This window comes from Mycobacterium sp. MMS18-G62 (genome assembly GCF_053877835.1).
In genome coordinates, this window is record NZ_CM132662.1 from 3004805 (window position 1) to 3061630 (window position 56826).

Consider the following 56826-nt stretch of genomic DNA (forward strand, 5'->3'; position numbering starts at 1 on the left):
ACGCCTGCCTGCGCAGATCGCTCGAACGACGGTGGTGGCGTACTTCGAGAACAGCACTGGGGTGTTTCCCGGCGACCACGTGCGCATTCGAGGCGTGCCAGTTGGCAGGGTCGTACAGATCGAACCGCAGCCCGAGCGGGTCAAGATCACCTTCTGGTTCGACAGCAAGTACAAGGTCCCTGCAGATGTCAAGGCCGTGATCCTGTCACCTCAGCTGGTGACCGGCCGGGCAGTCCAGCTCACACCTCCCTATACCGGCGGACCGACGATGGCCGACGGCGCGGTGATCCCCAACGACCGCACCGCGGTGCCTGTCGAATGGGACGACCTGCGCGCCCAACTCGAGCGGCTGACCGAGCTGCTCAAGCCCACCGGGCCCGGCGGCGTGAGCACGCTGGGTGCGCTCATCAACACCACCGCGGACAACCTGCGCGGGCAGGGCGCCACGATCCGCGACACCATCATCAAACTGTCGCAAGCGGTGTCGATCCTCGGTGACCACAGCAATGACATCTTCGCCACGTTCAAGAACCTCTCGACGCTGGTGTCCGCGCTGAGCGACAGTGCCGATCTACTCGAAGCGCTCAACCGCAACCTGGACGCGGTGACCTCGCTGCTGGCCGACGACCCCAACAAGGTCGGTCAGGCGGTCGAGGACCTCAACACCGTCGTTGCAGATGTCAAAGACTTCGCCGCCGACAACACCGAGGCGATCGGCACCGCGTCGGACAAGATGACCTCGATCAGCCGCGTACTGGTTGAAAGCCTCGACGACATCAAGCAGACGCTGCACATCGCCCCGACGGTGATGCAGAACTTCAACAACATCTACGAGCCCGCCAACGGTTCACTGACCGGCGCGCTGGCCATCAACAACTTCGCAAACCCGGTCTCATTTCTTTGTGGCGCAATACAATCCGCCTCCCGCCTGGGTGGCGAGCAATCGGCGAAACTGTGCGCGCAGTATCTGGCGCCCATCGTGAAGAACCGCCAATACAACTTCCCGCCGTTGGGAGAGAACCTCTTCGTCGGCACGCAGGCCCGGCCCAACGAAATCACCTACAGCGAGCCGTGGATGCGGCCCGACCACCTTCCGCCGGCCACTGACCCCGCCGAAGGACTACCCGGCATGATGGTGCCCCCCGGAGGTGGCTCGTGACACGGCGACGCTGGCAGCGCGCGGCGGCCAACCTGATGATGGTGCTGATCTTGGCGGCAATACCCGGCTGCAGCTGGCGCGGGCTGAATTCACTGCCCCTGCCCGGCACGCAGGGTACCGGCTCGGACTCCTTCCTGATCCAGGCACAAATGCCTGACGTCAACAACATCGAGCCGAACTCACGTGTGCGTGTCGCAGACGTAACCGTCGGTCATGTCACCAAGATCGAACGACAAGGCTGGCATGCGTTGCTGACCATGCGCCTAAACAGTGATGTGAACCTGCCCGCCAACGCGACCGCCAAGATCGGCACAACCAGCCTGCTGGGTTCCTTGCATATCGAGCTTGCGCCGCCGACGGACGAACCGCCACAAGGCAAGTTGCACGACGGCTCGCTCATTTCGCTGTCGCACGCCGGCGCCTACCCGAGCACCGAGCAGACACTGGCGGCGCTGTCGATGCTCCTCAACGGGGGTGGACTGGGTCGGGTGCAGGACATCACCGAGGCGTTTTCCACTGCGTTCCGCGGCCGCGAGCAGGACGTGCGGAGCTTGATTACACAGCTGGGCGAATTCACCGCCCACCTCAACGACCAGACCGGCGACATCATCGCGGCGACCGACAGCCTCAACAGGCTGGTCGGGAAATTCGCCACACAGCAACCCGTCCTGGACCGGGCGCTGGCCACGGTCCCCGACGCGCTTGCGGTGCTGAACTCCGAACGGGACAACTTGGCGCAGGCGGCCGATCAGCTCGGAAAGTTCAGCGCGCTGACCGTCGACACGGTCAATCAGACCAGCACCAACCTGGTGAAGGAATTGAACCAAGTCGGACCGGTCTTGGAGTCGCTTGCCAACGCCGGCCCCAGCCTGACGCGATCCCTGAGTCTGCTTGCCACGTTTCCCTTTCCGAACGAAACTTTCGAAAACTTCCAACGTGGTGACTACGCCAATCTGACCGCCATCGTCGACCTCACGCTCAGCCGCATCGACCAAGGAATCTTCACCGGCACCCGGTGGGAGTGCGATCTGACAGAGCTGGAGCTGCAGTGGGGCCGAACCATCGGACAGTTCCCCAGCCCCTGCACGTCTGGCGGCCCGAACGGCCCCGGCAACCCGCTCGTCATCCCTTACCGGTGGGATCAGGGGCCCTAGCATGCACTTGACCCGAAAGGTGAGAATCCAGCTGACCATCTTCACGGTCGTCGCGCTTGTCACTGTTGCGGTGATGGCGCTGCACTTCATCAAACTGCCCGCCATGCTGTTCGACGTCGGCCAGTACACGGTCACGATGGAACTGCCGAAATCCGGTGGGCTGTATGAGTCCGGCAATGTCACCTATCGCGGCACGAATGTCGGCCGGGTGAAATCGGTGCGCCTGACCGATACCGGCGTCGAGGCGGTGCTGTCGCTGACCTCCGACATCGACATCCCCTCAGACCTCAAAGCCGAGGTACACAGCCAATCAGCGGTTGGCGAATCGTATGTCCTGCTGCTACCCCGTAACGGTGCCTCGCCGCCGCTGAAGAACGGCGACCAGATTGCCCTGGCCGACACCTCAGTACCGCCTGACATCAACTCTCTTCTCGCTGCTGCAAACAGCGGTCTACAGGCCATACCCCGCGACAACCTCAAGACCGTGATCGACGAGTCCTACACCGCCGTTGGCGGGCTCGGCCCAGAGCTGTCCCGCGTGATTCAAGGCGCATCCACACTCGCCATCGGCGCTCGCAAGAATCTCGACCCGTTGATCACGCTGATCGACAAAGCCCAACCCGTGCTGGATTCGCAGACGAAAACCTCCGATGCGATTCAGGGGTGGGCATCGCAACTGGCCACGGTGACCGCCGAATTGCAGACCCACGACGAGGCGGTCGCCGGCGTCATAGACAAGGGCGGTCCAGCGGCCGCGCAGGTGCGCCAACTGGTCGAGCGGCTGCAGCCGACCCTGCCGATCCTGTTGGCCAACCTCGTCAGCGTCGGGCAAGTCGCACTCACCTACCAAAACGACATCGAACAGCTGCTGGTGGTGTTCCCTCAAGCCATCGCCGCCGACCAGGCCGGTATTCTCGCCAACCTCAACACCAAACAGGACTACAAAGGCCAATACCTGAGCTTCAACCTGAACCTGAACCTGCCGCCACCCTGCACCACGGGGTTCCTTCCGGCCCAGCAGCAGCGCGTCGCCGCGTTCCAGGACTATCCACAACGGCCGCCGGGTGACCTGTACTGCCGGGTGCCGCAGGATTCGCAGTTCAATGTGCGCGGCGCCCGCAACATCCCGTGTGAAACCGTCCCGGGCAAACGCGCACCCACGGTCGCGATGTGCGAAAGCAACGAAACCTACATACCGCTCAACGACGGCTTCAACTGGAAGGGCGACCCCAACGCCACGCTGTCGGGTCAGCCCATCCCGCAGTTGCCGCCCGCAGGGGTTCCCGCACCGGAGGCGCCACCGATAGCCGCGGCCGAATACGACCCTGCGACAGGTAGTTACACCGGACCCGACGGCCGCCAATACACCCAGACGGATCTGGCGCAGGGCGCGCCGAAGGACAAGACATGGCAGACGATGCTGCTGCCTCCGCCAGGAAATTGAGTAAGCGCTAGCGCCCGCGTAGCTCGTTGACGAACGCTTGGGCCTCGTCCCATGTCGGCAGGAGGCCCTCAGCCTGAACCTCGGCGAGCGTCGGCGCCTCGCGGTCGCGGTCCGACATGATCGGCTCGCCGTCGACGAGCGGCCATGTGATGCCCAGCGCCGGGTCGGTGGCATTGATGGTGTGCTCCCGCGACGGGTCATAGCCGGCGGAGCACAGGTACATCACCGTCGAATCGTCCTCCAGCGCAAGGAAAGCATGGCCGAGCCCTTCGGAGATATACACCGAGCGGCGGGCCCGGTCGTCGAGCTGGACCGCGTCCCACCGTCCGAATGTCGGTGAGCCGACCCGAATGTCGACCACCACATCGAACACCGCACCGTGCAGGCACGTCACGTACTTGGCCTGGCTCGGCGGCAGCTGTGCGAAATGCACGCCCCGCAATACGCCCGCCGCCGACACCGAGCAATTGGCCTGCCGCAGATCGAACCGATGTCCGGCGAAATCGGTGAACGCCGAATCGGTGAACCACTCGTAGAACGCGCCACGCGAATCGGTGTGCAGCGACGGCGTGATCTCCCAAGCACCGGGTACTACGAGCTCGCGAGCCTTCACTGGCCCCGCCCCGCATACGACGCCTCGACCGCTTCTTTCAATGGGCCCCACCATGATTCGTTGTCGCGATACCAGTCGATGGTGGCACGCAAGCCGTCCTCGAAGTCGGTGTGCTTGGGACTCCAGCCCAATTCGTCGCGCAGCGCCGACGGGTCGATCGCATACCGCAGATCATGGCCCGCCCGGTCGACCACGTGATCGAAGTCGTCGGGGTCGCGGCCCATCAGGCGCAGCAGTGTGCGCATCACCGACAGATTGTCCCGTTCGCCCTCGGCCCCAATCAAATACGTGCGCCCGATCTGGCCGTCGGACAGAATTCGCCACACCGCATTGTTGTGGTCCTCGACGTGGATCCAGTCGCGAACGTTTGCACCACTGCCGTAGAGCTTCGGCCGCCGTCCCGTCAGCACGTTGGTGATCTGGCGGGGGATGAACTTCTCGACATGTTGATACGGCCCATAGTTGTTGGAGCAGTTCGAAATCGTCGCCGCCACACCGTAAGACCGCACCCACGCCCGCACCAGCATGTCGGCGGCGGCCTTGGTCGACGAGTACGGGCTCGACGGGTTGTACGGCGTCGACTCGGTGAACCGCTGCGCAGAATCCAGTTCCAGGTCGCCGTACACCTCGTCGGTCGACACGTGATGCAGCCGCACACCGTGCCGGCGCACCGCCTCCAGCACCGTGAACGTGCCGACCACGTTGGTATGCACAAACGGCTGCGGTTCGGCCAGAGCGTTGTCGACGTGGGTTTCCGCGGCGAAATGCACGACGGCGTCGGCCTCGGCCACGAGCTTGGACACCAGTTCGGCGTCGGTGATGTCGCCCTCGACGAGGCGGATGTGGGCGTCGACGGGGGCCAGCGACTCACGGCTGCCCGCATAGGTCAACGCGTCGAGCACCGTCACGTCGTGCTCAGGTACCGCACTGTGCACGAAGTTCGCGCCGATGAATCCCGCGCCACCGGTGACCAGCAACCGCATGGTCAAAGACCCTAGTCGAGGGCCTGCGTCTAAGAGATAGGCGTGCAGACAAACGCCACGGCATCGTTGAGTGCAGCGACACCGGCCGAGCCGATCCGCTGCGCGAGGCGCGATCTCAACTCGGCGAGCGCGGCGGGTTCGAGCGTCAAGCGATTGGAATAGGTGCACACCAAATTCAGGTAATCCTCGGCGGTGTAGTGCAGGTGTTCTACGTAGCGCCGTCGCTCGAACGCGAACCCGAACTCCGACAGCAATGCGGACAGTTCGGCTTCGCGAACATCCGGTCTCACTGACACATCCAGGTAGTCGGCATTGACCTCATCGAGTTCTTCCTGCGTCGGCGCGGTCGGGATGATTCGGTTCGCGATGATCGCGAGGCGCCCGCACGGCCTCAGGATCGTCAACACCTTCTCGATCGCGGACCGGGGCTCAACCCAGTGGAAGGACTGCGCGAAGACCACTAGATCGAACGAACGGCCGGCGGGTTGCCATCCTTCGAAGGTCGCCTGCTCGACGGTGACTCCCTTGCCGGTGGCCACGCGTGCCATCCGCGCGTCGGGCTCTACCGCGACGACGTGCGCTCCGGCTTCCATCAGTTGGACGGACGCGATACCGGTTCCGGCACCGATATCGGCCGTCAGAACTCCGCGCGAAGCGACGAGGCCGTCAATGAGGGGCTGCGGGAAACGCGGACGATAGCGGTCGTACTCATCGGCGATAGCGCCAAAGGACTCGGCCCGACGACGGTCGGTGTGCTCCGGTGGGGACTTCGACATTCCTTCAGCATGCCGTCCACACCGGCGAGCGTCCGAGATGGGCGAGGATGCGGTCCATGTCGCTCGCCTCGCCATTGGTGGCGATCGCGGATGCGAACGGGCTGCCATCGGTGGCACGGAATTCGCCGTCCGGGACCGCGAGGGCCAGCGGCAGCACCGCGGCGATGACCTCGTCGGGCAATTCGAATGGCGCGCCCATGGCGCGGGCGACGTCCCAGCCGTGTACGACGTAGTCGACGAAATGGAACCCGATCGCCATTGCGCCGGGAAACGTTGCGCCAGGCCCGAAATCGGGAAGCGCGAACGTCGCATCCAGTACACCCTCGACCGCAAAGGCGTCGAGCACGTCGGCCGCCGAGGCGGCGTAAACAGTGACGGGGTCGGCCGCGACGGCTTCTGCGACCTTCTTGGGGTCCCAGACGGTGGCATCCGCGCCGAGCCCGCGGGCAGCCGCACCGAACCCGCGATTCTGCACGGTCATGTGCGCGATCAAGTCACCAAGGTTCCAGCCGGCGCACGGCGTTGGCTTGGCCAGATCATCTGGTGTGACGGTGTCGACAGCGTCGACGGACGCCGACACGGCGGCTCGGTGAAGGGGGAGTACATCCAAATTGATATGCATATGTAGATCATAGGCACACGCATATAATTTATCAACGTTTACCATCACGTCATGGCCAAAGGCGCGAAGCGTCCCGACCTGGCGGCGATGCTCGCGCCGCTGATTCGTGAATTGATGGCTGCCGAGATGCCGGTGCTGAACAAGCACGGGTTGTCGATGTGGGGCTACACCGTGCTGCTATCGCTCGACCAGTCGCCGATGCGCACGCAGGCGGCGCTCGCCGAGGCCATCGGCGCGGACAAGACGCGAATCATCCCGGTGCTAGACGAGTTACAAGAGCAGGGCTACATCGAGCGGCGCGCGGATCCCGACGACCGCCGGGTGCGGCTGCTGGAGATCACCGACTCTGGACGTGCAATCAAAGGTGCCGTGCAGGCGGCCATTCAGCGCAACGAGGAGCGTTGGCTGCAAACGTTGCCCGTCGACGACCGCAGAGTGTTTCTGCGCGTGTTGCAGCAACTCACGCAAGAGCGCGGTACGCCTTAGCCTTTCAGGCCGAGCGGTCCTGCCAGCTCCGTCAGCGTCGGCAGCAATTTGTCCCAGCCGCCAAGCACCTGAATGGTCACGTGGTCGGCACCCGACTCGAGGTGTTCGGTGAGCCTCTTGGCGATGTCGTCAGCGCTACCGTGCGCGACGACCGCGTCGATCAGCTTGTCGCTGCCCGGCTTGGCGATGTCGTCGTCGGTGAAACCCAGCCGCTTCCAGTTGTTCAGGTAGTTGCTCAGGTTGAGGTAGAAGTCGACGGTATTGCGGCCGATCGCGCGCGCCTCGTCAACGTCAGTGCTGAGTACGACCTTGTGCTCGGGCGCCAAAAACACCGTATTGCCAACGAGATTGCGGGCCCAGCCGGTGTGCTCCGGCGTCGTGAGATACGGGTGGGCGCCCGCGCTGCGCTGGGCGGAGAGCTTGAGCACCTTCGGTCCGAGTGCGGCGACGACGCGTCGGCTGGTCGGCACCTTCGCCGCGTCGAGCACGTCGAGATATTCGACCAGTACGTCGTATGGCTTGCGGTATTCCTCGGTGTGCTCCGGATGGCCGATGCCGATGCCGAGCAGGAACCGGCCGGGGTACTTGTCTTCGATGCGGTGGTAGGCCTCCGCGACCTGCTCGGCGGGCGCCGTCCAGACGTTCACGATGCCGGTGGCCACCTGAAGCGTCTCGGTGCGCTCGAGAATCGGCTCGACGTAGTTCAGGTCGCCTGCCGGGGATCCACCGATCCACAGCGCGCCGTATCCAAGCTTCTCGATTTCGACCGCCTGCTCGGGCTTGGGCGTCCCGAAGGTCCATACGCCGAATCGGCCAAGGTCGGGCTTGAGTTCAGTCATCGCTGTTCCTTCGGTTAGACGTTCAGTTCAGGCCGAGCGGACCGGCCAGTTCGGCGAGTGCAGGCACCAGCTTCTCGGGCGACGTGAGCACCTGCACCGGCACGTGATCGGCGCCCGCATCCAGATGTTGCTTCAGCCGCGCCGCGATGGCGTCCACGGTGCCGTAGGCGACGACGGCGTCCACGAGACGGTCACTACCCGGTTTTGCGACCTCTTCATCACTGAACCCGAGACGTTTCCAGCTGTTGAGGTAATTCGTCAGGTTGAGGTAAATCTCCAGGGCCTTACGGCCGACCGCGCGGGCCTTCTCCGCATCGGTCGTCAAGACCACCTTGTGTTCGGGTGCGATGAAGGCATCGGGCCCAATCAGCTTGCGCGCCTCGGCGGTGTGCTCGGGCGTCGTCAGGTAGGGATGCGCACCGGCGGAACGCTCCGCGGACAGCTTCAACACCTTCGGGCCCAGCGCGGCCACGACGCGGCGGTTCTTCGGCACTCCGTACTCGTCGAGCTTGTCGAGGTACTCCTTCAACGCGTCGATGGGCTTGCGGTACTCGTGTCCTGCCTCCGGGTGGCCGACGCCGATGCCCAGCAGGAAGCGGCCGGGGTAGGCCTTGTCGATGCGGTGGAACGACTCAGCGACTGGACCGGCCTCGGCGGTCCAGATGTTGACGATGCCAGTGGCCACCTGCAGTGTGGTGGTCTTCTCCAGGATGGGTTCCACCCACTCCAGTTCGGCAGGCGGCGATCCGCCCACCCACACGGCGCCGTAGCCCAGCGCCTCGATGTCTTTGGCTTGTTCGGGAGTGACGCCACGTCCGAAGGATCCGAACCGGCCGAGGTTGGGCTTGTCGTCAGTCATGGTTCGGTCAACCCGCAGCCGGGCCGACGCTATTCCGTCGTCGCCGAAATCTCGGTGGGGGTTGGCGCTTCAGGTGCCGGCGCGACAAGCGGCAGGATCACGATGAACTTCGTGTCGCCCGGCGTGGACTGCACCCGGATGTCACCCTGGTGCTTCTCGACCACGATGCGGCGGGCCAGGTCCAGGCCGAGGCCGGTGCCCTCGCCGAACGGCTTGGTGGTGAAGAACGGCGTGAAGATGCGGTCGATGACGTCTTCGGGGATGCCGGGCCCGTCATCGCCGATCTCGACCCGGATCATCTCGTCGCCTTCGCGCATGGTGCGTATCGTCAAGGTGCCATGACCGTCCATGGCCTGAATCGCGTTGTGGATGATGTTGCTCCACACTTCGTTCAAATCGCCTGGGTAGCAAGCGATTTGGGGGATCGACTTGTCCATTTCCTTGACCAGCTTGATCGGCTTGTCGTTGCCGACCTGATCGCCGAACAATGTTTTGATCGTGCTGTGCAGCAGTTCATGGACGTCGGCCACCTGATACGGGGCCCGATCCATCTGCGAGTACTGCTTGGCGCCGGCGAGCAGCGCGGAGATGCGCTTGCTCGCCTCGGCGATCTGGTTCATCAGGAGCTCGGTCTCGATGGTGTACCGCAGCCACCCGATGGCTCCTTGCAGCGAGGCTGACGCATCGACCTCATCGACCAACGCCGAAACGCGTTCGAGCCAGTCGATGTCGAGGCCGGCGTCGACGAACGTCGGCGCGTAATCCCATGCACCAACGATGTCGTGGTCCTCGAGCCAGTCGCCGATTTGGTCCTCGCGGTCCGATGCCTCCAGCGCGGACAACTCAACGTGCTTGGACTTCGCGACCTGTTCTGCCACCTCGTCCTGAATGCTGACCAGTACTCGAAGCGCCTCGGGGCTGAACTTGCCGTCAGCCAGCATTGCGAGCTTGTGCCGCATCCCTGCGACCTTCTCGCGCAGATCGGAGACGGCGCGCGCACTGGCGGCAGCAGGGTTGTTCAGCTGGTGTGTGAGGCCCGCGGTGATCGTGCCGAGGGCTAGCAACTTCTCGCGCTGGCCGATGATCTGACTCTGCCGGCGGCCGCCGACCATGTGTCCCTCGAGCAGGTGGACGGCCATCGGGAATTGAGTCTTCATGAACTCCGCGAACGCACTCGCATCCAGGACGAAGAAGCGCGACGGCTTGGTAACCCGCACCGAGGCGTTGTACACCTGCACCTCGCCGGGTATGTATGCCGACCAGGCACCGCAGTAGACGCCGCGCTGCGAGGTCTGACTGGTGATGATGTCCACGCCCGCCGAACGCTTGGACATCACCAGTTCACCGTCGAGCAGGACGTAGAAGCAGGTCGCGGGTTCACCCTCGACGACGACCGGCCCCGGCTCGAACGACTGGATATGGCCGTGATCGCACAGCATCTTCAGTTGCTGGTCGCTGAGCGCCTCGAACAGGAACAGCGTGCGCAGTTCGTCAGGCAGGCATTTGTCGCCCATGGTTGCTCTCCTAAGCCTCGGCCAAATACCGGTGCACCAACATCACCGCCATCGACCCTTCGCCGACGGCGGCGGCCACCCGTTTGGCGGACTCAGCGCGCACATCTCCTGCAACAAACACACCGGGCACACTTGTTTCCAAGTGGTGCGGCGGACGGTCGAGCGTCCAGCCGCTGACGTCCTTGAGGTCCGGTCCGGACAGGATGAACCCGTGGTCGTCCTTGGCGAGGATGTCCAGCCATTCGGTGCGGGGCTCGGCGCCGATGAAGCAGCACAGCCGGTCGCACGTCACGGTGTCCTTCTCGCCGCTCTGCCTGTCGAACAGCACGAGGCCGGTGAGGTGGTCGTCCTCGCCGAGAGTGTCGACCACCTCGGTACAGGTCCGGACGCTGATGTTGTCGTTCTTCTCGATCTGCTGGATCAGGTAGTAGGACATCGACGCCTCCAGCGACGGGCCGCGCACCAGCAGCGTCACCGATTTCGCTGTGCGTGACATGAACATCGCCGCCTGCCCGGCCGAGTTGGCGCCGCCGACGATGTACACGTCCTCGCCCTTGCATTCGGACGCATCGGAGACCGAGGCGCCGTAGAACACGCCGCGGCCGACATAGTTGCAGGACGGGTTGTCCGGGTCTTCCCAGCAGCCGGTCACCTGCAACTGGCGGTAGTCGACGCCGGTGGCGAGGATGACGGCCTGCGCGCCGATGCTGCTGCCATCCTCGAATTCGATCGTGCGCGCCGAACCGGCGTCACCGGCGTGAAGCGCGACCGCCTTGCGGGTGGTGATGACTTCTGCGCCGAACCGTTCGGCCTGGCGCCGGGCCGCCGTGGTGAGCTCGGCGCCCGAGATACCGGTCGGAAAGCCAAGGTAATTCTCGATTCTGGAGCTGCGGCCCGCTTGCCCGCCGGTTGCCGTCGCCTCGATCAGCACCGTCTTCAGGCCTTCGGACGCGCCGTACACCGCGGCCGCGAGTCCGGCCGGGCCGCCGCCTATGACCGCCAGTTCGTACATCTCCAAAGAGGGACTCGTCGACAGTCCCAGCATCGCGGCGAGTTCGGCGTTCGTCGGCTCGACGAGCGTCTCGCCCTGTTCGGTGATCACCACCGGAACCTGGAAGCCGTCGACACCCGCCGCGTCCAGCAGCTGCTTGCCTTTCGGCTCGTCGGCCATGAACGAGCGGAACGAATGCTGGTTACGGGCCAAGAACTGACGTACTTCCCAGGACCGCTCGTTCCATCGGTGCCCGATGACCTTCGTGTGGGGAATGGCCCGGTCGCCGGTGGCGTGCCACGCCTCCAGGAGGCCGTCGATGACCGGGTAGAGCTTCTCCTCGGGCGGATCCCACGGCTTGAGCAGGTAATGGTCGAGGTCGACGACGTTGATCGCATCGATCGCCGCGTGTGTATCGGCATACGCGGTCAGCAGCACGCGACGGGCCAACGGGTAGATGTCCATCGCCTCTTCGAGGAACTCGATACCGCTCATCTGCGGCATGCGGTAGTCGGCGACGAACACCGCGACCGTGTCACCGCGGAGCTTCAGTTCGTTGAGGGTTTGAAGTGCGTCGGGTCCGGATTCGGCGCGCACGATTCGGTATCTCTCGCCGTAGTGGCGGCGGAGGTCACGGGCGACGGCGCGGGACACCGCGGGGTCGTCGTCGACGGTCAGTATTACGGGTTTTCGGGGCTGGGGCGTGGGGCCAGTCATCAGTTATAAGTATGCTCCGGCTGTCCAGCGGATATGTCGGCCCCTTGGCGGCCCTGGCCTGGCTGTTCGGCGATTTTGGGGCGGGCCGTCCAGCAGGTAGTATTGACCGACGGTGCGGCACTCGCGCCGGCTCTTGCGTGCTCTCTGTCCTTGGAATTGCTGGAATTTCTGGCTACGGGCTCACGTTTTGTAGTCGGAAGCGTGAGCTGCGCCGACAGGCGCCAACAATCAGAGGACACGGAGGATCTCCGAAAGATAATGGCCAAGAAAGACGGTGCCATCGAGGTCGAGGGCCGCGTGGTCGAGCCCCTGCCCAATGCGATGTTTCGCATTGAGCTGGAGAACGGACACAAGGTTCTTGCCCACATCAGCGGCAAGATGCGGCAGCACTACATCCGCATCCTGCCCGAGGACCGCGTCGTGGTGGAGCTGTCTCCCTACGACCTGTCCCGGGGCCGCATTGTTTACCGGTACAAGTAACTAGACGAGAACAGGATCGAACAAGCCGTGAAGGTGAACCCGAGCGTCAAGCCCATTTGCGATAAGTGCAGGGTGATCCGCCGGCATGGGCGGGTCATGGTGATCTGCTCCGATCCGCGCCACAAGCAGCGCCAAGGTTAAAGGCGTCGCTGCCCACAACTTAATGACGAAATCCCAGTACCACTGAGCGGATACGCCGCTCGTCAACGTCCGGCACGGAGGCCGGACCCCGGCGCAGTCGGGAACGGACTGGGACCAGACCTCCGCGTAAGTAAGGAATGGCACACCCATGGCTCGACTTGTGGGCGTCGACCTCCCGCGCGATAAGCGCATGGAGATCGCGCTGACCTACATCTACGGCATCGGCCGTACCCGCTCCCAGGAGATCCTGGAAGCTACCGGCATCGACCGGAACATGCGCACCAAAGACCTGAGCGACGACCAGGTCACGCAGCTGCGCGACTACATCGAGGGAAACCTCAAGGTGGAAGGTGATCTGCGCCGCGAGGTGCAGGCCGACATCCGCCGCAAGATCGAGATCGGCTGCTACCAGGGCCTGCGGCACCGCCGCGGCCTGCCGGTGCGCGGCCAGCGGACCAAGACCAATGCGCGTACCCGCAAGGGCCCGAAGCGCACCATCGCCGGCAAGAAGAAGGCCAGGTAACCGATGCCACCCGCGAAGAAAGCAGCAGGCGCTCCCAAGAAGGGGCAGAAGACCCGCCGCCGGGAAAAGAAGAACGTCCCGCACGGCGCTGCGCACATCAAGAGCACGTTCAACAACACGATCGTGTCCATCACCGACCCGCAGGGCAACGTCATTGCCTGGGCGTCGTCGGGCCACGTCGGCTTCAAGGGTTCGCGTAAGTCGACCCCGTTCGCCGCGCAGCTGGCCGCCGAGAACGCCGCCCGCAAGGCGCAGGAGCACGGCGTCAAGAAGGTCGATGTGTTCGTCAAGGGCCCGGGCTCGGGCCGTGAAACCGCCATCCGGTCGCTGCAGGCCGCCGGCCTCGAGGTCGGCGCGATCGCCGATGTCACGCCGCAGCCGCACAATGGCTGCCGTCCGCCGAAGCGGCGCCGGGTCTAGGAGGAGTTAGAAACAATGGCTCGTTACACCGGACCCGCGACCCGCAAGTCCCGCCGCCTTGGCGTCGATCTCGTCGGCGGCGACCAGTCGTTCGAGAAGCGTCCCTACCCGCCCGGCCAGCACGGCCGCGCGCGCGTCAAGGACAGCGAATACCGCCAGCAGCTGCAGGAGAAGCAGAAGGCCCGCTTCTCTTACGGCGTGATGGAGAAGCAGTTCCGCCGCTACTACGAAGAGGCCAACCGTCTTCCGGGCAAGACCGGTGACAACCTGCTGCGCATCCTCGAGAGCCGGCTGGACAACGTCATCTACCGCGCCGGTCTGGCCCGCACCCGCCGGATGGCGCGTCAGCTGGTCAGCCACGGCCACTTCACCGTCAACGGCGTGAAGGTCGACATCCCCAGCTACCGCGTCTCGCAGTACGACATCATCGACGTCAAGCCGAAGTCGTTGAACACGTTGCCGTTCGAGGTGGCCCGCGAGACCGCGGGTGACCGCCCGATCCCGGGATGGCTGCAGGTCATCGGCGAACGTCAGCGCATCCTGGTGCATCAGCTGCCTGAACGCGCTCAGATCGACATCCCGCTCAGCGAGCAGCTGATCGTCGAGCTCTACTCGAAGTAAGACTTCCTAGCCGTCCGGATGACGGCTGGGTATGCGGCATCAAATAGCGGGTGCCGTAGAGGAGGAAAGAAACATGCTGATTTCTCAGCGACCCACACTGTCCGAAGAGGTCAAGGCCGAGAATCGCTCCCAGTTCGTCATCGAACCGCTGGAGCCCGGATTCGGTTACACCCTTGGCAATTCGCTTCGGCGCACGCTGCTGTCGTCGATTCCCGGCGCGGCCGTCACCAGCATTCGCATCGACGGTGTGCTGCACGAGTTCACCACCGTGCCCGGCGTCAAGGAAGACGTCACCGACATCATCTTGAACCTCAAGGGTCTGGTCGTGTCGTCCGAGGAGGACGAGCCGGTCACGATGTACCTGCGCAAGCAGGGCCCGGGTGAGGTCACCGCGGGTGACATCGTCCCGCCGGCCGGCGTGACGGTGCACAACCCCGAGATGCACATCGCGACCCTCAACGACAAGGGCAAGCTCGAGGTCGAGCTTGTCGTCGAGCGCGGCCGCGGCTACGTGCCTGCTGTGCAGAACAAGGCGTCGGGTGCCGAAATCGGCCGTATCCCTGTCGATTCCATCTACTCGCCGGTGCTCAAGGTCACCTACAAGGTGGAGGCGACCCGTGTCGAGCAGCGCACCGACTTCGACAAGCTGATCCTCGACGTCGAGACCAAGAGCTCGATCACCGCGCGTGACGCGCTCGCGTCGGCGGGCAAGACGCTGGTCGAATTGTTCGGTCTGGCACGGGAACTCAACGTCGAGGCCGAGGGCATCGAGATCGGGCCGTCGCCGGCCGAGGCAGACCACATCGCCTCGTTCGCGCTGCCGATCGACGACCTGGACCTGACGGTGCGGTCGTACAACTGCCTCAAGCGCGAGGGTGTGCACACGGTGGGCGAGCTGGTTGCCCGCACGGAGTCCGATCTGCTGGACATCCGCAACTTCGGCCAGAAGTCCATCGACGAGGTGAAGATCAAGCTGCACCAGCTGGGTCTGTCGCTCAAGGACAGCCCGGCCACGTTTGATCCGTCCGAGGTTGCCGGCTACGACGTCGCCACCGGCACCTGGAACAGCGACGCCGGCTACGACCTGGACGACACCCAGGACTACGCCGAAACCGAACAGCTCTAACAAGTCCGTCCCGGTCCTACCTGATACGGGGACCGGCCCCACATAGGAGATAGTCGCAATGCCCAAGCCCACCAAGGGCCCTCGCCTCGGCGGGTCGTCCTCGCACCAGAAGGCGATTCTGGCCAACCTGGCCACGTCGTTGTTCGAGCACGGCCGGATCAAGACGACCGAGCCCAAGGCGCGGGCATTGCGGCCCTACGCGGAGAAGCTGATCACCCACGCCAAGAAGGGCACGCTGCACAACCGGCGTGAGGTGCTCAAGAAGATCCGCGACAAGGACGTGGTGCACACCTTGTTCGCCGAGATCGGGCCGTTCTTCGCCGACCGCAACGGCGGCTACACCCGCATCATCAAGGTCGAGAACCGCAAGGGCGACAACGCCCCCATGGCCGTCATCGAGCTGGTGCGGGAGAAGACGGTGACATCGGAGGCCAATAGGGCCCGCCGGGCGGCGTCGTCGAAGAAGGCTGCACCCGCGAAGGCGGAACCGGCCGAGGAGAGCGTCGACGAGGTGAAGGCCGAGGACGCCGCGATCGAAGAGGCCCAGACCGCCGAGGCGGAAGCCGAGGTCGCCGAGGAGAAGGCCGACTCCGACGAGGATGCCGACAAGTCATAGCAGCATGAGCGACAAGCCCGCCATCGATTCCGGTGGCGGGCTTGTTCGTCTTCGGCTCGATATCGCCTACGACGGAACAGAATTCGCCGGCTGGGCGGTACAGACCGGTCAGCGCACCGTCGCCGGGGTGCTCGACGAGGCGTTGTCGACGGTGTTCCGTACGCCGGTGCAGCTGCGCGCTGCGGGCCGAACCGACACCGGCGTGCATGCCACGGGTCAGGTGGCCCACGTCGATGTGCCCGCCGACGCGCTGTCACATGCGTATCCGCGGACGACCCGTGCCGGTGACGGCGAATTCCTCCCGCTCGTGCGGCGGCTCGCGCGGTTCCTCCCGCAAGACGTCCGTGTCCTCGACATCGTGCGTGCCGCACCGGGATTCGATGCTCGGTTCTCGGCGCTACGCCGACACTACGTGTACCGGCTGTCCACGGCGCCGTACGGGGTGGAACCGCAGGAAGCCCGATTCGTGACGGCATGGCCGCGGCCGCTGGATATCGATGCGATGGCCGCGGCGTCGCGAGATCTGGTGGGGCTGCACGACTTCGCCGCTTTTTGCCGGCACCGCGAAGGCGCGACGACCATTCGCGATCTGCAACGGCTGGACTGGGCGCGCAACGGTGACCGCGTCACCGCGTGCGTCACCGCGGACGCGTTCTGCTGGTCGATGGTTCGCTCACTGGTTGGTGCGCTGCTCGCGGTCGGTGAGCACCGACGCGAACCAGGTTGGTGCGCCACGCTTTTGACGGCAACACTGCGATCCAGCGACTTCGCCGCGGCGCCGCCGCAAGGCCTGACTCTCGTCGGCGTGGACTACCCGCCCGACGACCAACTCGAGGCGCGCACCAAGGTGACCCGCGAGCTGCGCGTCGTCGACTAGACCCTGCCCGCGACGAAGTCGGCCGCCTGGTTGGCCATACCCGCCTGGATGTACGCGTTGGCGAGGTGGGCCGGCCAGTTGTCCTGCCACGTGTTCGGGTCGGCGGGATTGCAGATGGGGTCGGCGCCGTGACACAACTCGATGGTTCGTTCGCTGTACAGCGGGTTGAAGTTCGTGATCGGGCCCACCCACGCGGATCCATTGCCGAACAGGGCCACCGCGGCGATGTGGCTGTCGGCGCCGGCCGGCAGCGGCGCCTTGAAACCGAAGAAGTCGAAGGGCACCGCGAGCACGACGTCGGTCACGGCCGCGCCGAGTGAGTAGCCGCCGAGTACCAGCCGGGTATCCGGACAGTTGTTCATCATGTACTGGATGTGGCCGCTCATGTCGTTGGCGCCGATGTCGACCTCGGTGTCGGCGGGATAGCGGACCGCGTAGACGCCGACGTTCTTGTCGACCTTGGACTTGAGTGAGTTGATGAACGCGTTGCCGAGTACACCCACCCCAGCGGGCTCGGTACGGCCGCGGGCGAACACAACCTCCACCGGTGGGCAGTTCGCCGCCGCCGATGAAGGAAGCACATTGCCGGGTAAGGCCGTAGGCGCGATCAGCGCGCCCCCTGCGACTACGACAGCCGCGGCGAGTAGGGCGCTTTGGCGACGCAGGCGGCGAATGACAAGATCACGTTTCACTTAGCCGATACTAACTGAAGCGCGCGACGCGTTCGTTAATTTATTCGCTCGCAGGGGTTAGAGCAGCCCCGCCACGAAGTTGGCCGCCTGGTTCGTCGGCCCACCCGGGTAAGCCCGATGCGCGGGCACGCTCTGGCCGTTCGTCTGGCAGATGGGGTCGTCGGCGTTGCACAAGTCGATCGCCCTGCCACCCCACACCGGACTCACCGTCAGTGGGAGGCCCAGTTTGGCGGACGGATTGCCGAACACCGCGATGGCGGCGACGTGGTCGGGCACGTTGGGGGGAAGTGGGTTGTCGAACCCGACGGCAGGGATCGGCACCGCGCTGATCACGTCGATCACCGCCGCGCCCTGCGAGTACCCGCCCAGCACCAGCCTGGTGTTGGGGCAGTTGTCAACCATGTACTGGATGTGGGCGCTGGCGTCGTTGGCGCCGCCGGCCGCCGCGAGGAAGTCGAAGCTGGCCGGGTAATTCACCGCATACGCCCCGACCGATCTGCCGCCGACCTTGCTGCGCAACGCGTCGACGAACGCGCCGCCCACGTTCCCAAGGCCGGGCGCGTCATTCGTGCCGCGGGCGAAGACCACCTCGATGTCGGGGCAGTCGTCGGCCGATGCGATCCCAATGGAGACGGTTGACACCGTCGATGCGAGAAGGGCAGCTGCTGCTGCCGAGGCGATGACGAAGCGGCGAAATCGTTTCGATGGCACGCCGAATACTAACGCCTAGCCCGGCTAAACTATGCCAGCGACGAAGTTTGCGGCCTGATCTGTCATGCCTGACGTCACGTAATCGCTGTGAGCGAATGGGTTCCGGCCGCGGGAGCAGATCGGATCGCCGTCCTTGCAGAGGTCGATCGCCTTGCCGCCGAAAACGGACGCGGTCACGGGATTCCCGAACTTCGTAGCGGGATTTCCGAACACCGCCACCGCGGCAACATTGGGCACCAAGCTGCTCGCCAGTGGCGGCGCCGACCCGATCTCGCCGACCTTGTCGCCGAGTGGCGGTATGCCGGCGAGCATGTCGACGACTGCGGCTCCCTGCGAATAGCCGCCGAGGACGATCCGTGTGGACGGGCAGGATGCGGCCATCGCCGAGATGCGGTTGGCGGCGTCGGCCGCCCCGTCGGCTGCGGCCAAGAAGTCATAGCTCGCGGGATAGTTGACCGCGTACGTGGTCAGGCTACGGCCGCCGATCTGCGCCCTGAGCGCATCAGCGAAAGCCTGGCCGGGCCGTCCGAGCCCCGGCGCGTCGTTGGTGCCGCGGGCGAAGACAACCTCGACGTCGGGGCACGGATCCGCCACCGCTGACGGCGCCATGGCGAGGGTCGTGGCCGCGCAGACCAGGGTTGCGGTGATGGCGGCCAGCCGCGAAGACATCCGTAGCAAAGTCACGCCGGTCATCTTCACATATCGGACTCAGTTGCGAACAACCGATTGCCCAGATGACACTCCTGCGGGCGGTGCTTCCGCCAGCGTCAATTCGGCCAGCTTCTCGGTGCGATCGCCTTGGCGCGCCAGTGCCAGCCCGGCGAGTACGACGGCTCCGCCAATGGCCTGGGCAGGCGTGATCGCCTCGCCCAGCAGCACCCAGGCCGCCACCACAGCGAACATCACCTCGGACAGGCCGACCAGCGAGGCGAACCGCGGACGTAGCCGGGCGATGCCCATGATGCCGAGCGTGTATGCGATCGCGGTCGGGAAGAGGGCGAGCGCGATGACGGGGACCGTCCACGATGTCGTCCATCCCGCGACGACGGCATCGTTGGCGGTGAACCTCAGCGACATCAGCCCGGTCGCACCGAGCGCGGCCACGGCGGCGGTGCCGACGATCAAACCGCCGGCGGCCAAGGTGATGGAGTTCAGGCCGCCGCCGTCGGCCGCGACTTCGTCGGACATCATGAAGTAGCAGGCGGCGCAGACGGCCGCCGCAAGGGCCCAGCCGACGCCGACGAGGTTGATGTGAGCACCGCTGAACACGTTGAGCACCAACGTGATTCCGGCGATCGCCATCGCCACCCCGGCGAGGGTGAGGTTGCTCGGCCGACGTCGGGTGGTCGCCCACAGCCAGCCGACCACGAGGATGGGCGCGGTGTACTCGAGCAGCAGCGCCACGCCGACCGACAAGTGCGCTACGGCGTTGTAGTAGCACAGTTGCGCGCCGGCGATTGGGATCAGCCCGTAGGCGACGACGGTCTTGCCGTGCTGCAGCGCCTCACGGATCCAGTCCCGCTTGACGACGGTGGCGAAGACGGCCATCGCCAAAGCACCGCCGGCCAGCCGCGCGGTCACGGCCGCCGTCGGACTCCAGCCGGCTTCCATCAGCGACTTGGCGAACGGCCCGGACGATCCGAACGCGAACGCCGAACCGACCGCGAACAGCAGGCCGAGCCGGAAGTGGTTCTGCGTTGTCGCGGCCATGGCGCACCCCCGGCGTGTAATGAGTAAAATGAACTTTGGTAGTGACATTACAGCGGGAAGGGGTCATGAGTCAAATGCTTTTCAGTCATGACACCGAGCTCACTCTGCGGGCGGCAACTGTGCTGATCAACAGCGGTCGGGACGGCGAGGAACTCGGCGATATGGCGGCCCTGGACGCCTACCTGGACGGATTCGGCTGGACGGGCCGGCGCGACCACGACGCGGCCGAGCTGGCGTCGATTCATCGGCTCCGCGAGCGGCTCAGCAAGATCTGGGAGGTCGCCGACGACGAAGTGCGGGCGGTCGGCCAGGTAAACGCGTTGCTGAGCGATACCAAGGCATCGCCATGGCTGACGCGGCATCCAGAACAGCCCGAGTGGCACTTGCACCTGGCGTCGGTACACGACCCGTTGTGGCAGCGGATGGGCGCGGAGATGGCGATGGCGCTGGCCGACATCATCCGCATCGGCGAACTGCGGCGGCTCAAGGTCTGCGCTGCGCCGGACTGCGAGGCCGTTCTGGTTGACCTGTCGCGCAACCGCTCGGGGAAGTTCTGCGACACCGGCAACTGCGGCAATCGTCAGCACGTGGCCGCCTATCGGGAACGCCGGTCGAAACAGCAATAGTCAAGGGCGAATCCAGCGAAGCCTATTGCTGCACGCCCTACATCGGTCTGCCGCAACGTTTTTCCGAAATTCACACCACAGCAGCAGTTGAGTGGTTCTCTTGGGGCATGAGCACGACGACAGTGCCTGCTACCGGCGTGCGGCGAGGTGTGAACCTCGCGCTGGCGACCTGGGTCTCGGCGATCAACTTCTGGGCCTGGAACATGATCGGGCCGCTGTCGACGACGTACGCGGGCGATCTCAAGCTCAGTAGCACCGAGGCTTCGATCTTGGTGGCCACCCCGATCCTGGTCGGATCGCTGGGTCGGATCGTCTCCGGACCGCTCACCGACCGGTTCGGCGGGCGCATCATGCTGATCGCGGTGTCGGTGGCCTCGATCGTGCCCGTGCTAGCGGTCGGCGCGGCCGGCGCGGCTCACTCGTATCCGCTGCTGCTGGTGTTCGGATTCTTCCTCGGCGTGGCCGGCACCATCTTCGCGGTGGGTATCCCGTTCGCCAACAACTGGTACGAGGCCTCTCGGCGCGGGTTCGCGACCGGAGTGTTTGGCATGGGGATGGTGGGCACCGCGCTGTCCGCGTTCTTCACGCCGCGATTAGTGCGCTGGTTCGGATTGTTCACCACCCACGTCATCATCGCGGGGGCACTGCTGGCGACGGCTGTGGTGTGCGTCTTCGTGTTGCGCAATGCGCCCGCATTCACCCCCAACAACGATCCGGTGCTGCCGAAATTGAAGGCCGCCGCGAAATTGCCCGTCACGTGGGAGATGTCGTTCCTTTACGCCGTGGTGTTCGGCGGGTTCGTGGCCTTTGCCAACTACCTACCGACCTACATCAAGACGATCTATGGGTTCTCTCCGGTCGATGCCGGTGCGCGCACAGCCGCCTTCGCATTGGCCGCGGTGCTCGCCCGTCCGGTCGGTGGTGCGCTGTCGGATCGAATCCCACCGAAATACGTTGTGCTGGCATCGTTTGCCGGCACCGCCATGATGGCGTTCATCGCGATCTTTCAGCCGCCGCCAGACGTATGGTCGGCCGCTACCTTCATCACCCTGGCGGTATTCCTCGGGATCGGAACGGGTGGCGTCTTCGCGTGGGTGGCCCGCCGGGCTCCGCAGGCATCGGTCGGCTCTGTCACCGGAATCGTCGCTGCCGCAGGCGGATTGGGCGGGTACTTCCCGCCATTGGTGATGGGCGCCACCTACGATCCGGTGCACAACAACTACACGATCGGATTGGCCCTGCTGGTGGTGACCGCGCTGGTAGCCCTGACGTACACGGCACTGAAACTGCACGCGCACGAACCGGCGGTCAAGCAGGTCGCCACATGACCGCGCGCGCCGGCGGGCTGATCGAGGAACTGCTTGTCCGCAGCGGGCGCTTCTTCACCAGGGGCGAGGTCTCCGGCGACCTGCGTACAGTTGCCCGCCGCGGGGGCAGGCAAGGCGACGTGTTCTACCGCGACCGCTGGAGTCATGACAAGGTCGTGCGCTCCACACACGGCGTGAATTGCACAGGGTCGTGCTCGTGGAAGATCTACGTCAAGGACGGCATCATCACCTGGGAGACCCAGGAGACGGACTACCCCTCGGTCGGACCGGACCGTCCGGAGTATGAACCCCGCGGCTGTCCACGTGGGGCGGCGTTCTCGTGGTACACGTATTCGCCCACGAGGGTCCGTCACCCGTATGCGCGTGGCGTACTCGTCGAGATGTACCGAGAAGCCAAGGCGCGGTTGACCGATCCGGTGCTCGCGTGGGCAGACATCCAGTCCGATCCTGAGCGGCGCCGCCGCTATCAGCAGGCCCGCGGGAAAGGTGGGCTGATCCGCGTCAGCTGGTCAGAGGCGGCCGAGATGATCGCGGCGGCACACGTCCACACGATCGCGAAGTACGGCCCGGACCGCATCGCGGGCTTCTCGCCGATCCCGGCGATGTCGATGGTCAGCCATGCCGCAGGCTCACGATTCGTCGAGCTGATTGGCGGCGTGATGACGTCGTTCTACGACTGGTACGCCGATCTGCCGGTGGCCTCGCCCCAGGTGTTCGGCGACCAGACGGACGTGCCCGAGTCGGGGGACTGGTGGGACGCCTCGTATCTGATGATGTGGGGCTCCAACGTTCCCGTCACACGCACACCCGACGCGCACTGGATGGCCGAGGTGCGGTACCGCGGCACCAAGGTCGTCAGCGTGAGCCCCGACTATGCCGACAACACGAAGTTCGCCGACGAGTGGATGCCGTGCGCGGCGGGCACCGACGGGGCGCTGGCGATGGCCATGGGGCACGTGATCCTGGCGGAATGCTTTGTGCACAACCGTGTTCCGTTCTTCGTCGACTATGTACGCCAGTTCACAGACCTGCCTTTCCTGGTCAAGCTCGAGGAGCGTGACGGCACGCTCGTCCCGGCGAAGAATCTGACGGCCGCCGATCTCGGGCACGATGTCGAGAATGCGGCGTTCAAACCCGTGCTGCTCGACGGGGCGACGGACACCGTGGCTGTGCCGGGCGGCTCGCTCGGATTCCGTTACGGAGACGACGGCGTCGGCAAGTGGAACCTCGATCTCGGTGATCTGGTTCCGGCGCTGACGGCTGCGCCGCGAGGCGGCGAACCCGGTGAGGCCGTGGCGATCTCATTGCCGCGATTCGACACCCTCGACGGGCACGGGGAAACCCTGACCCGCGGGGTGCCTGTGCGGCGGGTGGGTGAGCACCTGGTCTGCACGGTGTTCGATCTGATGCTGGCGCAGTACGGGGTGAGCCGGCCCGGCCTGCCCGGCGACTGGCCCACGGGATACGACGACGCCGATAGTCCGTATACGCCCGCCTGGCAGGAACAGATCACCGGCGTGTCCGCCGCGCAAACCATCCGTGTGGCAAGGGAATTCGCACATAACGCCGAGGAGTCGGGCGGTCGCTCGATGATCATCATGGGTGCGGGCATCTGCCAGTGGTTCCACGGGGACGCGACATACCGCGCGGTGCTCGCGCTGCTGCTGCTCACCGGGTCCATGGGCCGCAACGGTGGCGGCTGGGCGCACTACGTCGGGCAGGAAAAATGCCGACCGGTCACCGGGTGGGCGACGATGGCGATGGCCACGGACTGGTCGCGACCGCCGCGACAGATGGCCGGTACGTCGTACTGGTACGTGCACACCGACCAATGGCGCTATGACGGCTACCGGGCCGATGCGCTGGCCAGTCCGCTGGGGCGCGGCCGGTTCTCGGGTAAGCACACGATGGACGTGCTGGCTTCGGCCGCGGCGATGGGGTGGAGCCCGTTCTTCCCTCAGTTCGACCGCTCCAGCCTCGATGTCGCCGACGAGGCCCGCGCCGCCGGCCAGGAGATCGGAGCCTACGTCGCCGACCAACTCGCGACGGGCGGGCTCAAACTGGCCGTCACCGATCCCGACAATCCGGCGAACTGGCCGCGGGTGCTCAACGTGTGGCGAGCCAACTTACTGGGCTCGTCGAGTAAGGGTAACGAGTACTTCCTGCGTCACTTGCTCGGCACTACCTCGAACCTGCGGGCGGAGCCGACGCCAGAAGACCTGCGGCCCAACGATGTGACGTGGACCGACGAGATTCCGGAGGGCAAGCTCGACCTGCTGATGTCCATCGACTTCCGGATGACGTCGACGACGCTGCTCTCCGACGTGGTGCTGCCGGCCGCCACATGGTACGAAAAGGCCGACCTGTCGAGCACCGACATGCATCCCTACGTTCACGCGTTCTCGCCCGCGATCGATCCACCGTGGGAAACCCGTTCCGACTATGAGGCTTTCGGTGCGATCGCGCGGGCATTCAGCACACTGGCGGCCAAACACCTCGGCAGCCGCACGGACGTCGTCCTGGGGACGCTGCAGCACGACACGCCCGGTGCGATGGCCTATCCCGCCGGTACCCAACATGATTGGCGCAGCGCCGGCGAAACTCCGGTACCGGGCAAGACGATCGGTCCGATAGCGGCGGTCGAACGAGATTATGCTGCGATCGCCGACAAGTGGGCTACCGTCGGCCCGCTCGTCGACACGCTCGGTGTGACCACCAAGGGTGTCACCACCCACCCTGTTGCAGAGATCCAGGAACTCGCCGCCAAGTTCGGGGTGATGGATTCGGGTGTGGCGCAGGGCCGTCCGGCGATCACGTCGGCCGAGCGGATGGCTGATGTGATCCTGGCGCTGTCGGGCACCTCCAACGGCAGGCTTGCCGTGGAAGGTTTTCGCGAACTCGAGAAGCGCACCGGCCGCAAGCTGGCACACCTGGCAGAGGGCAGCGAGGAACGCCGCATCACCTACGCCGACACCCAGGCACGGCCCGTCCCCGTCATCACGAGCCCGGAATGGTCGGGCAGCGAGACGGGCGGGCGTCGATATGCACCGTTCACCGTGAACATCGAGCAGCTCAAGCCGTTCCACACTTTGAGCGGGCGGACGCACTTCTACCTCGACCACGACTGGCTCGAGGAGTTGGGCGAACAACTTCCCACCTACCGTCCGCCGCTGGACATGTCCCGACTGTTCGGCGAACCAGCCCTGGGTACGGACGGCGTCGGACTGACCGTGCGGTATCTGACCCCGCATTCGAAGTGGTCCATTCACTCCGAATACCAGGACAACCTGTTCATGCTGTCGTTGTCGCGCGGCGGCCCCACCATGTGGATGAGCACGGCCGATGCGGCCAAAATCGCTGTCGGAGACAACGATTGGGTGGAGGCCGTCAACCGCAACGGTGTCGTGGTGTGCCGCGCGATCGTGTCGCACCGCATGCCAGAAGGTGTGGTGTTCGTCTATCACGCCCAGGAGCGCACCATCGACGTGCCGCGTACCGAGACCACCGGCAACCGCGGCGGCATTCACAACTCGCTGACCAGACTGCTGATCAAGCCGAGTCACCTCGCCGGTGGCTACGCGCAGACGGCATTCGCCTTCAACTATCTGGGCCCCACCGGCAATCAGCGCGACGAGGTGACTGTGGTTAGGCGCCGCAATCAGGAGGTGACGTACTGATGCGGGTGATGGCGCAGATGGCCATGGTGATGAACCTCGACAAGTGCATCGGGTGTCACACCTGCTCGGTCACGTGTAAGCAGACCTGGACCAATCGCTCGGGCACCGAGTACGTCTGGTTCAACAACGTCGAAACCCGTCCTGGGCAAGGTTATCCGCGCACCTACGAAGACCAGGAACGCTGGCGCGGAGGGTGGGTGCGCGATCGGCGGGGGCGGCTGCGGCTGCGCGACGGCGGGCGGCTGAGCAAGCTGATGCGGATCTTCGCCAATCCGAAGCTGCCCAGCATGGACGACTACTACGAGCCGTGGACCTACGACTACGAAAACCTCACCAGCGCACCGCTGGGCGACCAGATGCCGGTTGCGGCGCCGCGGAGCCTGATCAGCGGTGAGCCGATGAAGATCTCGTGGTCGGCGAACTGGGACGACGACCTCGGCGGCTCACCGGAGATCGTGCCGGGCGACCCGGTGTTGAAGCAGGTGAGCGATCAGATCAAGCTCGAACTCGAGCAGACGTTCATGTTCTACCTGCCGCGCATCTGCGAGCACTGCCTCAACCCCTCGTGTGTGGCGTCGTGCCCGTCGGGCGCGATGTACAAACGCTCCGAGGACGGCATCGTGCTGGTGGACCAGGACCGCTGCCGCGGCTGGCGGATGTGCGTGTCGGGCTGCCCGTACAAGAAGGTGTACTTCAACCACAAGACCGGCAAAGCCGAGAAGTGCACATTGTGCTACCCGCGCATCGAAGTCGGCTTGCCGACAGTGTGTTCCGAAACCTGCGTCGGTCGGCTGCGATACCTGGGCCTGGTGCTCTACGACGTCGATCGTGTGCTCGCGGCGGCAACAGTGGCCAACGACACCGATCTCTACGAGGCGCAGCGGCAGATCCTTCTCGACCCGGCCGATCCACAGGTGATCGCGGGCGCACGCGCCGAAGGCATCCCGGACGAGTGGATCGAGGCGGCCCAACGCTCACCGGTCTACGCGCTGATCAACACGTACCGGGTGGCGCTGCCATTGCACCCCGAATTCCGCACCATGCCGATGGTTTGGTACATCCCGCCACTGTCGCCGGTCGTCGACGCGGTCAGCCGCGACGGCCACGACGGCGAGGATCTCGGCAATCTCTTCGGCGCGCTCGACGCGCTGCGCATTCCGATCGAGTACCTGGCCGGGCTGTTCACCGCCGGCGACACCGGCGTCGTGGCCGACGTGCTGCGCCGGCTGGCGGCCATGCGGTCCTACATGCGCGACATCAACCTCGGGCGCGAGACGCAGCCCCACATCCCCGCCGCTGTCGGGATGACCGAGGAGCAGATGTATCAGATGTATCGCCTGCTGGCACTGGCGAAATACGAAGAGCGCTACGTCATCCCGACCGCATCCGCCGTCGAGGAGGGCTCACTGGATGAGCCGGGTTGTTCCCTGTCGTTCGACGGCGGGCCCGGTATGTACGAATCGGGTCCATTCGGTGAGGCAAGTGGCGGCCCTGTTCCGGTGGCGGTGGAGACGTTCCACGCGCTGAAGCAGCGGCAGAGCACTGAAGGGATGGCCGCCAACGCGAAGCACCCGTCGCGGGTCAACCTGCTGAACTGGGACGGCAGGGGAGTGCCCACCGGAATGTTTCCCGACGGGGGTCGTCGATGAAACTGCGTCAGCACCAATCCCGTTCGCTGCACGACCGGCTGGTGTGGCAATGCGCGTCACTGCTGCTGGCATATCCCGACGGGCGTCACCCCGAGCGGCTGCGCACCGTCGACGAACTGCTCGCCCACCAAAGCGGCCCCGCGGCCGATCTTCTTGCGAGCACGGCGGCAGCATTGCGCGCGCTTGACCCGATGCGCGCCGCCGCCGGCTACGTCGACACCTTCGATCTGCGCGCTCGCTGCACCATGTACCTGACGTACTGGACCGCCGGTGACACCCGCAACCGCGGCAGCCACATGCTGACGTTCGCCCAGGCGTACCGCGAGGCCGGCGTCGAGCCTCCGAAAGGTGAGGCGCCCGACCATCTTCCGGTGGTGCTGGAGTTCGCGGCCACGGTGGATCCCGCGGTGGGACGGCGGTTGCTGGTGGAGCATCGCGTGCCGATAGACGTGCTGCGCGAGGCGCTCACGGAGCACGGGTCGCCCTATGCGGACACCGTTGCAGCGGTGTGCCGGACACTGCCGGCAGCTGACGATCGTGCTGTCAACCGGCTGTCGCGCGGGGGAGCGCCAACCGAATCGGTTGGGCTGCAACCGTTCACATTGACCGTGCCGCCCCGTCGCTCGGCGGGAGGTGAGTGAGGTGTTCGGCGAGATCTTCTGGGACGTGGTGCCGTACGTGACGTTGGCGATCGCGGTGGTGGGCACGTGGTGGCGGTACCGCTATGACAAGTTCGGCTGGACGACGCGCTCGTCGCAGTTGTACGAGTCGCGGCTGTTGCGGATCGCCAGCCCGATGTTCCACTTCGGCATCCTGGTGGTCGTCGCCGGGCATGTCATCGGCCTGCTGATCCCGGAGTCGTGGACCCGTGCGGTGGGCATGAGCGAACACGTCTATCACGTGCAGGCCATTGTGCTTGGGACGATCGCCGGGATCATGACGCTCGCCGGTGCCGCGCTGCTGATCTATCGACGGCGGACCCGCGGGCCGGTGTTCATGGCAACCACCGTCAACGACAAGGTGATGTACTTGGTGCTGGTCGCGGCGATCGCGGCAGGTCTCTACGCCACGGCGCTCGGATCCGGAGTGTTCGGCGAGGCGTACAACTACCGGGAGTCGGTCTCGGTGTGGTTCCGGTCGATCTGGGTGTTGCAGCCGCGGGGCGACCTGATGGCCGAGGCGCCGCTGTACTACCAACTGCACGTGATCATCGGGCTGATGTTGTTCGCGTTGTGGCCGTTCACGCGGCTGGTGCACGCATTCAGCGCGCCGGTCGGTTACCTGTTCCGGCCCTATATCGTGTACCGCAGCCGCGACGTCGCGGCCAAGAATCAATTGGTCGGCTCGGCGCCGCAGCGGCGCGGGTGGTAACTCGGCGTTTAGTTGTACCTTTTGCCGGGAACAAAGCGCTATCCAACGGCGTTGCCGAAACATCGCGCTTAGGAAAAGGACAACAGAGATGGCTACCGACTACGACGCACCCCGCGTCACAGATCCCGACGCCGCGGCCGACGAGTCGCTCGAGGACCTCGCTTCGCGCAGGCGCAGCGAGGCGTCGACCTCGGTGATCGACGTCGACGAGGATGACGCGGCCGAATCATTCGAACTGCCCGGCGCCGACCTGACCGGCGAGGAGCTCAACGTTCGGGTGATCCCCAAGCAGGCAGACGAATTCACCTGCTCGAGCTGCTTTCTTGTGCACCACAAGAATCGGTTGGCGATGCAGAAAGGCAATCAGCAGATCTGCCTGGACTGCGTCTAACTCGGAAGATGCGGTGAGCCGAGGTACGGAAACTCGGTCAGCGTATCGGTGTGCGGGCTCAGACCGGTTGGCGGGCAGTCGCCCTTGGTCAGAAACGCCAGCCGGTAATTGATGACATCGTCGGTGAAGACGCGGCCGTTGGGATACTTGGCGGGCTTTGACGTGTCGAAGTGCAGCATGTCCGGAAGAGTGCCCTCTTCGTCGATCGCGGCCACGGCTTCTTCCTCGCTGTAGCCGCCGGTGTGGCCCATCAGGTGGACGAACATGGCGGTCCACCGCGACTTGTCGTTGACCGGCTCGCTGGCGTTGTACTCCAGTTTGGTGTCGTCGGTGTTGAAGAAGCTGCTGACCGACGGGTGGCCGGCACGGTCCACGTGCTCGAGTTCACCGTTGGTGCGCACGCTGCAGCGGCCCCAGACGCGGATGTCGGGATTGGCGCCCAGCTGGCTGGTCGGAAGCTCGATCGCCGTCGAGAAGACGTTGGCCTCGGTGTTGGAATCGACGCCGGTCCATGGTGATTCGTCACCGAGGTGAAGGTCGGTGAAGTTGCGCTTGCCCGAAGTGTCGAAGAGGTTCTTGATCCCGTCGTAGTCGAAGAAGAACGCGTCGCTGCGTGCACCGGCGAAGAAGGTGATGTCGCCAGCCGTCGCGATGTGCGGCTCGTCGCCGACGAACGACACCGGGACGTCGGAGAAGATCTTGGTTCCGACGGCTTCGGCCTCGCGGGCCTGCTCGCCGGTGGCCATGTACACATCGACGGTCTGCTTGCCGTCGCGAGGTTCGGAGAACACATAACTGAACGCGATGTCGTTCAGCAGATCGCCGTCGTTGTCGACGGCCAGCCGGTAGATCGCATCGGGGTGCAGGGCGTCGGCGTTCGGGTTCGCGTTGAGGATCAGCACTGTCCGGTCGGGGTTGGCCGGTGACTGGAACGCGTATAGGTCGCACAGATCCAGTCGCTGGTCACCGAGGGGAGGTCCGAGAGACAGGCCGGTGAAATGGTTGGACACGCGCAAAACGTACATCGAACGCCAGGCGGTCGCGCTGCGAACCCGAAATTATTGCTTGTGACCTGGCCCTATCCAAAGTCCTTGGGGGGTAAGCGAAGCTTCTCAATTCGATGGCGGTTGAACCAGCGCCGGCGTGGGTTCGTGTCCGTTATGAGGCCGGGGAGGACCAGGGAGGAATGCCGTGGCTAGTCAACGGCGATCCGCACCGGAGCGTGCACGGAATCTCGGATCGCAAGCAATAGCGATTCTCGGGCGCCAGCAGTGGCTGGACCGCCCGAGTTATCGGATCGAGCACGCCCTGACCATCATGTTCGCGGCGAGTGGCAGATATCGCGAGCGCGTCAGCAACGCGTTGCATGGAACCTGGCTCGGTCATCCGTTGCATCCCGCTTTGACGGCCCTGCCCACCGGCGCAGTGGCGACAGCCGTCACGCTGGACGTCGCCAGTGTCCTACCAAGCCACAGTGCGCAACTGCGAGAAGCGTCGAGGCTGGCGCTGGGCGTCGGCGTCATCGGAAGCCTCGGGGCGGCCGCGACGGGCGTGACCGATTGGCAGCACACTCACGAGCAGTCCCGCCGCATCGGAATCGTGCACGGTCTACTCAATGCCGTCGCGACCGGGCTGTACGCGGTGTCGTGGTGGGATCGCCGTCGTGGCCGACACCTGCGCGGCGCGACGTGCAGCGCGGTGGGTTATGGCCTGACTGTGAGCAGCGGGTACCTCGGCGCGGCTCTGGTGTACGGGTCGGGTGTGGGCGTCGACCGTTCAGGTCCGCGATTGGCTGTCGACAGGTGGACGCCCGCATTGCCGTTGGCCGCGTTGAACGGGCAACCGCAACGCGTCGAAATCGACGGTGTCGGCGTGGTGATACACCGCGACGGCGACGATGTGCTCGCCGTCGGCGAGCGCTGCCCACATCTGGGAGCGCCGATGTCGGACGGGTGGGTGGACCGTGGCCGCGTCGTATGCCCTTGGCACGGCTCACGATTCGAATGTCGCACGGGGGATGTCCTCCGGGGCCCGGCAACGGCGTCGCTGCCGAGCTACCCGACGAGAGTTCGTGACGGAATGGTTGAGGTGTGCAGCGATGAACGCCTATGACGTGCTCTTCGAGCATCACCATGTGCTGCGGGGGTTGTGCAAGCAGATCACGGCGATGCCGCCGACTTCTGATGAACGGCAGGACTATCTCGACGCGCTGTTGGTCGAACTCGACATCCACATGCGAATCGAGGACGACCTGTTCTATCCGGCGGTGCAGGCCGCGAGCAAGCTCGTCGCGATCGCGCATGCCGAGCATCGCCAGGTGTTCGATCAGCTGGCCGTCGTCCTGCGAACGCCACGCGATGCCCCTGATTACGAGGACGAATGGCACGCGTTCGTCACCGTGCTGGACGCGCATGCCAACGAGGAGGAACGTGACCTCTGCCCGCCGCCGGTCGAGATGAGTGACGCCGATCTGAATGCGTTGGGCGACAAGATGCGTCAGCGCATCGACGAATTGCGTGAGTCGACGATCGAGAAGCTTCACGTCAGAGGCAGAGCCGCCCTGCTGAGTGCGCTGTAGCCGACGAATCAGCGCGCTCGAACCCCTCCGCCTGCCCTTAGGCTGGTTGGCGGGGGAGGTACCGATGACCAACCGGCTGCACGTCAGCGGGTATCGTTTTCTGGTCCGCCGGATGGAGCACGCGCTGGTGCGCGGTGACGTAAGGATGCTCGACGATCCGCTTCGCGCGCAATCGCTTTCGCTCATCGCCGGATGTGTCTTGACGGCTGTCATCGTCGGGGCGTGTGCAGTATTGGCGTTTCTGAGGCCCCAAGGGGCCCTGGGTAATGCGCCGATCATGATGGTTCGAGAGTCCGGAGCGCTCTACGTGCGCATCGGCGACACCGTGCATCCGGTGCTCAACCTTGCCTCGGCTCGCCTGGTCGCAGGCACGGCGGCCAATCCCGTAGCAGTGGCCCAATCGGCGATCGACGCCGCACGTCGCGGACCGTCGGTTGGAATACCGGGAGCACCTGCCACCATCGCCACACCGCTCGGCGAGGAGGAATCCACGTGGACGGTCTGCGATGATGCGACGAGGACGATCGTCGCAGCCGGAGATGTTTTGCGCGACGGATTGTCTTCGGGGCGAAGCGCTCTGGCTACGCCGCACGCGGAGAGTGCCGCTACGACGTATCTGCTGTACGACGGATGGCGCGCCGAAGTCGATCTGCGAAACCGCGCGGTGGTACGAGCGCTGCGACTGGATGGCGTTGTGCCCCGCCCTGTTTCACGCGCATTGCTGGACGCGATCCCAGAGGCACCGCCGATAGCCGCACCGCATATTCCCGAGGCGGGTTCGGCTGGGCCTCCGCCATTACGCGGATTCGCCGTCGGCTCTGTGGTGCGTGTGGTTCGCACAGATGCGGTGGAGCACTACGTCGTACTCAGCGATGGTGTGCAGCGGGTCGGCGAGGTTGCAGCGGACCTCATCCGGTTCACTGACTCGCAACGCGGTCGCGAGATAGCGACCGTCGCGCCGGACGTCGTCGGGGCGGTTCCGGTCGTTGACCCGCTGCCCGTCGCGACGTTTCCGGAGCGCGGCGGCGTGTCGGCCGAACCTGTGCTGTGTGCGCAGTGGCGCCCTTCCGGAATCACCGCGAATTCGACTGTTCTGATGGGCAATTCGCTTCCTCGTGACGGCATGTCAGTGCCGCTCGCGCAGGCGGACGGGGACGGTCCTAACGTCGATGAGGTGGTCTTTCCGCATGGCCGCAGTGCCTACGTTCGGTCTACCGGAGTCACCGGAGAGGGCGACACGACAGCAGCTCTGTACTACATCAACGACTTGGGCGTGATATTCGGCATTCACGACGGGGATGCGGCGCACCACCTCGGGCTGGCCGGGCCAGCCGTCCGCGCCCCTTGGCCGGTGCTGGCGAGGCTGCCTCGCGGGCCGGAACTGAGCAAGGAGGCGGCATCAATCGCGCGGGACAGCGTCGCGGGACCGTCGTAGCCGTGCGGCGGAGGCTGTCAGGGTGACGATCGTGGCGGTGATCGCAACGCCAATCGCTGCTCCGCGAAGAGCGACCTGGCGGGCGCGGCCATCGGCCGGGGTGACGGCCGGGCCCGAGACGGGTCTGGTTCTGCTTTCGTCGGCGGTGGGCGCACTCGCTGCGGCACCGCTGACTGCGGCCAATGCATCGACAATTCCGTGGCCCACAACGGGATCCCAACCGGCGGGCGGCCGGTGCGCCGTCTGCTCGATTCGCTCCATCACTTGTCGGGCGGTGAGCTCGGGCGACCGCGCGCGGACCAGTGCAGCGATGGCACTCACCACCGGTGCCGCGTAGCTCGTACCCGAGATCGGCCTCGGATCACCGCTCGTGGGTAGCTCGTCGATCAGCCCTTCGCCGTCAGGGTCGAGCGACACGATCCCTTCACCGGGCGCGGCGACGTCGACCCATGGTCCGGCAAGACTGAATCGGGACGGCGTCCCGTCCGGCGCTACCGAGCCGACGGTCAGGACGTAGTCGTCGTACCACGCCGGCGTCACGACGACTTTGACATCGCCCCAGTCAGGCTGACCCGGTCTGGCGGGATCGAGCGGCGGGTTCTGGCCAGAGCACTGACCGGGCCCGCCGACGTTGCCTGCGGCCGTGACCACGACGACGTTCTTGACGTCCACCGCGTAGGCCAGTGCTGCACCCAGCGCGCGATCGTCCAGGTTCGCGTCCGCCGGCAGACATGCCACCGATGACACGTTGATCACCGTCGCGCCCATGTCTGCCGCGGTGCGCACAGCCATAGCCAATGTGTCGACGTCACCGTATCCGGAGCCGGATAGATCGCCGGCCTCCCGAAACATGTTGCTGGACTGACGGATGCCGATGATGGTGCTGTCGGGAGCGATCCCGCTGAACGTCGGTGAGTTGTCGTCGTCTGGTGATGCGCCGATGATCCCTGCGACGACCGTGCCGTGGCCATCGCAGTCATCCGTTCCGTCACCGGTGTGAACGTAGTCGCCGCCGGGGACGAGGTGCGGGAGGAGCCGATGTCGCGATACACCGGTGTCGATGACAGCGACGGTTTGGCCCGCACCGCGGGTGAGCCTCCAGAGGCGCTGTAAATCAAGTCCTTTCAGCTGCCTGGGATTGAGAGGTGCGGTGGCGGGCTGGAAGACAACACAGTGCTCTTGCTGCTCGGTGGGCTGTGGTGGAGAGGGCGGCGCCGGTTTGGGTAACGCCGCGTTGTCGACTGGCGGAGGAGTCACCCCCAGTGCTTCCGGTGCCGTGTACAGCGGGGCGGTGGCGAGAAAAGCCGCGGCGCACAGTCTCGCCACCACTGTCCGGCTCGTCATGTCAGGCTCGCACCACGGATAAGCCCGTAGAGGTCAATAACCCAACAGACCAGTGGCACAAGGGCGGCCAGTGCCAGGTACTCGGTGACGTCGACACCGCGGCGTAGGCCGGGACTGGTCGTGACACCGCCGAATACCCACGCCAGTGCTCCCGCACCCAGCCCCATGGCGATAGCGACGATCCAATTGGCTTGTCCGGGAGCCGACGCTATCGCTGCGGCGAAGCTGCCGGCCAGCGAGATCAGTCCGCCGGCAATTGTCGCGATCCGACGCGTCGTGTCGACATACGTGCGGACCCGCAACAGCAGCATCAGTCCGACGACTGCGGTGAACAGGACACCGCGTGGCCATCCGTCCGCTGCGGCAAGGACGCAGCCGAGCGACGCTGCCGTCGACGAGCCGATGATCATTCCGGTCAGAGTTCGATGAGCGCTCGCCGCGCGGGCCGCGCTGACGACGTGTTCAGCTCCGTCGTCGATCGACGGTGCGAGGCTGCTAGCGGCGATCGTCAGCCTGGCCGCGGTGCAGAGCATTGCCAGCGACACTGTCACGAGCACCGCACCGATTGCGGCCGCTGGCAAACTCCACACGACGCCAATCGCCAAGGCAGCGGATACCAGCGCGCTGAACGCGGCTAGCGCCGTCAACGATGTTGTGCCGCAACAACTGAGCCGTAAGAGCAAGATCGACATGGGGAATCCTGCGACGGCGGCGAGTAAGAAGTTGGCCGCTGACGGGCCCGCTGGCACGGCAAGGAACCCCGACGCGGCGGCGAATACGACGGCAACGACGCTGAGCGCCACGCACGGTAGCGGATCGGGGTAGGCGCGTCGGACGACGATGGCCCCGGCCGCGGCTGCGACGGCAATCACGACGCCGGCGATTAGATGACTGGTCGCATGTGTCGTGACACCCGACCATGCCAACGCGGTCGCACTGATCACCGCTACGCACAGACAGGCGGCTGTCGCGGTCAACCGCATCGCTGGCGCGTTGCCGCCGTCGGCAATGCCTGCGACCACACGGCATGGATCGTCGACCACCCACTCGGGTTCGGGTGCGTCCACTGTCGTCAGGAGCAGTAGCTCGCCGTCGCGGATGTCGTTGTCGTCCAGGGTTGTCCACTCGTCCAGCGCGTGTCCGCCTACGCGGGACAACCGCCATCGCCGAACGTCGACGGGCGGGCCTGCGCCGAGGTGAACAAAGTCGACGATCACGGGCATGAGGAGGCCCACGTGCGTCGTCCTCGGCAATGCCAGGTCTACTGTGCTGTGCTGTCCACCTTCGGCCTGAACCGACAATCGGCACAACGGCTCCGACATCGCACCCCCAGTTGACGCCATGCGATGACACCGTAACCCGCCCAGCGGGTGTACCTGCGCGCCAATTTCGTGGCCTGGGGATGGAACGTGATGGGCCGACTCGACGTCCATTAGTCGATGGAGTTCCCATGTGAGCCACGACTTCCCGCGCCATCGGTATCCGACAACGCGATCACGGTTGACGCGCCGCCCGACATACCGAAGTCGACGCCCGCCAACCCACTGGCACGAATGATGCCGGTGGTCATGATTGTCGCCACTGTGGGGATGACGGCCCTTTACTTCAACTCGGGTGCCACCGTCGCTCGCAGTCCGGTGTTCATGTTCTTTCCCGTGATGATGTTGATTTCGGCGATTGGCTCACTCACGTTCGCCGCACGGGGAAACAATCACACCGCAGAGGTCAACGCAGACCGGCGCGCGTACTTGGGTTACCTCGAGGCGTTGGAGGACACCGTTGCCACCACCGCCACCGACCAACGTCGTTCTCTGCACTGGACTCATCCCCATCCGGACGTGTTGTGGACTTTGGTGGGTGGCAGGCGGATGTGGGAGCGGACCGCAGACGATGACGACTTCTGTGAAGTCCGGGTGGGTCTCGGGGAGCGGCCGTTGTCCACAGCCTTGATTGCGCCAGAACTCCGTCCAGTCGACGAACAAGACCCCGTCACGTCATCGGCGCTGACCAGATTGATGCGCCAGAGTTCGGTCGTCGCCGGCCTGCCGATCACGGTGCACTTGGCGAGATTCTCTGTGGTCACAATCGAAGGTGATGTCTTGCAGGCACGTGCGCTGCTGCGGGCCATGGTCTGTCAATTGACCGTGTTTCATAGTCCCGAACACATCAGGATCGCCGCGATCGTCGGCCGCGAAGCTAAGGCAGAATGGGACTGGCTCAAATGGCTGCCGCATCACCAGCATCCGCAGCTTCGGGACGCGGTCGGGCCGGCGAGGCTGGTGTTCAGCAGCCTCGCCGAGGCATACACGACGTGCGTACCGCCCGATCGGATCGGCTCACCGCATGCCGTCTTCATCCTCGACGGGGTTGCGCCAGCGGGAATGGGCTCCGTCGAGGGTGCGACCGTTGTCCAGGTCGGCACATCCGGTGAGCATGCATCGTCGGGTAAATGCCTGCGACTCCAGGTTGACGGCGATAACCTCCGGCCGGACGGGCTGAGCCGAGACCAGGCTTTGATGTGTGCTCGCCGGCTGGCGCCGTACCGGCCGACCCGCTCTTCCGGCGGCGTGAGCCGTGCAGCTGAGGCGGCCGCCTGGTTCGAGCTGATGGGCCTCGATGGGGCGGGCATCGACCCGTCGAAGTGTTGGAACGACAGAAGCGATCGCGATCGCCTGCGCGTTCCCATCGGCGTATCCGTGGACGGGGATCCAGTCACCTTGGACATCAAGGAGTCCGCACGCAACGGAATGGGGCCGCACGGGTTGTGTGTAGGCGCTACGGGATCCGGCAAGTCAGAATTCCTCAGGACGTTGACGCTCGGAATGATCACCGCGCACTCGCCGGACGTCCTCAACCTCATCCTTGTCGATTTCAAAGGCGGTGCAACGTTTCTCGGATTTGAGAGAGCGCGACATGTGGCCGCCGTCATCACCAACCTGGCCGAGGAGGCGCACCTCGTGGCGCGTATGCACGATGCGCTCTCCGGTGAGATGAACCGGCGGCAGGAACTGCTCAGAGCCGCAGGCAACTACGCCAACGTCGCGGAATACGAACACGCCCGTTCTGCCGGTCGTGACCTTCAAGCGCTGCCGGCGCTGTTCATCATCGTCGACGAGTTCTCCGAGCTGCTCAGTCAGCATCCCGACTTCGCCGAACTGTTCGTCGCGATCGGGCGCGTGGGCCGATCGCTCGGCATGCACTTACTGTTGGCGAGCCAGCGCCTTGACGAGGGCCGGCTGCGTGGCTTGGAAACGCATTTGTCCTACCGGATCTGCTTGAAGACCTTCTCGGCCAGTGAATCCCGCGCAGTCCTGGGTGTCCCTGACGCGCACCATCTGCCCAGCACGCCCGGCGCCGCGTACTTGAAGACTGCATCCGGTGAGTTGTTGCGGTTTCAAACTGCATTTGTGTCAGGTCCGGACGTATCCGACGACGACGTGGTGCCGGAGTCGACGGAGCCTGCTATCGCGCGCGAGTTCACCGCGGCGCCGGTCGGCCCGATTCCCGAGCTAAAGGGGCCGCCGACGGGACGAACCGATGGGCCGAGTCGCACCGTCCTCGACGCCGTGTTGAATCGACTGGCCGACCGCGGGTCTCGAGCGCATCCGGTGTGGCTGCCGCCGCTGCGGGAGTCACCCACCCTGGACTTCCTCATGACGGGCGAGGAACCGAATCTCGCTGTCCCCGTCGGCGTTGTCGACTGTCCCTATGAGCAACGCCGGGAGCGGCTGATGGTCGAATTGTCCGGTGCGGACGGCAATGTGGCGATCGTCGGCGGGCCACGCTCAGGCAAGTCGATGGCGTTGCGCACCTTGGTAATGGCGATGGCCAACACACATCATCCGGCCGCCGTTCAGTTCTACTGCCTCGACTTCGGTGGTGGAGCGCTGACGTCGTTGCGCAGACTGCCTCATGTGGGAGCCGTGGCGGGCCGGCTTGAGGTCGACCTGTGCCGACGCACGGTCGCGGATGTGGAATCGGTGGTGCGTGCCCGCGAGGCGCGGTTCCGTCGCCTGGGAATCGATTCGATCGCAGACTATCGCCGTCGGCGCAGCGCCGGCGACGCTGCGCTCAGCGATGACCCGTACGGTGACGTCTTCTTGGTCATCGACGGGTGGGCGGCCTTTCGTCAGGAGTTTGACAACCTCGAACCGTCGATCATCGCGCTTGCCTCTCAGGGTCTTTCATTTGGAGTGCACGTGGTCGTCACGGCGTCACGATGGGCGGAGATGCGCCCAGCGCTCAAGGATCAGATCGGCACCCGCATCGAGTTGCGGCTGGGCGATCCGGCTGATTCGGAGATGGATCGTAGGCGGGCTCGGCAGCTCAACCAGATGCCGCCGGGCCACGGCATCACCCGTGAGGGTCGGGAAATGGTGATCGCGCTGCCCCGAGTGGATGGACAGCTGACAACGTCGGGACTTGGCGGGGCGATCGACGCTGCAGCAGAACGGCTGAATGTTCGATGGGGCGGACGTCGTGCACGGCCGGTCGAACTGTTGCCGACGCGTATCCACCGGCGGGATGTGGGTGGGGCTGCCGCCGCGAACACGGCAACAGAGATTCTGATCGGGCTTGGCGAGCGCGAGTTGGCGCCGGTGGCCTTGGATTTCGCCGAACAGCCGCATCTTGTCGTGCTTGGTGAAGCCGAGTGCGGCAAGACGTCCGCTCTGCGGATGCTGTGCCGGGAAATCGTCCGAACCAACGACGCGGGCGCTGCGCAAGTAGAGATCATCGATTTCCGCCGCAGTCTGCTCGGCGTCGTCGAATCCGAACACCTGCTTGGCTATTCGATGTCGGCACCAGCATTGGCGTCTCGTCTGCCCACGCTGCTGGATCAGCTGGTCGAGCGCATGCCCGGTCCGAATGTGACGCAACAGCAACTGCGCTGGCGGTCGTGGTGGTCGGGTCCGGAGATCTACGTCGTCATCGATGACTACGATCTGGTCGCCGGTGCGTCCGGTAACCCGCTGATGCCTCTTGTCGATTATCTACCGCACGCCAAAGATCTTGGCTTGCATGTCATCGTGGCGCGACGCTCGGGTGGTGCCGCCAGAGCAATGTTCGACCCCTTTCTCGCGCGGCTGCGCGACCTGGGTGCCATGGGTTTGATGATGAGTGCCAGCCCAGAGGAGGGCATACTGCTCGGTTCCGTACGACCGTGCACGCTCCCGCCGGGACGCGGCACGCTGATCGCACGCGGACATGCGGACCAGCTCATTCAAGTGGCGTGGACGGAACAGTGTTGATCGAGGTCGGACCGGTAACCATTCACGGCCCGAATCACCCTGATCCCGAACATGTTACGGGCGCCATCGAATGCATCGACGACGACATCGGCTGGGTCGGCGACCATCCGGTTGCCACGGCGGAACTCTGGCGCGATGTCATGTACGAGACGGCGGGCAGCGGTGCCGACTCACTTGTACTCGTGTGCCCGACGTGGTGGCCGTCGTCGTGGGTTGACGTCGTGCGCGATGCCGCGCTCACGCTGGGGATGACGGTTGTGACGATGTCCCGCGCCGAGGCGCTGGGTGATAGCGCATCGACTGTCGTGGAGATCGCGGACGAGCTTGTTGTCGTCGCGCGGTGTGGTGAGGAACTGGACGCGGTGCCGCGGGGTGGCGATATTGATGCAGACGCCGCTGCGGTCGCGGACCGGATCCCGCAGTCAAGCGCTGTGTTGGTGGACATCCCCGAGGACGTCGGGGGAGGAGGTCCGCTCGCCGAAGCAATCGCGAATCGGCTGCGCGCCAAAGGTGTTGCGGTCAACATGGCTGATCGTCGTCTCCTGCGACATGCAGCGGAAGTATGGGACACCAGCGAAGACGCAGAATCGGAAAGCCCAGACGCCGGTGTGGCCGGGCATCGCAGTTACCGCGTGGTTGCCGTGCTCACCGGGACAGTGCTGTCCGCGGCGGCTCTATGCGGTGGGTTCGCGGTGAACGGCGTCGCGCGTTCACCGACCGCCGACGATATCCCGATGACGTTGTTGGTCGAGGGCCGTGTCAGTGTCAAGGTTCCTGCGCAGTGGAGGGTGCAGCGCATCACGGCTGGCCCGGGATCGGCACGGGTGCAGGTTGTTTCGCCGTCGGACGCCGACGTCGCCGTGCACATCACGCAGTCAACGCTTGCACCGTCGCAGACGGCGGAGATGATCGTTGAGTCGCTTCGGAAGGCGCTCGGCGAACAGCCCGCAGGCGTATTCGTCGACTTCGACCCAGCCGCCCGGTATGCGGATAAGCCGGCGGCGACATATCGAGAGATACGCCAGGACCGCCACATCAGCTGGACTGTGCTGGTCGACAAGACGCTACGCATCGCGATCGGATGCCAAACTGCGCCAGGTCGCGAACGGCTTGTGCGTGAGGTTTGTGACCGTGCAATTGATTCAGCACATGCGGTCTTCTGAAGCATGCAACGGGCGTGGAACCAAACCTGCGGACCTTGCGTCGAACCTTCATGTCAGCACATCACGGAAGGGGCCTCATGACGACACCGGCGGGTGGATCGCTCAACACCGACTTCGAACTCATGACAGCGGTTTCGGCGAAGACGGACGCACGGAATGAGGAGATCCGCGCGATGCTGCAATCATTCATCGGACGGATGAGCAGCGTGCCGCCATCGGTGTGGGGAGGTGTGGCGGCGGGACGCTTCAGAGACGTCGTCGAACGCTGGAATGCCGAATCGCTGAAGCTGCATGCGGCGTTGCAACGCATTGCGGAGACCATCCGCACGAACGAACACACGTTGCGCGAGGCCGCCGAAACCCATTCACATCAAATCGGCTCCGTCGCCACGAACCTCTAAGGAACCTCGAATGGATCATGTGCTGTCATACAACTTCGACGAGATCGAGTACACGGTGCGACAGGAAATCCACGCGACGTCTGCTCGCTTGAACGCCGCCCTGGACGACCTGCGTGCGCAAATCGCGCCGCTGCAGCAGGTGTGGACACGCGAAGCGGCGGAGGCCTACCGCATCGAGCAGTCGCGTTGGGAACAAGCGGCTGCCGGGCTCAACGAGATCTTGTTCAGCCTCGGCAATGCGGTTCGCGACGGCGCCGACGACGTCGCGGCCACCGACCGCAGCGCCGCCAACGCGTGGGGCTACTGACGCCTCACTCTCAGGACCCTGTGCGGTCCCGTTTGGAGGGGAGCCAACGGGACCGCACAGTTCTGTGTACGGGCGAGCGCGTTAAGGACACTCGCACGCGATGCCGTCGTGGTCGCGATCGCCGCCCTTCCAGTAGCAGGGATCGCTCGAGGGGATGTTGCACACGCCGTCCGCAAAAGCTTCGCTGCAGTTTCGATACGGGCATGCGGCGTTGGCGGCAGGAGCTAAGGCGATCGATGCAGCCGCGGCAACCGATGCCGCGGCGATGGCTAGACGAATCATGAAGACTCCGTTGTGATCTTGAACTGAATCGTGGTTCTGGCAAAGCTATGGCGACAGAGCCAACAAGAAATCGGGATTTTCCCTATGTTCCTTCGCCGACTTCTGCGTCAGGGTCGTGATTCAGCAAAGACAACAGCCATGGTGCAGAAGTCGGCGCACACGCTGGAAGGGCCGAAAGTCCCTGCCCTCCACCGTCGAGATTGAGTTATCGTGGCGGCCACACGGCGCCGGCCTGCGTAACCGAGGCTGCCCGTGAGGAGTGTGATTGCAATGTCGAAGACCACAGGTAGCGGGCTGTGACCCGGCTGTCGTCGTCGACGCTGCGCACCGTCCACGAACTCTTCGTCGCCGGGCAGGTCGACTCGTCATACCTCGACACCGCCCCGCTGCGCCGCGTCGTCGCCGAGAGCTGGCGGCGCAGCCTGGCTACCGGCGTCGACCCCGACCGCGGCGGAGCCCCGACCTCCGTGGCCGTCGAGCAGATGCGCGCCGCGCACCCGCTGGCCCCGGCGCTTCCCGTCATCCGCCGGCTGCTCATCAACGACGCCTCCGACGCCGGTGTCGTCGTCGCGGTGACCGCCGCCGACGGCACACTGCTGTGGGTCGAAGGCGATCGCAAAGCCTGCCGCAAGGCCGAGGCCATGAACTTCGTCCCAGGCGCCGACTGGAGCGAACGCGGCGCAGGCACCAACGCTCCCGGCACCGCGCTCGCGCTCGACGCCGAATTGCAAATCCTTGGCTCCGAACACTTCTCGCGGGTCGTTCAGCCGTGGAGCTGCACCGCGGTGCCCGTGCACGATCCGGCCACCGGCGTGCTCATCGGCGCCATCGACCTCACCGGCGGATCACAGGTCGCCTCGCCGCAAACGCTCGCGCTCGTCCGGGCCACCGCCGTCGCCGTCGAAAACCACCTCGCCCTGCTGCGCCTGACCCGACCCGCTGCCGCCGAATCGACATCACTGGCACGCCTGACCGTGCTCGGCGCCGACCGCCCACGCTGGCACGCCGCCGACGACCCCGGCCAGCCGCAGACGCTGACCGGCCGCCACGCAGACATCCTCGTGCTGCTCAGCCGCCACCCCGAGGGCCTCACCGCCGATCACCTCGCGATGCTGCTCGACGACAAGGAACTCGACGCCGTCACCATCCGCGCCGAGATGTCGCGATTGCGCCGCGTCATCGGAGGCGAGTTCATCGACTCGCGGCCCTACCGGCTGCTCCGCCCAATCGCCAGCGACATGGCCGACGTCTGCAACGCCTTGAAAGCCGCCGATGTCACCACCGCGCTCAACCGATACACCGGAGAGCTGCTGCCGCAATCGGTGTCGCCGGCGATCGCGCGACTGCGCACCGAGCTGAGCGCAACCATGCGCGGTGCGGTGTTGGCGGCGGGAAACCTTGCGCTGCTTGGCCGTTGGCTGGAGCTTCCCGAGAACCGCGACGACCGCGACGGCTGGCGAGTGCTCTACAACCACGCCGCGCCGGGCTCCGCCATGCGCGCGCAGGCCCGCGGGCATCTGGCCGGCCTGGATCTCGACCTGGCCTGACCGCGCGATGCGTTGCACCGTCGTGCAACCGTGCTGCAACCCTCCAAAACCTACCTTCAGTGATGTCCGACACATTTACGTCGCGAAGTAGGAGAAACGCCATGACCGTGTACTCACGACCGGGCGCGGAAGGCGCACTGATGTCCTTCAAGCCCCGGTATCACAATTTCATCGGTGGGGAGTGGGTCGCGCCCGCGGCCGGCCGGTACTTCGAGAACGCCAGCCCGGTCAACGGCCAGCCGTTCACCGAGATACCACGCTCCGACGGGACCGACATCGAGAAGGCGCTCGACGCTGCCCACGCGGCCGCGCCCGCCTGGGGCAAGACCACACCGGCCGAGCGCGCCAACATCCTCAACAAGATCGCCGACCGCATCGAGGAAAACCTCGAATCCATCGCCGTCGCCGAATCGTGGGACAACGGCAAGCCGGTGCGTGAGACGCTCAACGCCGATATCCCGTTGGCCGTGGACCATTTCCGCTACTTCGCCGGTGCGATCCGTGCGCAGGAGGGTTCGCTGTCGCAAATTGACGACGACACGGTGGCCTACCACTTCCACGAGCCGCTCGGCGTGGTCGGGCAGATCATTCCGTGGAACTTCCCGATCCTGATGGCCACGTGGAAGCTCGCTCCGGCGATCGCCGCCGGAAATGCGGTGGTGCTCAAGCCTGCCGAGCAGACGCCGGCGTCGATCCTCTATCTCTTCGAGTTGATCGGCGACCTGCTGCCACCCGGTGTGGTCAACATCGTGAACGGTCTCGGGCTCGAGGCGGGCAAGCCGCTGGCGTCGTCGAACAGGATCGCCAAGATCGCGTTCACCGGCGAGACGACAACGGGTCGGCTGATCATGCAATACGCCAGCCAGAACCTGATTCCCGTCACGCTGGAACTCGGCGGCAAGTCACCGAACATCTTCTTCAGCGATGTCCTTGCCGCGCATGACGATTACCAGGACAAGGCGCTGGAAGGTTTCACGATGTTCGCCCTCAACCAAGGCGAAGTCTGCACCTGCCCATCGCGCAGCCTGATTCAGGCCGACATCTACGACGAGTTCCTCGAGCTGGCCGCCATCCGCACCAAGGCGGTACGGCAGGGCGATCCGTTGGACACCGAGACGATGATCGGCGCCCAGGCATCCGAGGACCAGCTCGAAAAGATCCTGTCGTACATCGACATCGGCAAGAGGGATGGCGCAAGGCTGGTCACCGGCGGGGAACGCGCCGAGCTCGGCGGCGATCTCTCCGGCGGCTATTACGTCACCCCAACGGTTTTCACCGGAAACAACAAGATGCGGATCTTCCAAGAGGAGATCTTCGGGCCCGTTGTTGCGGTCACGTCGTTCTCCGATTACGACGATGCGATCAGGATCGCCAACGACACGCTCTACGGCCTCGGCGCCGGCGTGTGGAGCCGCGACGGCAATGTGGCCTACCGCGCTGGACGTGACATCAAGGCCGGCCGAGTGTGGACGAACTGCTATCACGCGTATCCCGCGCATGCGGCGTTCGGCGGCTACAAGCAATCGGGCATCGGACGTGAGACCCACAAGATGATGCTCGACCACTACCAGCAGACGAAGAACCTGCTCGTGTCGTACAGCAACAAGGCCCAAGGGTTCTTCTGACGAGCGCTTGCGCGTGGGGGTACCTCCCGCGCGAAGCGCAGGGGGAGAAGCAAGTACCCCTGAGCCAGGACCAAAGACCCTTCAAACAAAACACTTTCACGATTGGAATGATGAAATGACCCAAACCCTTGGCGCCCCGTCCGCGTCCAACTCCACCGACACCATGCGTGCAGCCGTCGTCACCGAATTCGGCGCCCCGCTCCAAGTCGAAGAACTCGACCTGCCTACGCCGGGCTACGGCGAGGCACTCGTCAAGCTGGAGACGTCCGGCGTCTGCCACACGGATCTGCATGCCGCACACGGGGATTGGCCCGTCAAGCCGCAGCCTCCGTTCATCCCTGGACATGAGGGCTACGGCACCGTCGTCGCGCTCGGCGAGGGCGTCGACGACCTCAAGGTCGGAGACAAGGTCGGCAACGCGTGGCTGTGGTCGGCGTGCGGAACGTGCGAATACTGCCGCACCGGTTGGGAAACGCTGTGCGAGAGCCAGAAGAACGGCGGCTACAGCGTCAACGGCAGCTTCGGCAGCTACATGCTCGTCAACGCCGCCTACGCGGCGCGCATCCCCGAGGGAGCCGACCCGCTGGAGGTCGCGCCTGTCCTGTGCGCAGGCGTCACCGTGTACAAGGGCCTGAAGGTGACCGACACCAGGCCTGGCCAGTGGGTCGCGATCTCGGGCATCGGCGGGCTCGGCCACATCGCCGTGCAGTACGCCCGCGCGATGGGGCTGCGGGTCGTCGCCATCGACATCGACGACTCCAAGCTCGCACTGGCCACGCGCCTCGGCGCGGAGGTCGCGGTCAACGCCCGCACCTCCGACGTCGTCGAGGAAGTCCAGAAGGCCACCGGCGGTGTGCACGGTGTGCTCGTCACGGCGGTGCATCCGCAGGCGTTCGGCCAGGCGATCGGGTTGGCCCGGCGCGGCGGGACGATCGTGTTCAACGGTCTGCCGCCCGGCGACTTCCCGGCGCCGATCTTCGACATCGTCCTCAAGGGCCTGACGATTCGCGGTTCGATCGTCGGCACCCGCCAGGACATGGCCGAGGCGCTGGACTTCTACGCCCGCGGTTTGATCCACCCCACGGTGGAGAGCGCGAGCCTGGACGACATCAACGAGGTGTTCGGCCGGATGGAACGCGGTCAGATCGACGGTCGAGTCGTCATCGACTACCGCTAGTCCGTCGAAACCACAAAATCCCCCGTCACCGGCGGGGGATTTTGTGTCTGTTTCGGCCTTATTGGCGACGAGTCAGGCGTACGTTCAGCTAATCCAGGGGGATGGGGGAGGCGTGAATAAGTACGCGAAATGGGCGGCGCTTGGTGCATTGGCTACCGTCGTGCCGTCGGTGATGGCTCCTGTTGCAATGGCCGACACCACGCTCGTGTTCTTCGAGCGTGACACGGTGCAACACCAGGTGGACCTGGGCGGCTCAGGACCGGGGCCCGGTGACCAATTCATCTTCGCCGGCGATGTGTTCGACCGTCCCGGTGGCGTATTGCTGGGAACGACCGGTGGCAGCTGCACGACACTTTCCGGCAACAACAAGGCAGGCCAGCAGGCCTGCAACGGTGTGTTCAACCTCGCCGACGGGCAGATCGTCGTGCAGGGCGTGGCCGACACCGCCGCGCTGTTCGTCCGCGGCGACGCGGTTCCGCTGTCCATCGTCGGTGGCACCGGGATGTACCAGAACGCAGGCGGCACTGGCACCATCCAGGTGCCCCCGGAGGTGCCCAACCAGACCGACGCGAACTTCGTCCTCAACCTAGTGACCGGATAACGCATTTTGACCTGCGACGACGCACGCAGGTAAGCTGCGTCGTTGGCGTGCGGTATGCACGGGGCTCGGGTCAACGTCGGTCGCCGAGAACCACCCAGCCGTAAACGCCTGACCGGCACCCGGGAAACCGGGATCCAACCCGAGAAGAGAAGGTAAGCGCTGTGCCCACATACACGCCGAAGGCGGGTGACACCACGCGTTCGTGGTACGTCATCGACGCCACCGACGTGGTGCTCGGCCGGCTCGCCGTCGCGGCTGCAAACCTGCTGCGCGGCAAGCACAAGCCGACATTCACGCCCAATGTCGACGGTGGCGACTTCGTCATCGTCATCAATGCAGACAAGGTCGCCATCAGTGGCGACAAGCTCCAGAACAAGTTCGCTTACCGCCACTCGGGTTATCCCGGCGGTCTGCGGGCGCGTTCGCTCGGTGACGAGATGGACAAGCACGCCGACCGGGTCGTCGAGAAGGCGATCCTCGGCATGATCCCCCACACCAAACTCGGCCATCAGATCCAGAAGAAGTTGAAGGTCTACGTCGGGCCCGAGCATCCGCATGCCGCCCAGAAGCCGGTTCCCTACGAAATCAAGCAGGTGGCCCAGTGACCGAAACCGTGGAAACCACCGAAACTACCGAAACCACCGAAACCGTCGCCGCGACCGAGGCCGAAGCCACGCCGCGTGAGCCGGTCGTCCTCGACCGTCCCATCCAGACCGTCGGCCGCCGCAAGGAGGCCGTGGTTCGCGTGCGCCTGGTGCCTGGCACCGGCAAGTTCCACCTCGACGGCCGCACCCTCGAGGCCTACTTCCCGAACAAAGTGCACCAGCAGCTCATCAAGGCGCCGTTGGTGACCGTCGATCGGCTGGAGAGCTTCGACATCTACGCCCACCTCGACGGCGGAGGTCCGTCCGGCCAGGCCGGCGCTCTGCGTCTGGCCATCGCCCGGGCGCTGATCCTGGTGCAGCCGGAGGACCGGCCGGCGCTGAAGAAGGCCGGCTTCCTGACCCGCGACCCGCGGGCCATCGAGCGCAAGAAGTACGGCCTCAAGAAGGCCCGCAAGGCGCCTCAGTACAGCAAGCGCTGATCGATCGACGACAACCGCCGGGTGTGTGCGACACGCCGGCGGTTTCGTTTATCTGCCTGGGATTTCTTCAATATCGGTTTGAGTTCACCCGCGTTTGTGGAAGCCCACACGGCGGAAGCGCGGGCGCCGCTGGCGTTCGGCAGACCGAATCTGCCGCCGATACGGGTCGATCAGCCAGGCCCGTTGGGGGATCGGACCGCTGCTTTCGAGACTGAAAAGGAGTAATGGATGAGGACCATCGTCAAGAACGCGGCCGCAGGTGCTGTACTGGGCGGATCGCTGCTTGCCGCGGCGGGTCTGGGCCTTGCGCACGCGGCTCCGCCGGCCCAGTCGGTTGTTGGCGACGGCAAGATCAACGTCACCGTGACAGCAGACGGTCAGCAGATCGGCACCCTGCAAGACGTGTCGCTGGCAAGCGCCGAGACGCTGGCGAGCTCCGCCTGCCCGACTGCCGACATCACTGCGCAGGCGCTGCAGGCTCTCGACGCCAACGGGACGCCGGTGCCTGGCACGTGTGCGGGTGTCGAAGGCGGCCTGACGTTCGCGTTCGCTCAGAACGGCCCGGGCAATTCGGAGAACGCACCGGGTCAGACGCAAAGCTCGACCACCGCGACCACGCCGTCGAGTTCGACAAGTGCAGCACCCACCACCACCGCTGCGCGGTAACTCTCTCCGACAGACCTCACCGCCCGTATCCGATTGGGTGCGGGCGGTGAGGCGTCTTCACGGCCAGATATTTTTTCGGATGGCGAGGAAACCTTTCGCCGCCGACACGCGATATAAAGGTAGCGGCCTGAACTGCAGGTTCGATAGCAAATTATTAACGTGCCAGCTAATTAGCTCGTAGTCTCTATTTACGGTAGCGCCGATTTTTTGGGCAATTTTTGGTTTGAACCCCCCCTTGATCGAGGAAGAGACCCTGCGGAAGCAGGGGTGCCTTTCGCGCAGGGCGGGCCACTCCCGCCTCCGGTGCGACGTCAGGAGCTGGTCGGGGGGCCGGATCACTGCTTCCTGACAAAACAGGAGTAATCAATGTCGAATATCAAGAGGTCGTCGGTTATCACCAGACTTCTCACCCTCGTGGTGAGTCTTGTGGTGAGCCTGGGGACGGCCGCGCTTATCTCGGGCATCGGCGCCGCAAACGCCGAGCCACCCGCCGTACAGGGAAAGAAGACCGTCCAGGTGCGGGGAACGGCTCAAGACGGATCGAAATTCAACGGTCAGTTCACGGTCACCAATTTCCGCGAGGCAACTGGTAACAACACGTCAGTCTCACCCGTCGAGGCGGTCGGCAACCTCAGCGGCAAGCTCATCCACCCCGGCCAGGGGGCAGCCGCCGAGAATGTCGCACCGATCGAGACAGCGATGCCCGTGAACACGGCGCAGAGCTCGGCAAGCTGCGAGATTCTCGACCTGGTGCTGGGGCCGCTGGACCTGAATCTGCTTGGCCTTGAGGTCCACCTGGACACCGTGCACTTGAACATCACGGCCGTGCCGGGCCAGGGCAACCTGCTCGGCAACCTGCTGTGTGCGGTCGCCGGTCTCCTGGACCCGAACGGAACCATCAGCGACCTGCTGCAGTTCCTGAACCTGCTGAACCAGCTCCTCGGATTGCTTGGATGAGCTGAGGGAATGTAGGTAGTCACCGTCCCCGACCTCACCGCCCGTGCCCGCTTGGGTGCGGGCGGTGAGCTGTCCATCAGGTCTCGTTTGGGTACCGATTGAGCAGCGGCACGGGTGCTGACGTCGCCGGTTGGCCCTCTGGCCGCCATCTATGAGAGGTTTGTCGGCATGGCTCGCCTGTTCGGCACCGACGGGGTGCGCGGAGTCGCCAACCAGGATCTGACCGCTGAGCTGGCGCTGGCGTTGGGCTCGGCGGCGGCTCGACGGCTGGGCAGCACCGGCCGCACTCCTCGACGCGTTGCCGTCATCGGCCGCGATCCGCGCGCCAGCGGCGAGATGCTCGAGGCCGCGGTGATCGCCGGCGTGACCAGTGAGGGTGTCGACGCCCTGCGGGTAGGCATCTTGCCGACGCCGGCGGTGGCCTACCTGACGAGTGCCTATGACGCCGACTTCGGCGTGATGATCTCGGCGTCGCACAACCCGATGCCCGACAACGGCATCAAGATCTTCGGCCCCGGCGGGCACAAGCTCGACGACGCCACCGAGGACCGCATCGAAGACCTCGTCAACCAAGGACCCGGCGCACGGCCCACCGGCGCAGGCATCGGCCGCGTGATCGATGCCGAAGATGCCCTCGACCGCTATCTGCGCCACGCCGGCAAGGCTGTCACCACGCGGCTCGACGGGCTGACGGTCGTCGTTGACTGTGCGCACGGCGCAGCGTCCACCGCCGCCCCGCGGGCGTACCGCGCCGCCGGCGCGAACGTCATCCCGATCAACGCCGATCCCAATGGCTTGAACATCAACGACCGCTGCGGGTCCACGCACATGGAAGCCCTGCAGTCCGCGGTGGTGTCCTACCGCGCGGACCTCGGGTTGGCCCATGACGGCGACGCCGACCGGTGCCTGGCCGTCGACGCCAGCGGCCGCGTCATCGACGGCGACGCCATCATGGTGGTGCTCGCGCTCGCCATGAGCGAGGCCGGCGAGCTGGCCTCCAACACCTTGGTGACGACGGTGATGAGCAATCTCGGCCTGCACCTGGCGATGCGCTCTGCGGGCATCGAGGTACGCACGACCAGCGTCGGCGATCGCTACGTGCTCGAAGAGCTGCGGGCAGGCGAGTACTCGCTTGGCGGTGAGCAGTCCGGTCACCTCGTGATGCCGGCGCTGGGCACCACCGGCGATGGCATCGTGACAGGGCTTCGGCTGATGTCGCGGATGGCGCAGACGCGGGCGTCGCTGGCGGCCTTGGCCGAGCCGATGCAGACGCTGCCCCAGGTTCTGATCAACGTCGAGGTCGCCGACAAGGCGACCGTTGCCGATGCGCCGTCGGTGCGCTCCGCAGTCGCCGAGGCCGAGGCCGAACTCGGCGACACCGGTCGAATCCTGTTGCGGCCGTCGGGAACCGAGCAAGTCGTACGCGTCATGGTTGAGGCTGCCGACGAGGACACCGCGCGGCAATTGGCCGTGAAGGTCGCGGAATCGGTCAGCGCCGAGCGCTGAAATCCGCGGCGGCCGAGCCGCCCAAAACCCGTTGGAACCGGCGGTGCATCGCCGGCGTCCTAGCTGTACATGGGACAACCTGCCGCCGCGCACGTCGACGTTGCGGCGCTGCTCGGCGTGGCGCACCAGTACGAGGCTTGCGCCGACATCATCGACGGCGTCGTACGCGCCCATCTGAACTTGGAGTTCGACGGCTCGGGTGCGGGACGCATGCACGTCGCTCGTGGTGACGCCCTGCGCGCGGCCGCCGACCGAATCGTGGATCAACTGCGGCAGTGGTCGCGTGCCAGCCGGGAGATCGCGGCCGCATTGCGCGCGTCTGCTGACCGGTACGCAGAAGCCGACGCCCGCGCCGCCCAGCGAGTGGGGTAGCAATGGCCGAAAAGTTCGATGCGGCTTCACGATTGGCCGAAGGCAGACCTGCCGTCGACGACATCCAGAACTACGTGTGGGCCTGTCATCTGCTCGGCTACCAAAACCCGGACCTGACGCTGCACGCCGCACAGGTCCGCGACTGGTACGGCAGCGAGGATGGGCTGGACTTGCGGGCGCTCGACAACGACTGTGCGGCGCTCGACGCGGCGGTGTCGGCAGTGTCGGATGCGCTTGCGCGTCAAGATGATCAGCTCGCGGCGGTGTCGGCGGCATGGCAGGGTCACGGCGCAGACGCGTCACGCTCGTTTCTTCGCGACCACCAGGACTCTTCGGCCGTCGCGGCGACTGCGGTACGTACGGCTGCCGACGCTCTGGCGGAACTGCGGGACAACCTGTGGGGTGTTGTCGACGGCAAGGTCGCGACGACCATGGCCGTCGGTCAGCGTGCACAGGCCGAGTGGTTGGCCGCCGCGCAGACCGTCGCCAGTGGCGCGGGGGACCGCGCGACGGCCAGCGAGCTGATCGACCAGCAAGTAAAGCCATTCGTGGACAACGACATTCGTGCCGATTGGCTGACCGCAATGCGATCGGCGACTGCCGCCGTGATGGACTCATACGACGCCGCGACCACTGAACTGACCACCGTGCGGGATGCGATGTTCGGCGTGCCGGGCGATCTCGGCCCGTCCTGGACGCCGCCGCTTCGTGACGACGACATAGCGACTACTACGCCCGCGGCGGCTCAAATTCCAGCTGCGGGCGCGCCTTCATGGAGCGCCCCGCCATGGTCTGCGCCGGTCGCTGCACCTGCGATGCCTGCGATGCCTGCGATGCCGGCTGCCGTTGACCCGATGCCTGCACCAACACCGCCTCCGGCCGATCCTGCCGGGACGACGCCGGCGATGGCCGCACTGCCGACGATGCCGTCGATGCCGTCGCTCGGCGGATTGCCCGACATCGGCAGTGGCCTATCGGGTCTCGGTCAGCAGCTCGGCGATGTATTCGGCAGTCTGCTGGGAAACGCCGACGACACGCTCGCCAATCCTGCCGGACTCGACGACCCGGGTCTCGACGCCCCACAGCTAGATGACAACAAGAAGGATGACGAGCCGGTCGACGGCACGGATGAGAAGAACGCCGACGACGAAACCGCCGCCGAGGAGCCCGTCGTCGATCCAGCCGTCGACGCCTGTCCGGCTGCTGAACCGCCACCGCCCGTCGAAGAGCCGTCGTCCGTCGAACCGGCACCCACGCCGATACCTCCGCCGCCTGATGCCGTCGCAGCACCAGAGCCGGCACCCGACCCGGTGGCCGATCAGACACCGTGTGAGATTGCGGCCGACGAACTGCCGCAGGTCGGGGAGTAGTGAATTGTCAGGACCGGTAGATCGATCCGAGAATCGCCAAACCCTTGCGGACGGCGCTTTCCGCGATCGCGCCGTATCCGATCACCAGAGCCGGCGGCGCGGCCGACGGCACCGACCAATGCCAGCGCCCTCCCTCGACTAGTAGGCCTCGATCATGGGCGGCTCCGATGAGACCTGATTCGTCGCACCCGCTCGGCAGCTGCAGGTACACATGGAGGCCGGCTGCCACCCCGGTGGGTACCGCATCGGGCAGTGACGCGGCAATCGACGCCAGGGCAGCGTCGCGTCGCCGACGGTAGACCGGTCGCACGCGGCGGAGATGCCGTGCCAATCCGCCCGTTTCGATGAATCGCGCAAGGGCCAGTTGTTCGAGCACGGTGTTTCCCATGTCGTCCAACAGTTTCTGGCGAACCGCGTCTCCGACAAGCCAACTCGGCACCGCCACCCAGCCGAGTCGCAGTGCGGGCGTGAGGGTTTTGCTCGCACATCCGGCATACGCCACCCGTTCCGGCGCCCGCCCCTGCAGAGCGCCGATGGGAGCGCGGTCGTAGCGGAACTCGGCGTCGTAGTCGTCTTCGATGATCAGCGCGTCGTTCTCGTGCGCCCATTGGACGAGCGCCGCACGCCGCGACGAGCTCAGAACCGTACCCGTCGGATACGAGTGCGCGGGTGCGACCAGCACAGCGCCGACGTTGTGCGCCAACAGCTTCGACACGTCAAGGCCGTCCTGGTCGACGGGGATCGGTACGACGCGCAAGCCGGCATTGGTGATGGCCTCGCGGTGAAACCCCCAACATGGATCCTCGACCGCGATTGCGTCGACACCCCGCGATCGCAACGCCCTCGCGACCATGACCACCGCCTGTGTCAATCCCGACGTGATCAGTAACTCGTCGGGCGTCGTCGAAACGCCACGCACGCGGGCGACATAATTGGCGAGGGCGTCGCGCAACTGTTGTGCCCCAAGGGGTCCCGGGTAACCCAGAGATTGATTCGGCACGTGGTTGAGCGCGAATCGATAGTGGCGCAGCCATTCGGCTCGCGGAAACAGCGCAGGGTCCGGCAATCCGCCGACGAGGCGGATATCTACGCCCGGGTCGCGGCGCTGTGATTGCGGGGCCGACGTCGGCCGTGCGATCGGCATGACGCGGGTCCCTGATCCCTGGCGCCCGCTCAGGTAGCCGTCCGCGGCGAGGTTCTCGTAGGCGGCCACCACCACGCTGCGGGCCACGCCGAGATCCCGCGCCAACGTCCGCGACGGCGGAAGCAGCGTGCCCGACGCGAGGCGTCCGTGCTGGATCGCCGAGCGCAGCTGTTGCTGTAGTTGCGCGGTTAGCGCGCGTCGGTCGGATCGATCGAGCGCTACCAGAAGGTCCGTCGGGAACCCAGCATCATCAGGAATGGTCTGTTCAAATGAATCAAGATTGGACCCTGACACACACCAATTATGCGTCCATCCTGGTGGCATGTCCTTGCTCAACATCGCAACCTCCACGACGTCCGCACCGCTTATGACGTCGTGGATGCCTGGCCCCGTCGACCCACGAGACAGCCCGGTGGTGGTCAGCGTGACTGAATTCTCGGCACATCACCGGCGCGACCTTCCCGGTGTGGCGGTCAAAGGGTTGCGCATGCGAATGGGCTGGTATGCCATGACGGGCGCCGTCGGCATGTGGCTGTGGATGCTGCCGGCCGCCGGACGTGGCGGATCGATATCGGTATGGGCCAGCGAGGACGACCTCGAGCGCTTCGTCACGCTGCCTCATCACGTCGAGATCATGCGGCGGTACGGCGCACGCGGCACCGTCCGCTCCGCCACGTGGACGGCCGATCGATTCGATCGCGCCGCTACGCTCGATGAGGCTTGTGCATGGATAGCGGGGAGGTCGTCATGAAGCCGTTGAGGATGTATGCGATCGGTCGATTGCTGTTCGGTGTCGCTGCTCTGGCAGCGCCGGCGCTGTCGGGTCGAACATTGGCCGGGCCAGGAGGCGAGCTGCCAGACGCGCAGGCCTTTCTTCGCGGCATGGGCGGCCGCGAAATCGGGCTCGGGCTCGGGCTTCTCGCCGCGATTCGATCCGGTGGCCCCGTGCGGCCCTGGCTCCTCGCCGGCGTACTTTCGGACGGCGGCGACCTCGCGGGCATCGCGGGTGCTTGGACACACTTGCCGGTGTCCAAAGGCTGGCTTGGGCTCACAACGGCAGGGGCGGCCGCGAGCACAGGTGCAATTCTCTTGGCGGGGGCTCCGCGCCAGACGGTCTGATTTTTGTCGGACCCCTTTTGTCTTGTCTTGAGTCAAGAAGTTGGCAGGTTTTTGCCGTTGAGGTAAGCCTGTTTGGGGGTGTGGTCGTTGAGGGCTTGGTGGGGTCGGATGGTGTTGTAGATGATGCGGAATCGGTGGACTTCCATGTCGAGGGCGTCGCCGTCGCCGATGTAGCCGCGGTAGAGGTGTTCGTATTTGAGGGTGCCGAAGAAGCGTTCGACGACGCCGTTGGTTTGTGGCGATTTCACGCGGGTGCGGACGTGGCGTAGCAGTGGGTCCTGGCCGTCGAAGGCGGTTTGGAAGGTTTTGCCGCGAAAGCAGGGTCCGTTGTCGGAGACCACGGCAATCGGTGCGGGGGCTTGGCCGATGACTGTTTCTTCGGCGTCGACGATGTCCATGACGCCACGATCTGCGCGTAGATCGTCTAGATCGAGCAGGTTTTCGGCGTGGATGACGGCCAGGTGCAGACAATGCAGCGCATCGGCGCCGCGGCCCGTAGGAGTGACGGTGACCGCCAGGCAGTACTTGGTGGCGTAATCGATGACTGCGCAGATGCGCCAGATGCCGCCGTTGGTGGTTTCGAATTCGGAGAAGTCGGTCTGCCAGACTCGGTTGCGTTCGGTGGGCGGGTCGCGGAACACTTTGCGCCGCAGTTTTGCCCACGATTTGCGGTCGGCTCGAAAGCCTTGCGGCAGAAGCAGTCCGCGTCGCCGCAGCGCTCGGGCCACCGAGGAGTTGGTAACGTCGTGGCCGTCAGCGCGCATCAGGGCGGCGATCTTGCGGTGTCCCCAGGCCGGCCAGGTTTCGGCGTATTTGGCGGCCAGCGCCTCGATGCGATCGACCTTGGGCGCCGGCCATGGTCCTTTGGGTGGTGCGCCGTGGCGTAATCGAACCAGATGCCGTCGGTACGTGCGTTCGGGGATGCCGGCCAACACGCAGAACCTCGAAACCGGCAGACCCGCTGCTTCTCTTAGGGCTTCGAGGTCGGTGAAGGGATCTGATCAGCCAGCGCGGCGCCGCGCTGGCTGATCCGTAGCTGCACGGTGGCTTCGGCCAAGGCGAGTTTGAGTTGCTCGTTTTCCATCCGCAGCCGCCGTTGTTCAGGGGTGCCGAGTCTGCCGGGCGGACCGCCCGGCACTTCCTCTAGGCGCTGGGCTCCCGCCTCCAGGAACTGGTGCTTCCACTTCGTGACGGTAACCGTGGTGACCCCGCACCGGCGCGCGGCCTCTGCACACGTCATCTCATGGGCCAGCACGGCCAACACCAGCCGAGTCTTCTCCTCGGCCGGAATCTTCGTCCGTCGCGACCGAACCATCTCCACAACCTTTCAGCTGCGGCCGCAGTTATCCACAACTAGCGACCCTGCCAAAAAGTTTGAGTCAGTGGACTCTTCTAGTATCGAATGTATGTTCGATGCAGCGGTGTTGGCGGCGGTGGATGCGCATGCCGATGAGGTCGCGTTGATCGAGCGTATTGCGTGGTTGGAGCGGGTGAAGTCGGCCGCGGCCGCGGGTCAGGCGCGCGCGGCGGCGGCGTTGGACGACAAGCGGCGGACGGCGGAGGCCGCGGCCGGGGTGCCCACGGCCAACCAAGGCAAGGGTCTGGCGAGCGAGGTGGCGTTGGCGCGGCGGGATTCCCCGAAACGTGGCGGCCAGCATCTGGGGTTGGCCAAAGCACTGGTGCATGAGATGCCGCACACGCTGGCCGCCCTGGAGTGCGGGGCGCTCTCGGAGTGGCGCGCGACGTTGATCGTGCGGGAGTCGGCGTGCCTCAGTGTTGAGGA

General features: G+C 65.3%; 58 protein-coding genes and 1 pseudogene (2 of these 59 only partly in view). 40 read left to right on the plus strand and 19 right to left on the minus strand.

Going from position 1 to position 56826, the window contains the following annotated elements; all coding sequences use genetic code 11:
* The 3 genes in view from ACWW36_RS14970 to ACWW36_RS14980 are tightly spaced (at most 35 nt apart) and all read left to right on the plus strand, a layout consistent with a single transcriptional unit that may run on beyond the window.
* Positions 1-1159 carry the 3' portion of a virulence factor Mce family protein gene (locus ACWW36_RS14970; protein ID WP_456142284.1) on the plus strand. The gene continues 83 nt to the left of window position 1, outside the view, so 1159 of the gene's 1242 nt are visible here — the last part of the coding sequence; its start codon lies beyond the left edge, outside the window; the stop codon is at positions 1157-1159.
* A gap of 35 nt (positions 1160-1194) precedes the next feature.
* Positions 1195-2313, plus strand: a complete 1119-nt coding sequence (locus ACWW36_RS14975; RefSeq protein WP_456142494.1) for a virulence factor Mce family protein — start codon at positions 1195-1197, stop codon at positions 2311-2313.
* Position 2314: 1 nt separating this feature from the next.
* Positions 2315-3757, plus strand: coding sequence for an MCE family protein (locus ACWW36_RS14980; RefSeq protein ID WP_456142285.1), 1443 nt, complete (start codon positions 2315-2317; stop codon positions 3755-3757).
* Positions 3758-3764: 7 nt separating this feature from the next.
* On the opposite strand, the gene rfbC is transcribed toward ACWW36_RS14980, so the two are convergent.
* The 4 genes from rfbC to ACWW36_RS15000 are packed head-to-tail and all read right to left on the minus strand — an operon-like array spanning position 3765 to position 6751.
* The gene (gene rfbC, locus ACWW36_RS14985; RefSeq protein WP_456142286.1) at positions 3765-4370 is read right to left on the minus strand and encodes a dTDP-4-dehydrorhamnose 3,5-epimerase; all 606 of its coding nucleotides are present in this window, start codon (positions 4368-4370) and stop codon (positions 3765-3767) included.
* A complete protein-coding gene (gene rfbB, locus ACWW36_RS14990; protein WP_456142287.1) occupies positions 4367-5353 on the minus strand; it encodes a dTDP-glucose 4,6-dehydratase in 987 nt (328 codons plus the stop codon). The genes rfbC and rfbB overlap by 4 nt, the downstream gene beginning before the upstream one ends.
* A 29-nt stretch (positions 5354-5382) precedes the next feature.
* The gene (locus tag ACWW36_RS14995; RefSeq protein WP_456142288.1) at positions 5383-6129 is read right to left on the minus strand and encodes a class I SAM-dependent methyltransferase; all 747 of its coding nucleotides are present in this window, start codon (positions 6127-6129) and stop codon (positions 5383-5385) included.
* A gap of 4 nt (positions 6130-6133) precedes the next feature.
* Positions 6134-6751, minus strand: a complete 618-nt coding sequence (locus tag ACWW36_RS15000) for a TIGR03086 family metal-binding protein (RefSeq protein ID WP_456142289.1) — start codon at positions 6749-6751, stop codon at positions 6134-6136.
* Positions 6752-6802: 51 nt separating this feature from the next.
* Here ACWW36_RS15000 and ACWW36_RS15005 point away from each other — a divergent pair, with 51 nt between their 5' ends.
* The gene (locus ACWW36_RS15005; RefSeq protein ID WP_456142290.1) at positions 6803-7237 is read left to right on the plus strand and encodes a MarR family winged helix-turn-helix transcriptional regulator; all 435 of its coding nucleotides are present in this window, start codon (positions 6803-6805) and stop codon (positions 7235-7237) included.
* On the opposite strand, the gene ACWW36_RS15010 is transcribed toward ACWW36_RS15005, so the two are convergent.
* The 4 genes from ACWW36_RS15010 to ACWW36_RS15025 are packed head-to-tail and all read right to left on the minus strand — an operon-like array spanning position 7234 to position 12157.
* Positions 7234-8076 (minus strand): LLM class F420-dependent oxidoreductase, encoded by an 843-nt coding sequence (locus ACWW36_RS15010; protein ID WP_456142291.1) that lies wholly within the window; start codon positions 8074-8076, stop codon positions 7234-7236. The two genes, ACWW36_RS15005 and ACWW36_RS15010, sit on opposite strands and share 4 nt — an antisense overlap.
* 22 nt (positions 8077-8098) lie before the next feature.
* Positions 8099-8935: an LLM class F420-dependent oxidoreductase gene (locus ACWW36_RS15015; RefSeq protein ID WP_456142292.1), complete on the minus strand. Its 837-nt coding sequence runs from the start codon at positions 8933-8935 to the stop codon at positions 8099-8101.
* Between the two features lie 29 nt (positions 8936-8964).
* Complete coding sequence (locus ACWW36_RS15020) at positions 8965-10449, minus strand: ATP-binding protein (protein WP_456142293.1); 1485 nt, start codon at positions 10447-10449, stop codon at positions 8965-8967.
* Between the two features lie 10 nt (positions 10450-10459).
* Positions 10460-12157, minus strand: a complete 1698-nt coding sequence (locus ACWW36_RS15025; protein ID WP_456142294.1) for an FAD-dependent oxidoreductase — start codon at positions 12155-12157, stop codon at positions 10460-10462.
* Positions 12158-12415: 258 nt separating this feature from the next.
* Here ACWW36_RS15025 and infA point away from each other — a divergent pair, with 258 nt between their 5' ends.
* The 8 genes from infA (at position 12416) to truA (ending at position 16961) form a co-directional block, all read left to right on the plus strand.
* A complete protein-coding gene (gene infA / locus ACWW36_RS15030) occupies positions 12416-12637 on the plus strand; it encodes a translation initiation factor IF-1 (protein ID WP_003418601.1) in 222 nt (73 codons plus the stop codon).
* Between the two features lie 27 nt (positions 12638-12664).
* Positions 12665-12778 carry a 50S ribosomal protein L36 gene (gene rpmJ / locus ACWW36_RS15035; RefSeq protein ID WP_003879483.1) on the plus strand — a complete coding sequence of 38 codons (114 nt, stop codon included), beginning with the start codon at positions 12665-12667 and terminating at the stop codon, positions 12776-12778.
* A gap of 148 nt (positions 12779-12926) precedes the next feature.
* A complete protein-coding gene (gene rpsM, locus ACWW36_RS15040; protein WP_456142295.1) occupies positions 12927-13301 on the plus strand; it encodes a 30S ribosomal protein S13 in 375 nt (124 codons plus the stop codon).
* 3 nt (positions 13302-13304) lie between these two features.
* Positions 13305-13721 carry a 30S ribosomal protein S11 gene (gene rpsK / locus ACWW36_RS15045; protein WP_267308563.1) on the plus strand — a complete coding sequence of 139 codons (417 nt, stop codon included), beginning with the start codon at positions 13305-13307 and terminating at the stop codon, positions 13719-13721.
* A 15-nt stretch (positions 13722-13736) separates the two neighbouring features.
* Positions 13737-14342 (plus strand): 30S ribosomal protein S4, encoded by a 606-nt coding sequence (gene rpsD, locus ACWW36_RS15050; RefSeq protein ID WP_456142296.1) that lies wholly within the window; start codon positions 13737-13739, stop codon positions 14340-14342.
* Positions 14343-14415: 73 nt separating this feature from the next.
* Positions 14416-15468 carry a DNA-directed RNA polymerase subunit alpha gene (locus ACWW36_RS15055; protein ID WP_456142297.1) on the plus strand — a complete coding sequence of 351 codons (1053 nt, stop codon included), beginning with the start codon at positions 14416-14418 and terminating at the stop codon, positions 15466-15468.
* Positions 15469-15526: 58 nt separating this feature from the next.
* Positions 15527-16084, plus strand: coding sequence for a 50S ribosomal protein L17 (gene rplQ / locus ACWW36_RS15060; RefSeq protein WP_456142298.1), 558 nt, complete (start codon positions 15527-15529; stop codon positions 16082-16084).
* The gene (gene truA / locus ACWW36_RS15065; protein WP_456142299.1) at positions 16068-16961 is read left to right on the plus strand and encodes a tRNA pseudouridine(38-40) synthase TruA; all 894 of its coding nucleotides are present in this window, start codon (positions 16068-16070) and stop codon (positions 16959-16961) included. The genes rplQ and truA overlap by 17 nt, the downstream gene beginning before the upstream one ends.
* Here the strand turns inward: truA and ACWW36_RS15070 are convergent.
* From ACWW36_RS15070 to ACWW36_RS15085, 4 genes are read right to left on the minus strand one after another with little or no spacing between them, the layout of a single operon-like run.
* A complete protein-coding gene (locus ACWW36_RS15070; RefSeq protein WP_456142300.1) occupies positions 16958-17653 on the minus strand; it encodes a cutinase family protein in 696 nt (231 codons plus the stop codon). The genes truA and ACWW36_RS15070 overlap by 4 nt on opposite strands.
* 57 nt (positions 17654-17710) lie before the next feature.
* A complete protein-coding gene (locus tag ACWW36_RS15075; RefSeq protein ID WP_456142301.1) occupies positions 17711-18364 on the minus strand; it encodes a cutinase family protein in 654 nt (217 codons plus the stop codon).
* Positions 18365-18388: 24 nt separating this feature from the next.
* On the minus strand, positions 18389-19057 hold the full coding sequence (locus ACWW36_RS15080) for a cutinase family protein (RefSeq protein WP_456142302.1): 669 nt from the start codon (positions 19055-19057) through the stop codon (positions 18389-18391).
* Positions 19058-19072: 15 nt separating this feature from the next.
* Positions 19073-20074 carry an EamA family transporter gene (locus ACWW36_RS15085; protein ID WP_456142303.1) on the minus strand — a complete coding sequence of 334 codons (1002 nt, stop codon included), beginning with the start codon at positions 20072-20074 and terminating at the stop codon, positions 19073-19075.
* 74 nt (positions 20075-20148) lie between these two features.
* Here ACWW36_RS15085 and ACWW36_RS15090 point away from each other — a divergent pair, with 74 nt between their 5' ends.
* From ACWW36_RS15090 to ACWW36_RS15120, 7 genes and pseudogenes are all read left to right on the plus strand, one after another.
* A complete protein-coding gene (locus tag ACWW36_RS15090; RefSeq protein ID WP_456142495.1) occupies positions 20149-20700 on the plus strand; it encodes a CGNR zinc finger domain-containing protein in 552 nt (183 codons plus the stop codon).
* Positions 20701-20807: 107 nt separating this feature from the next.
* The gene (locus ACWW36_RS15095; RefSeq protein ID WP_456142304.1) at positions 20808-22028 is read left to right on the plus strand and encodes a nitrate/nitrite transporter; all 1221 of its coding nucleotides are present in this window, start codon (positions 20808-20810) and stop codon (positions 22026-22028) included.
* Positions 22025-25705, plus strand: coding sequence for a nitrate reductase subunit alpha (locus tag ACWW36_RS15100; RefSeq protein ID WP_456142305.1), 3681 nt, complete (start codon positions 22025-22027; stop codon positions 25703-25705). The genes ACWW36_RS15095 and ACWW36_RS15100 overlap by 4 nt, the downstream gene beginning before the upstream one ends.
* Entirely contained in the window at positions 25705-27354 is a 1650-nt protein-coding gene (gene narH / locus ACWW36_RS15105) for a nitrate reductase subunit beta (protein ID WP_456142306.1), read from the plus strand. The genes ACWW36_RS15100 and narH overlap by 1 nt, the downstream gene beginning before the upstream one ends.
* Positions 27351-27995, plus strand: a complete 645-nt coding sequence (gene narJ / locus ACWW36_RS15110) for a nitrate reductase molybdenum cofactor assembly chaperone (protein ID WP_456142307.1) — start codon at positions 27351-27353, stop codon at positions 27993-27995. Before narH ends, narJ begins: the two co-directional genes overlap by 4 nt.
* Before the next feature lie 7 nt (positions 27996-28002).
* A pseudogene (gene narI, locus ACWW36_RS15115) lies at positions 28003-28725 on the plus strand (respiratory nitrate reductase subunit gamma); the annotation flags it as partial.
* Positions 28726-28813: 88 nt separating this feature from the next.
* Positions 28814-29116 carry a DUF4193 domain-containing protein gene (locus ACWW36_RS15120; RefSeq protein ID WP_456136828.1) on the plus strand — a complete coding sequence of 101 codons (303 nt, stop codon included), beginning with the start codon at positions 28814-28816 and terminating at the stop codon, positions 29114-29116.
* On the opposite strand, the gene ACWW36_RS15125 is transcribed toward ACWW36_RS15120, so the two are convergent.
* Positions 29113-30126, minus strand: a complete 1014-nt coding sequence (locus tag ACWW36_RS15125; RefSeq protein WP_456136829.1) for a DUF4331 family protein — start codon at positions 30124-30126, stop codon at positions 29113-29115. The genes ACWW36_RS15120 and ACWW36_RS15125 overlap by 4 nt on opposite strands.
* A gap of 307 nt (positions 30127-30433) precedes the next feature.
* On the opposite strand from ACWW36_RS15125, the gene ACWW36_RS15130 reads away from it, so the two are divergent.
* The 3 genes from ACWW36_RS15130 (at position 30434) to eccB (ending at position 33129) form a co-directional block, all read left to right on the plus strand.
* A complete protein-coding gene (locus ACWW36_RS15130; RefSeq protein ID WP_456142496.1) occupies positions 30434-31228 on the plus strand; it encodes a Rieske 2Fe-2S domain-containing protein in 795 nt (264 codons plus the stop codon).
* Complete coding sequence (locus ACWW36_RS15135; RefSeq protein WP_456136830.1) at positions 31215-31694, plus strand: hemerythrin domain-containing protein; 480 nt, start codon at positions 31215-31217, stop codon at positions 31692-31694. The genes ACWW36_RS15130 and ACWW36_RS15135 overlap by 14 nt, the downstream gene beginning before the upstream one ends.
* 64 nt (positions 31695-31758) lie before the next feature.
* Positions 31759-33129: a type VII secretion protein EccB gene (gene eccB, locus ACWW36_RS15140; protein WP_456136831.1), complete on the plus strand. Its 1371-nt coding sequence runs from the start codon at positions 31759-31761 to the stop codon at positions 33127-33129.
* Here the strand turns inward: eccB and mycP are convergent.
* Positions 33094-34473, minus strand: a complete 1380-nt coding sequence (gene mycP / locus ACWW36_RS15145) for a type VII secretion-associated serine protease mycosin (RefSeq protein ID WP_456136832.1) — start codon at positions 34471-34473, stop codon at positions 33094-33096. The two genes, eccB and mycP, sit on opposite strands and share 36 nt — an antisense overlap.
* Positions 34470-35816, minus strand: a complete 1347-nt coding sequence (gene eccD / locus ACWW36_RS15150) for a type VII secretion integral membrane protein EccD (RefSeq protein WP_456136833.1) — start codon at positions 35814-35816, stop codon at positions 34470-34472. Before eccD ends, mycP begins: the two co-directional genes overlap by 4 nt.
* Before the next feature lie 96 nt (positions 35817-35912).
* Here eccD and eccCa point away from each other — a divergent pair, with 96 nt between their 5' ends.
* The 4 genes from eccCa to ACWW36_RS15170 all read left to right on the plus strand — a co-directional run bounded on the left by eccCa (position 35913) and on the right by ACWW36_RS15170 (position 41593).
* Positions 35913-39722 carry a type VII secretion protein EccCa gene (gene eccCa / locus ACWW36_RS15155; RefSeq protein WP_456136834.1) on the plus strand — a complete coding sequence of 1270 codons (3810 nt, stop codon included), beginning with the start codon at positions 35913-35915 and terminating at the stop codon, positions 39720-39722.
* Positions 39704-40885, plus strand: coding sequence for a type VII secretion-associated protein (locus ACWW36_RS15160; protein ID WP_456136835.1), 1182 nt, complete (start codon positions 39704-39706; stop codon positions 40883-40885). The genes eccCa and ACWW36_RS15160 overlap by 19 nt, the downstream gene beginning before the upstream one ends.
* A 77-nt stretch (positions 40886-40962) precedes the next feature.
* A complete protein-coding gene (locus tag ACWW36_RS15165) occupies positions 40963-41286 on the plus strand; it encodes a WXG100 family type VII secretion target (RefSeq protein ID WP_456136836.1) in 324 nt (107 codons plus the stop codon).
* A 10-nt stretch (positions 41287-41296) separates the two neighbouring features.
* Positions 41297-41593 (plus strand): WXG100 family type VII secretion target, encoded by a 297-nt coding sequence (locus ACWW36_RS15170; RefSeq protein ID WP_456136837.1) that lies wholly within the window; start codon positions 41297-41299, stop codon positions 41591-41593.
* Positions 41594-41674: 81 nt separating this feature from the next.
* On the opposite strand, the gene ACWW36_RS15175 is transcribed toward ACWW36_RS15170, so the two are convergent.
* A complete protein-coding gene (locus tag ACWW36_RS15175) occupies positions 41675-41875 on the minus strand; it encodes an excalibur calcium-binding domain-containing protein (RefSeq protein WP_456136838.1) in 201 nt (66 codons plus the stop codon).
* 296 nt (positions 41876-42171) lie between these two features.
* On the opposite strand from ACWW36_RS15175, the gene ACWW36_RS15180 reads away from it, so the two are divergent.
* The 11 genes from ACWW36_RS15180 to ACWW36_RS15230 all read left to right on the plus strand — a co-directional run bounded on the left by ACWW36_RS15180 (position 42172) and on the right by ACWW36_RS15230 (position 52780).
* The gene (locus ACWW36_RS15180; protein ID WP_456136839.1) at positions 42172-43422 is read left to right on the plus strand and encodes a GAF domain-containing protein; all 1251 of its coding nucleotides are present in this window, start codon (positions 42172-42174) and stop codon (positions 43420-43422) included.
* 101 nt (positions 43423-43523) lie between these two features.
* Positions 43524-45047, plus strand: coding sequence for an aldehyde dehydrogenase (gene adh, locus ACWW36_RS15185; protein WP_456136840.1), 1524 nt, complete (start codon positions 43524-43526; stop codon positions 45045-45047).
* 115 nt (positions 45048-45162) lie between these two features.
* Positions 45163-46224, plus strand: a complete 1062-nt coding sequence (adhP, locus tag ACWW36_RS15190; RefSeq protein ID WP_456136841.1) for an alcohol dehydrogenase AdhP — start codon at positions 45163-45165, stop codon at positions 46222-46224.
* A gap of 112 nt (positions 46225-46336) precedes the next feature.
* Entirely contained in the window at positions 46337-46825 is a 489-nt protein-coding gene (locus tag ACWW36_RS15195) for an allene oxide cyclase barrel-like domain-containing protein (RefSeq protein WP_456136842.1), read from the plus strand.
* A 161-nt stretch (positions 46826-46986) separates the two neighbouring features.
* Positions 46987-47430 carry a 50S ribosomal protein L13 gene (gene rplM, locus ACWW36_RS15200; protein ID WP_456136843.1) on the plus strand — a complete coding sequence of 148 codons (444 nt, stop codon included), beginning with the start codon at positions 46987-46989 and terminating at the stop codon, positions 47428-47430.
* Positions 47427-47909 carry a 30S ribosomal protein S9 gene (gene rpsI / locus ACWW36_RS15205; protein ID WP_456136844.1) on the plus strand — a complete coding sequence of 161 codons (483 nt, stop codon included), beginning with the start codon at positions 47427-47429 and terminating at the stop codon, positions 47907-47909. Before rplM ends, rpsI begins: the two co-directional genes overlap by 4 nt.
* 228 nt (positions 47910-48137) lie before the next feature.
* The gene (locus ACWW36_RS15210; RefSeq protein WP_456136845.1) at positions 48138-48575 is read left to right on the plus strand and encodes a hypothetical protein; all 438 of its coding nucleotides are present in this window, start codon (positions 48138-48140) and stop codon (positions 48573-48575) included.
* A 366-nt stretch (positions 48576-48941) separates the two neighbouring features.
* Positions 48942-49532 carry a hypothetical protein gene (locus ACWW36_RS15215; protein ID WP_456136846.1) on the plus strand — a complete coding sequence of 197 codons (591 nt, stop codon included), beginning with the start codon at positions 48942-48944 and terminating at the stop codon, positions 49530-49532.
* Positions 49533-49700: 168 nt separating this feature from the next.
* Positions 49701-51038 (plus strand): phosphoglucosamine mutase, encoded by a 1338-nt coding sequence (gene glmM / locus ACWW36_RS15220; protein WP_456136847.1) that lies wholly within the window; start codon positions 49701-49703, stop codon positions 51036-51038.
* A 69-nt stretch (positions 51039-51107) separates the two neighbouring features.
* A complete protein-coding gene (locus tag ACWW36_RS15225) occupies positions 51108-51410 on the plus strand; it encodes a type VII secretion target (RefSeq protein ID WP_456136848.1) in 303 nt (100 codons plus the stop codon).
* Positions 51411-51412: 2 nt separating this feature from the next.
* Complete coding sequence (locus ACWW36_RS15230) at positions 51413-52780, plus strand: hypothetical protein (RefSeq protein WP_456136849.1); 1368 nt, start codon at positions 51413-51415, stop codon at positions 52778-52780.
* 7 nt (positions 52781-52787) lie between these two features.
* Here the strand turns inward: ACWW36_RS15230 and pdxR are convergent, their stop codons facing one another.
* Positions 52788-54218: a MocR-like pyridoxine biosynthesis transcription factor PdxR gene (pdxR, locus tag ACWW36_RS15235; RefSeq protein ID WP_456136850.1), complete on the minus strand. Its 1431-nt coding sequence runs from the start codon at positions 54216-54218 to the stop codon at positions 52788-52790.
* Between the two features lie 28 nt (positions 54219-54246).
* Between pdxR and ACWW36_RS15240 the strand changes: the two genes are divergently transcribed.
* Together ACWW36_RS15240 and ACWW36_RS15245 are read left to right on the plus strand one after the other, a co-directional pair.
* Positions 54247-54675 carry a hypothetical protein gene (locus tag ACWW36_RS15240; RefSeq protein WP_456136851.1) on the plus strand — a complete coding sequence of 143 codons (429 nt, stop codon included), beginning with the start codon at positions 54247-54249 and terminating at the stop codon, positions 54673-54675.
* Positions 54672-55043, plus strand: coding sequence for a hypothetical protein (locus tag ACWW36_RS15245; protein WP_456136852.1), 372 nt, complete (start codon positions 54672-54674; stop codon positions 55041-55043). Before ACWW36_RS15240 ends, ACWW36_RS15245 begins: the two co-directional genes overlap by 4 nt.
* 32 nt (positions 55044-55075) lie before the next feature.
* On the opposite strand, the gene ACWW36_RS15250 is transcribed toward ACWW36_RS15245, so the two are convergent.
* Together ACWW36_RS15250 and ACWW36_RS15255 are read right to left on the minus strand one after the other, a co-directional pair.
* Positions 55076-55978, minus strand: a complete 903-nt coding sequence (locus tag ACWW36_RS15250; RefSeq protein WP_456136853.1) for a transposase — start codon at positions 55976-55978, stop codon at positions 55076-55078.
* A 35-nt stretch (positions 55979-56013) separates the two neighbouring features.
* On the minus strand, positions 56014-56358 hold the full coding sequence (locus ACWW36_RS15255) for a transposase (RefSeq protein ID WP_456136854.1): 345 nt from the start codon (positions 56356-56358) through the stop codon (positions 56014-56016).
* Positions 56359-56449: 91 nt separating this feature from the next.
* Here ACWW36_RS15255 and ACWW36_RS15260 point away from each other — a divergent pair, with 91 nt between their 5' ends.
* On the plus strand, positions 56450-56826 hold the 5' end (the start) of the coding sequence (locus ACWW36_RS15260; protein ID WP_456136855.1) for an HNH endonuclease. 910 nt of this gene lie beyond the right edge of the window; only the first 377 of its 1287 coding nucleotides appear in the window; the start codon lies at positions 56450-56452; the stop codon falls past the right edge of the window.

Coding starts and splice junctions, on each gene's coding strand:
- ACWW36_RS14975 (WP_456142494.1), top strand. CDS start 1,195: ATGATGGTGCTGATCTTGGCGGCAATACCCGGCTGCAGCTGGCGCGGG.
- ACWW36_RS14980 (WP_456142285.1), top strand. CDS start 2,315: ATGCACTTGACCCGAAAGGTGAGAATCCAGCTGACCATCTTCACGGTC.
- rfbB (WP_456142287.1), bottom strand. CDS start 5,353: ATGCGGTTGCTGGTCACCGGTGGCGCGGGATTCATCGGCGCGAACTTC.
- ACWW36_RS14995 (WP_456142288.1), bottom strand. CDS start 6,129: ATGTCGAAGTCCCCACCGGAGCACACCGACCGTCGTCGGGCCGAGTCC.
- ACWW36_RS15000 (WP_456142289.1), bottom strand. CDS start 6,751: ATGCATATCAATTTGGATGTACTCCCCCTTCACCGAGCCGCCGTGTCG.
- ACWW36_RS15005 (WP_456142290.1), top strand. CDS start 6,803: ATGGCCAAAGGCGCGAAGCGTCCCGACCTGGCGGCGATGCTCGCGCCG.
- ACWW36_RS15010 (WP_456142291.1), bottom strand. CDS start 8,076: ATGACTGAACTCAAGCCCGACCTTGGCCGATTCGGCGTATGGACCTTC.
- ACWW36_RS15015 (WP_456142292.1), bottom strand. CDS start 8,935: ATGACTGACGACAAGCCCAACCTCGGCCGGTTCGGATCCTTCGGACGT.
- ACWW36_RS15020 (WP_456142293.1), bottom strand. CDS start 10,449: ATGGGCGACAAATGCCTGCCTGACGAACTGCGCACGCTGTTCCTGTTC.
- ACWW36_RS15025 (WP_456142294.1), bottom strand. CDS start 12,157: ATGACTGGCCCCACGCCCCAGCCCCGAAAACCCGTAATACTGACCGTC.
- infA (WP_003418601.1), top strand. CDS start 12,416: ATGGCCAAGAAAGACGGTGCCATCGAGGTCGAGGGCCGCGTGGTCGAG.
- rpsM (WP_456142295.1), top strand. CDS start 12,927: ATGGCTCGACTTGTGGGCGTCGACCTCCCGCGCGATAAGCGCATGGAG.
- rpsK (WP_267308563.1), top strand. CDS start 13,305: ATGCCACCCGCGAAGAAAGCAGCAGGCGCTCCCAAGAAGGGGCAGAAG.
- rpsD (WP_456142296.1), top strand. CDS start 13,737: ATGGCTCGTTACACCGGACCCGCGACCCGCAAGTCCCGCCGCCTTGGC.
- ACWW36_RS15055 (WP_456142297.1), top strand. CDS start 14,416: ATGCTGATTTCTCAGCGACCCACACTGTCCGAAGAGGTCAAGGCCGAG.
- rplQ (WP_456142298.1), top strand. CDS start 15,527: ATGCCCAAGCCCACCAAGGGCCCTCGCCTCGGCGGGTCGTCCTCGCAC.
- truA (WP_456142299.1), top strand. CDS start 16,068: ATGCCGACAAGTCATAGCAGCATGAGCGACAAGCCCGCCATCGATTCC.
- ACWW36_RS15080 (WP_456142302.1), bottom strand. CDS start 19,057: ATGACCGGCGTGACTTTGCTACGGATGTCTTCGCGGCTGGCCGCCATC.
- ACWW36_RS15085 (WP_456142303.1), bottom strand. CDS start 20,074: ATGGCCGCGACAACGCAGAACCACTTCCGGCTCGGCCTGCTGTTCGCG.
- ACWW36_RS15090 (WP_456142495.1), top strand. CDS start 20,149: ATGCTTTTCAGTCATGACACCGAGCTCACTCTGCGGGCGGCAACTGTG.
- ACWW36_RS15095 (WP_456142304.1), top strand. CDS start 20,808: ATGAGCACGACGACAGTGCCTGCTACCGGCGTGCGGCGAGGTGTGAAC.
- ACWW36_RS15100 (WP_456142305.1), top strand. CDS start 22,025: ATGACCGCGCGCGCCGGCGGGCTGATCGAGGAACTGCTTGTCCGCAGC.
- narH (WP_456142306.1), top strand. CDS start 25,705: ATGCGGGTGATGGCGCAGATGGCCATGGTGATGAACCTCGACAAGTGC.
- narJ (WP_456142307.1), top strand. CDS start 27,351: ATGAAACTGCGTCAGCACCAATCCCGTTCGCTGCACGACCGGCTGGTG.
- ACWW36_RS15120 (WP_456136828.1), top strand. CDS start 28,814: ATGGCTACCGACTACGACGCACCCCGCGTCACAGATCCCGACGCCGCG.
- ACWW36_RS15130 (WP_456142496.1), top strand. CDS start 30,434: ATGTTCGCGGCGAGTGGCAGATATCGCGAGCGCGTCAGCAACGCGTTG.
- ACWW36_RS15135 (WP_456136830.1), top strand. CDS start 31,215: ATGAACGCCTATGACGTGCTCTTCGAGCATCACCATGTGCTGCGGGGG.
- eccB (WP_456136831.1), top strand. CDS start 31,759: ATGACCAACCGGCTGCACGTCAGCGGGTATCGTTTTCTGGTCCGCCGG.
- mycP (WP_456136832.1), bottom strand. CDS start 34,473: ATGACGAGCCGGACAGTGGTGGCGAGACTGTGCGCCGCGGCTTTTCTC.
- eccD (WP_456136833.1), bottom strand. CDS start 35,816: ATGGCGTCAACTGGGGGTGCGATGTCGGAGCCGTTGTGCCGATTGTCG.
- eccCa (WP_456136834.1), top strand. CDS start 35,913: ATGGAGTTCCCATGTGAGCCACGACTTCCCGCGCCATCGGTATCCGAC.
- ACWW36_RS15165 (WP_456136836.1), top strand. CDS start 40,963: ATGACGACACCGGCGGGTGGATCGCTCAACACCGACTTCGAACTCATG.
- ACWW36_RS15170 (WP_456136837.1), top strand. CDS start 41,297: ATGGATCATGTGCTGTCATACAACTTCGACGAGATCGAGTACACGGTG.
- ACWW36_RS15175 (WP_456136838.1), bottom strand. CDS start 41,875: ATGATTCGTCTAGCCATCGCCGCGGCATCGGTTGCCGCGGCTGCATCG.
- adh (WP_456136840.1), top strand. CDS start 43,524: ATGACCGTGTACTCACGACCGGGCGCGGAAGGCGCACTGATGTCCTTC.
- adhP (WP_456136841.1), top strand. CDS start 45,163: ATGACCCAAACCCTTGGCGCCCCGTCCGCGTCCAACTCCACCGACACC.
- ACWW36_RS15210 (WP_456136845.1), top strand. CDS start 48,138: ATGAGGACCATCGTCAAGAACGCGGCCGCAGGTGCTGTACTGGGCGGA.
- ACWW36_RS15215 (WP_456136846.1), top strand. CDS start 48,942: ATGTCGAATATCAAGAGGTCGTCGGTTATCACCAGACTTCTCACCCTC.
- glmM (WP_456136847.1), top strand. CDS start 49,701: ATGGCTCGCCTGTTCGGCACCGACGGGGTGCGCGGAGTCGCCAACCAG.
- ACWW36_RS15225 (WP_456136848.1), top strand. CDS start 51,108: ATGGGACAACCTGCCGCCGCGCACGTCGACGTTGCGGCGCTGCTCGGC.
- ACWW36_RS15230 (WP_456136849.1), top strand. CDS start 51,413: ATGGCCGAAAAGTTCGATGCGGCTTCACGATTGGCCGAAGGCAGACCT.
- ACWW36_RS15240 (WP_456136851.1), top strand. CDS start 54,247: ATGTCCTTGCTCAACATCGCAACCTCCACGACGTCCGCACCGCTTATG.
- ACWW36_RS15245 (WP_456136852.1), top strand. CDS start 54,672: ATGAAGCCGTTGAGGATGTATGCGATCGGTCGATTGCTGTTCGGTGTC.
- ACWW36_RS15255 (WP_456136854.1), bottom strand. CDS start 56,358: ATGGTTCGGTCGCGACGGACGAAGATTCCGGCCGAGGAGAAGACTCGG.